Below are 57,671 nucleotides of genomic sequence, written 5' to 3'. Positions count from 1 at the left end.
CCATTCCAAGTATCCAAATACGAGATAGTCGTCAACGGCGTGCCGCTCTCAGAAAAAGCACTAACAATAGACGATTACAGAAATGATGAGAGGATAATACACATACTTCTTTACCAATCAGATCTTCTGAACCTGCAAAAGACACAAATTACAAACAAAATGGATTTCGTGCTTTCTGCAAAATCTGCAAGTACGCTGCTTGCCGATGTAACTGACAATGTCCAGTACAGAATAGAGCTGACCACAAAGCCTGACCGTCTTTTACGGGGTGGTGGGGCTACATTCCTATTCAAAATCTATGACGTATTCTTGCAAGGAAAGACAATATCTGCAGACTATGAATTTGTCATAAAGTCAAACGGCCAGGCAATATACAATACAAAAGGAAAGAGTGATGTCTCAAAATGGAGTGAAATATCGTTGACGATTCCACACGATGCATCTGATATTGTAGTGCTAAGCTTTGAGAACATTGGAGGAAACGGATTTGCAAGAGCAGAGATTCCGATAATGCTATATGATTCACTTCCGACAACTTCAATTCCATCATGGGTAAAGAATAACGCTAACTGGTGGTGCCAGAAGGCAATAACTGATGATGACTTTCTCAAAGGTGTAGGATACATGATATCTGAAGGAGTAATCAGAGTTGAAGTCACAAAGGAATCTTCCAGAAGCGAAGTGCCTGACTGGATCAGACAAAGCTCGTGCTGGTGGGCCAAAGGCTCTATAACTGACGGTGATTTTATCAACGGAATATCGTATCTTGTGCGAAGCGGCATAATAGTGCCATAGGTATAGGTCCAACTTTACAAATTAATTCATTCAAAGCGATCAAGCAATAGGCTAAAACTTATCTATTGCAATATCAAACCGACTGTAACCCAATGCAAGAGGAATTTGTCAACGTGGATGGACACAGGATAAGATACCTCAAGGACGGTTCATCAAATAAGACACTGATATTAATCCACGGACTTGGTGCCTCTGCGGAAAGGTGGGAGCTCGTTTTACCGCGTTTTGCCAAATACTATACTGTAATTGTGCCAGACCTTATAGGATTTGGGCTTAGTGACAAGCCGTATGCTGACTATACCCTTGAGTTTTTCTCCAATTTCCTCAAATCGTTCTTTAACTCCCTTGGGATCAAAAAGGCCTCTCTTATCGGATCCTCACTTGGTGGCCATATTGCAATCGATTTTGCTGCAAACAATCCTGGACTGGTTGACAAGCTCATACTTGTCTCTCCTGCTGGAGCAATGAGGCAATCAACGCCTGCTCTTGATGCATACATAATGGCAGCACTATACCCGGATGAGACAAGCGCACAGAATGCATTTTCAATGATGACTGGAAGCAACAAGAAGATCAACCCGAAGATAATTGAGAGCTTTGTCCAGAGAATGAAGATGCCAAATGCAAAATACGCTTTCATGTCTACACTTCTTGGAATAAAAAATGCACCAGAGATTACTGCCTACCTGCAGATAATACGCACACCGACGCTGGTGATCTGGGGCCAGCTTGACCCTGTCATACCTGTCACATACGCAGAACAGTTTGTCAAACAGATAAGGGACTGTAGGTTTTACCAAATGGAGAACTGCGGGCACACCCCATATGTGGAAAACCCGTCGGCCTTTGCAGACGTGGCGTTGGGGTTTCTTGGGAAATAGCCTTAAATAGACAGAGAACCATATTTTACCAATGGTTGCCAATAATGACCAATCAAACTATGTGAACATGTTCCAGGAATGGATGCAAAAGGGCGGCAAGGCGCAAAGTGAATTCATCAAGGCCTTTTGCAGCTACATGGAAGGTAATCAAAAATTTGATCCGCTCCAGAGCCTCAAGGAAATGACCTCCAAGGCAGCTGAGATGCAGGCAAACATTGCAAACAATGTAAGCTCGCTCCAAAAAAATACGATGGAGCAGATGTTCAACCTTGGAAACATGATGCAGAATTTCATGGGGTGGGGAGCATTCAAGACAACGGTTGGAAGCAATGGTAGAATATCCATTCCTGAAGCAGAGCGGGACGCATTGAAGCTTAGCGAAGGAGACTTGGTACAGGTACTTGTACTTCCTTTGGAAAAGCGAAAGAGCAGATCCTCTTAACTATCTTTCTTTTATCCACTGACAGAGCTCAGGCAGAATCTGTTTTTGTGAATATGAGCTTGCAATCATGCCGACATGGCCGGTAGGATAGATTCGAAGTGTCTTGTCTTGGCTTGCAACTGCGTAATACAAGGGCATACTGCATTCGGGGGATACTAGGTGGTCACCAACTGCTATTTGAATGAAAATCGGCATGGTTATCTTTTGCAGGTCTATCTGTCTGCCTCCTACGAACATCTTGTTCTGAATCAAAAGGTTGTCCTGGTAGATGTCCTTTATCCACTGCTTGAACAATTCACCAGGAATGGGAGGTGTCTCGCTCAGCCATTTTTCCACACGCAAAAAGCTGTCAACAAAATTCTTATCGTGTATGTTCTTGAAGAATTTATAGTATTTTTCAAGACCCTGCTCGAATGGTTTTAGTATTGAAAAACAATAGTACATAAACTCAGGTGGCATGTTCCCAATTGATTCTACGAGCTTGTCGACATCAATATGTTTTGCCATGTTGCTAACTACTGTTGTATCCTTCCAGCCGTCGATTACAGGCGCGGTGACAACCAAATTTCGTACTTTTTCAGGGTGCAATGCAGCGTATATCGTGGCTATCGTGCCGCCCGTACAGTAGCCCTGGAGTGAGACATTTCTTACATCTGATTCCTTTCGCACAAAATCAACACAGTTTTCCATGTATGTGTTGACATAATCGTCAAAGTCAAGATACTTGTCAATGTTTGATGGGTTGCCCCAGTCTATCATGTAGACATCTATCCCACTCTCAAGAAGTTTTCTGACCCAGCTCTTCTCCTGCTGTATGTCAAGTATGTGGTATCTGTTGATTATGGCATAGCTTATCAAAAAAGGCACCTTTGTCTGCGATTGGACTGTGGGCCTAAAGTGAAGCAGCCGCATCTTGTCTTCTTCGTATGCTATGTCATACGGAGTCGACTCTAGGCTGATCTCATCTGGTGCGGGGACAAGTTTTGGCGCTTCTGCCACATTTCGCGTAAAGCTGAGAAACTCTTCTACTATCTTTGGGTCTATTGTCTCATTTCTCATCTTGTTTTTCCCTCCTTTCCAGCTTTTTTACTCGCTTTCTTAGCTCGTGAAGCTCTTTGTATATCTCGTCAATTTCCTTCCTTGTTGGCAGCCTTGCGGAGTTTAGCATCACGTTTAACATGTTTTCCCAGTGTTTTGTTATTTCCAGCTCAGATGATACCATCTTGCCATAGTTCAGAGCAAACTTTTCAGAGTCAAACAGTCCGGTAAAATCATTCTCAAAAATGTCAATCCAAATTCTCTTGTATGCCTCAAGGCTTTCAGAGTCTTGCGGAATGCTTGGCATCTTGGCATTTACCTTTTTTTGTGCCTCAAGCCACGTCTCCGATAGCTGCTTGTAGTATTCTGTAAGCCTTTGGTTGAACTCGATAATATCCTCGTAGGAGTCTATTGCCTCTGTCATGATTTTCTTCATATCGTTTGCCCAATTTCTCATCGGGCCAACCGATGTTAACGCTATTGGCTTGCCTGACATCAAATGTAACAGGTCGGTCCAGAACAGTGAAACATGTTTGAAATTATCGAGCGGTTGCTTGACGTCTTGCGACATGCTGATTAAATACCAAAGATCGCAATAAATAGATCGCCTTTCTAATACTGACTAAAGCGCAGATGGGATAAAATGGACAAAGAAACACTATGCAATCAAATCAGGAGCCTTGATCCAAGCGTACGCTTTGTAGGGCTGATTAATGACAAAGGACGTCTTGTTGCCGGTGGAATGGCATCAGGCAAAAGCTCACTTGAAGACACCAAAAAAGATGAGATGCTGTTCATGGAGCTTGCATTGCGAGTTCGGATGAGACAGGAGTTTGACCCAGAACTGGGGCCTGTCAGATTTGCCCTATCGTACAGGGACAAGGTAATTGTGATCAGTTTTCCACTTAACAAGGAGATACTTCTTATCTCTGCAGAAAAAGAGATTGACTTTGCCAAGTTCCCCTTCAAGGTATTAAAGGCAATCGAAGAATACTCCAAGTAGGAAAATTCGTTAGTTTAACATACTGGATTGCAATATCTGCATACATGATGTTGTCTGCACTTGTCGCCATTTTGGGATCCTTTACCTGCATTACTGCATATGCTGATGTGTGGATTCCTGACAACGAGCTTGTCGGCTATTTTGACTCTAGCGGGGTCTATACTGTGGTGGGAGCAGTAAAAAATACTGAAAGCTATGCCGTAACTCCAACGGTGAACATACTGGTAAATGACGGGGGTAAGACAGTACTGGCAAGTCATACACTTCCAACAGTATTTCCAAATAAGGACATCCCGTTTAAAATTCACATGCCGCAGGTAAGATCACACAATGTAGTGCTCGAATCGCCGTCAATCAAGTTCGTAAAGGATGAAACGAAGATGCCATCTAACATACAAATAATCTATGATAAAACACTTGTAAAACATGAGGATGGGCATCTTACTGGTAAGATAATCAACCATGGAAACAGGACCGAATACAACATCAAAGTGTATGCGCTAATACATGCAAGTGATCACAGCGTGATCGATGTCGGAAAAAACATTGAAAAAATTGAAAAAATAGAGCCGGGGCAAACAGTGGATTTTACAATGTATCCTGACCCGCTTGTGAGCTCGGAGGTTAGCTATTATAGCTGTTTTGCAATAGGCGATGAGACAATAGTGCCGCTGTATGCTATGAGAGGAGAGGAACGATTTGACTTTAGGTATGATTCGACAGCCTCGTTCAGCGTGATCGGATTTGACAGCACGGGAAGCTCGCTTTCAATATATGGAATAAATTCGTTCAAGGTCCCAACATACGTCAACTTTGAATTCCCAAGGACATCAGATAGCGAAAAGTTTGATGTGCTTGTCAACGAAAAACCTATTAAATTTATCCAGAGCCTGGATGAGGAAGGAAACTGGCACGTTGCATTTGACGTGGACGGAGCATCTCAGAACAACATCTTGATTAGCGGATTTAAGAGTCAAAACAACGTGCAGCAAGAACAAACTGGCCTTGCCTCTGATACGCAGGGGTATCTTGCATTACTCATTATTCCAGCCGCCGCTGCAATAAGTGTCAGTCTGTATTTGAGACAAAGGAAGCTAAAAGCAAAAGCTTAGGCACTGATTTTTGGCAGCTTGATGATGAATCTGGTGGGGTTGTTCTGAGCTGAGATCGTACCGTTGTGTCGCTCGATTATGTTTTTACAGCTTGCAAGACCTAACCCAGTACCGCTTGTCTTGGTCGTAAATAAGGGCTTGAAGAGCATCGGCATGTTCTCCTTTGAAATGCCCTGGCCAGAATCTTCGAACTCTATTATGATCTTTCCTTTCTCTTCACGCGCAGATATTGTAATGATGCCTGATCCTTTCATTGCCTCTATCGAGTTTGTGATCAAATTCACAAAGACAATTTCCATCTTGTCTATATCGCATGTTATCTGCGGATTGTTTTTTGGTAGGTTGATTTCAACGTCGTGCATTTGGATTCTCTCTATGACTTTTTTTAGTATGTCATGAAGTGAATACATGTGAAGCTTTAGTGGTGGCAGCTTTACATAGTTTAGAACATCCTCTATTTGGCGGTACATCTTTCTTGCCTCTTCCTCGATCAACTCTAACTGGTCAAGTGATTTTTGGTCAAGTTTGTTTTTAGAGTTTTTCCGTATCATCATGGAATAGTTGATTATCACAGTAAGCGGATTTCTCATATCGTGGGTTATTCTTGATGTGAGCTCGCCTATGTGGATGAGCCTGTCCATGCCCTGGCTTGTTTTTTGTCGTTGCTGTATCTCCCTCATCTGACGGCGTTGAGACGTTCATACTAAATTAACTTTGTTGGGATTAGTAGGAATGGTTCTGTAGGACCATGGGATACCATCGGTCTGGCAAGGGAGAAAATATGGCAATGGTCCAACAGACCTGATATCAATATGATGCATGTATTACTATGTTTGTGTATGTTTGGGCAAAACAAACGCGGTTTGGGTTACATGCAAATTGGCATACTTCCTCCGTGCTTTTGCTTGTACTCTTGGATTAATCTACCAGCCTCTTGCTTATAGTCGGCAGTTTTAGCATACTTGAAGCGTTTTGCATTGCATGTACATTCTTTTAATGCAAGCTCAGATACACTCCCTTTTATGTTGGACGAGCCTCCTATGTACAATATCTTCATTGCAGCATGCATCATGTATACTCCACTTGATTCTGGCATTACAGATATCTGCTCTTGGCTAAAGTCTAGCCAATCGGACCATGCAAGCTCCGTGGACATGATGTGTGTCAGACTATACTCTTTAAATTTTTAGAGGCTATAGTAGGCTCTTTAGACCAACGCACCTATTTCTGATGGTGACCTCTGTAACGCCGGCTGCAACGGAGATGTCCTTCTGAGAGCGGATCTCGCCGTTTGATATACATGCAAGGTATAGTGCAGCTGCTGCAAGCCCCATTGGGTCCTTTCCTGCAACCATGCCGATTTTTTTTGCCTTGTTGAGTATCTCGATTGCCTTTCTTTTGGTCTTCTCGCTTAGGTTTGCCATGCTAGCTATTCTAGATATGCCCTTTGTAGGATCGGCAACAGGCATTTTCAGATCGAGCTCCTTGTAGATTAGTCTGTAGCATCTTGCCACATCCTTTCTTCTTATGTTGATGCTCTCTGCCACATCATCTAGTGTCCTTGGTGTTTCGGTATTCCTGCATGCCGCATAAAGGCATGCTGCTATGAGGCCGTGTATTGATCTGCCACGAACTAGCTTTTTTTCCATTGCCTTTCTGTAAATGTATGCAGCCTTTTCCACTACAGATTCTGCAAGCGCCATCTTGTCTTTCATCTTGTTTAATTCGTTAAGTGCTTGTCGTAGATTTCGGTCTGCAGAAGAATGCGCTTGTGTGCGGCTGTCCCATGTTCGAAGTCGCTCAATTGAGCTTTTCATTGAAGCTGAGAGCGGCTTGCCTGTAGCATCTTTGTCTGCTGATCCTATTACTGTAGACAAACCCATATCGTGCATTGTAAGCGACGTTCCAGCTCCTACTCTGCTCCTGTCGGACTCATCGTTTGAAAATGAGCGCCATTCGGGTCCAGCTTCCTCCAATTTCTCAACTGCCACGTAGCCACAAGTTCTGCAGAACATCTCGCCAGAGTTGATATCGGTTTGCATAGAGTTTTTGCCACAAGATGGGCATCTGTGAGTAGACATCGACATCATCTTATATAATGCGTTTTTTGCTTATTATGGATTTTTCCAACTTTAACTGATTATTTGTGTGTAGGTTAAGCTAATACACATTCTAGATTTTTAGAATAAAAATAAAAAAGAGCAAATTAGTGTTTTTTCTGATATTTGGAGTGTGCTTTGAGCTTTTCTGCAAGCTCTTGGAAGATCTGATTTACGCTGACATCCACAAGATTTATCGTTGCATTGTCCTTTATGATCTGTTTTTCAAACTTTTCTTTTACTGCAAACATGACTGATGACCAGTGCAGTACACCTTTCATTTTTTCATCAATCACAGAGTTGGTATCGGGAAAATTAAATGACTGAAAGACAATGCCGTTAACCCAGTTGATTGTTGGGATTACCCCGCCCGCAGTCTTGCTACTAAATGCAATCTGCGTTGCCCAGTCATCAAAATTGTATTCGATTATCTCGTGTATGATGAGCTTCTTCCATGGTTCTATTATGATTTCCACGTCGCTTACATTCAAAGTGGCGTTATTATATAATTTTCAAATTCGAGACGTTATCTACAGGGTATTAGATGATTGTCTGTCTATTTTAGACAAACAATATCTCATATTTTATTCGTGGAACGTGATTATGGGGATATGAATCAGCACGAAATAATCGAGGCGCTGGCTTTTTTTGGTCTTGAAGATGTAGATTCCAAAGTATACATGGGACTACTTCAAACGGGCCCGGTGTCAGTTGGAACCCTATCTGCAAAACTGGATATTGACAGAGGCAAGACATACAGGGCCCTGAACAGGCTACGAAACATGGGCGTGGTGGCAACCACATTTTCAAACCCGACACTTTGCTCTGCAATACCGCCGACCGAAGCACTAAAGACAATAGTTGAGAGAAAACAAGATGAGATAACCACGATGAAGAATCTCTCACAGAAAATCGTAGAGGACATCAGTGTCATCACCAAAGAGACTGATATCCAAGAAATCTCCTCATTTGTCATAATTCAGGGAAGATCGAACATATACTCGAGAATAAGTAAGCTTTTGCAAAAAGCTACCGGAATCGTGTATATTGTGACAACAACTGAAGATTTGATGAGGATGTATCACACGAGCATTCCAGAGAGAATTCAACTATTGAAAAAAGAAGGAGTACAAGTCAGAATTTTAACGGAGGCATCTACTGACAAGGAGTTATCATTCGTTCATCGACTTGATCCGACCGAAATTAGGGTGGGTAAGCTACCCTCAAAAAGCAGAATGGTTGTGGAGGAAAGCAGGCAATTGATAATGTCTGGTGCGCTCAACACATCAATGGATTTGAATGATGAAGGCGACTCTGTAATGCATACGAATTCACTTGAGATGGTCAGCAACATGTTCAGCCTTTGCACACTGTTGTGGAACAAATCAAAACCGGCAGAGGTTTTGGTGGCGCCAAGAACTAAAAGGGTAAAAAGCCAATGATGGGTTACAAATCAATACACTGTGAAAGGTTGAAGCAAAAGGAGGAGGTTCCACAAATGCGACTAGCATTACAACGCAAAAGGAAGGCAGATCTTGTCAACGATCTTGTCGATCCCATCTGTGTGATTTCCAATGCCAACGATCTATTGTATGACAAGCTGGGTAGGTTTTTGGATGCTCAGACTCTAGAATACTTTGAGATGATTCGTCGCGCAGCTGCAAAATCAAAGATGCTGGTAGAAGAGCTAAGAAGTGAAGGCAATCCGGACAGGTAGCCGGAGCCGCATTTTTCTATTTTTGCACTCGATCGACAAGTTAACAATACCCTAAATGAAATCATACTGTGATCTGGTTTGATTGGGCTTGGGAACAACCTTAACGAGTTAAGACTGCGAATCCAGAAGATTAGGGAGGATCTTGAAAAGATAGAGCATCCAGGTGAGCCTTTGCCAGAGGTCATCAACATGACTAACGTGCTAAGGCTGAACGAATACCTGACTAGGACTGATACTGCAAAGTCCGAGCTTATCTATTGCTATGAGCAGTATTTGCAACAATTAGAGCAGATAGTCTCCTCTCTGTTATCAATTCAGTCTGATCTGAGGGATATAATCAGAACTGAAGCATCACTTCTTGACAATGGTCCAAAGCGTAAAAAAGGTGGCAAGCCTTCCAAAAAAAAGCAAAAAAACTAGTATGAAATATCTCCTGCTGAAATCCTGGCATAGCCAGTCCTTTGCTTTAGCACCAAACTTCCATCATGGTCTATTCTAACTGCCCGTCCTGTGGCAGTACCAGTAGTACCGGATACTGTTACGTTCTTGCCTATGGTGGATGATCTTTTCGTCCACTGTGTTATGATTAACTGGCTTTTGCCATCTGCAAGAAGTCTGAGTATTCTTTCCAGCTCTTCAAGAAATGACTGTACAAGTCTTGCCGGTTTTTGTTTGTAGTTTTTTACAAGTGTTCCAACACCGTAATAGTTTGCTTTTGTTCTTATCTTTTTTTCAATTTCTGCGGGGTTGACATTATAGTTGATTCCTATTCCGAGAACTATATTGTCTATTTTACTTGATTCTATTGACGCATCGATGATTATGCCTGCAATCTTTTTGCCATTGAGGGTTATATCATTGGGCCATTTTAACTCGGTCTTTAGTGCAAGTGTTTTTTCAATTGCATTTGCAAGTGCAACTGCAGCTGCAATTGGAACAAGTGTTATTTTTGAGACATCGATGTCGGGGCAGAGAACTATCGACATCCAAATTCCGCCTTTTGGTGAAATCCACTTCCTGCCAAGCCGTCCCTTTCCTGATGTTTGCGATTCGGCGATTACAACTGATCCGGAATCTGTCTTGGCAAGACGCATGGCAAAATTTTGAGTCGAGTCAACAGAATCAAAGTAATAGATTTTTCTACCTAATGTCTTTGTTTTTAGGCTCTCGGCTATCTCCCATGGCAAGACCTTGTCCGTTGTCTCCACAAGTCTGTATCCTAGATTTTGTTTTGACTCTATCTTGTAGCCAAGGCTTTGAATTTTTTTTATGTGTTTCCAAATTGCAACTCTGCTGATTCTGAGAACTTCACTGAGATCCTCACCTGAGAGGTATTCTAGCTTGTGAGCTTTGAGAAACTGTAGAACCTTTACGAGGCCGGCATTCTCATCTAAAGTGTAAAGCAACTATTCTGCCTAGTTTGTTCAGTGATTTAAAATTTCAACGAGTTAAAAGCCGATGTCGATGTCGTAGCCGCCAGTATCTCCTACGCCTGCATCCCCGCCCATATCGCCTCCGGCATCACCAGGCTGGTTCTCGGCGCCAGGAGGAACCTGGTCTGCAGGAACATAATCATGCATTGACGCACCTATCATCGAAAACATCATTGAGAACATCATCATATTCATTATTCCAAAGAACATCATCATTGCAAAGTCCGATTTGTTACTACCCATGAACTCTTCAAGCTTCTTTTTATCGCCTAGCTTGTATAGCTGCACCATCTGGTTCCATTTTTGTTCCATTTCGTGTATTCTCTGTTGCAGCTCGTTGTCTCCTTTTTCGGTTACATGCAATTCTATCTTTTCGCCTCCAAGGAATCCTTTTTTCTTCTCCACCCGTATGAGGCCGCGCTCTTCAAGCTTTTCAAGTATTTTGTTTAGCTCTTCTGGCTCTATGCCTGTCTTGTCCCTTATCTTACCGAATTTCTTTGCTCCTCTTTTGATCGCACCAAGAACTATGATGTCTTTTGGTTCTTCTTCCATGGTTGATGTTCTGGATTTTTCCTATAAAGAACTTTCCAATGAAGTGCTGGACTCCAAAGAAATTATATCACTTGCAAGCAGATACAATATGATGGAAAAAGATCCACACTCTGATGATGAAATACGCAGTATATTGTCACTAAAGAACGTAGCAGTGGTGGGAATGTCAAAAAACGAAGAAAAGGCTGCAAACTATGTTCCAAAATACCTGCTTGAGAACGGCTACAACATCGTACCTGTGAATCCCACCGCAGACAGCATACTTGAAAGAAAGTGCTATCCAAGTCTGCAAGAAGTGCCTGAGCAGATTGACATTGTGGATGTCTTTAGGCCCTCAGATCAAGTCCTACCGGTAATCCAGGAGGCAATAAAGAAAAAACCCAAGGTAATCTGGCTGCAAGAAGGAATACACAATGAGGAAGCAGAAAACCTTGCAAAAAGTGCCGGAATAAAGGTAGTCTTTAACAGGTGCATGCTAGCTGAGCATCAGCGGTTGTTCTAATGGCAAGTTTTGATGATTTTTTTAAATCTCTTCAAGATCTAGTGGATTCATATTCTAGGCAGGGTGTGATGCTCAAAGTCGACTCTTATGTTGACGGAGGGATCATCAGAATTTTTGGAGAGAACTCAAGCTCTATATCAAGAGCCAAAAGCGGGCTTGAGGATGTAGTAGAGCTTGCATACACTACTGCGGAACACCATCCGTACTGGAATCTGCTGTATCATGCATGTCAGATTTCAAAGACTGTTCTTGACAAGTGGGATGATACTCTCACACAAGAAGATATTGGTGAAATCTCCTGGTCAATTGATGAGCTGAAAAACACCTCTGATAAAATTCGCCAAAGACCTGATAACGACCACGTCCACTAGAGTCAGAGATAAATAGCTAAATTCGCAATTGTACATGTGCCAATAAAGATAGGAATTATCGGCAAGACCAATACTGGAAAAACCACGTTTTTCAATTCAGCCACACTGTCTTCATCTGAAATCTCAACGTATCCGTTTACGACAAAAAAACCAGAATCTGCTACAGCTAATGCAATCACACTTTGTGTTCATCCGGAATTTAATGTAGTTGACAACCCAAAGAATTCAAAATGCATAGACGGTTGGAGGTATATACCAATAGAGCTTATCGACCTTCCAGGCCTGATAAAAGACGCATGGCAGGGAAAGGGGCTTGGCAACCAATTTCTTTCTGTTGCTGCCCAGTCGGACGCATTACTACACGTAGTTGATGTTTCTGGTGGAATAGATTCATCTGGTAAAATTGCCGAGACGGGTGCGGGGGATCCGATATCTGATTTTGCAGATATTGAAGAAGAACTGATAATGTGGTACCTGAAAATATTGGAAGGAAACCGTGACAAGGTATCAAAAACCATTGCGTCAGGAACTGACAAGGTTGTCGCAATAGCAGACCTGTACAGAGGAATAGGTGTGAATAACTATCATGTAAAGGAGGCACTGCAGGCAGCTAATATTGAAGATAAAGACTTTGATGCTATTGACTTTAAGGAAAGCAAAAAATTTGCCTCAATACTACGCAAGATATCAAAACCCACACTCATTGTGGCAAACAAGATAGATGTGGAGGGTGCTGACAAGAACTTTGCGCGTCTGCGAGAACGCTTCATAGACATGATAGTTGTGCCCGCAAGCGCAGACAGCGAGCTATCATTAAGGCGGGCAGAGCAGAAAGGACTGATCAAGTACTCCCCAGGTTCTGAGCAGTTTGAGATAATAAAACCAGATGAGCTGAGCGGCAAGCAAAAAAATGCGCTTGATTTTATCACAAAAGAGATAATGGGTGAGTACATGAGAACAGGCGTCCAGTTTGCAATCAATGTGACAGTGTTTAAGCTCCTAAAGATGAACACAGTATACCCTGTGGCCGACGAGGAAAGACTCTCTGATAAGAAAGGCAACGTGCTGCCTGATCTTATGTTGCTCAAGGACGGTGCAACCGTTGCCGATCTTGCAAAGGAAGTTCACACGGATCTGATAAAGGGACTTCTCTATGCAAAGGACATTCGATACAACCTCAGGCTGCCGACTACATACCAGCTGAGGGACAGAGACGTCATATCTCTTGTAAGCGCATCAAAAAAGACGCACTAGGAGTCTGCTCTTATCTTTTCTTTTTTCATCCAGATTGTTTTGTTCTTATGATCAAGCAGGACTATGTTCATTTGTGAGATCTGCTCACGCATCTTGTCTGCTTCTTGGTATTGTTTTTGTGCCCGCAAAATATCGCGCTCTTTTATCATGTTAGTTATTTTCTGTTTTTCTTCCTCTGTTACTTTCTGGACTTGTAGGCCAAGGATTCCAAGCATTCTTTCAAATTCAGGAAGTATTACTAATGCTGTCTGTTTTGTCATTGTCTCTGCTGCGGCAATTCTGTTTATCCCTTTGACCATCTTGAAAAATGCGTTTATGGCAAGCGGTGTATTAAAGTCTGATTCTAGGGCATCGTCAAATTCTCTTCTGGATTCTGCTGCAAGCATCGATACTTCGTCCGCGGCAGGCAACGTATCATCTGCCATGATCATCTCATAGTAGGCGGTTTCGACTTGACGCCACTTTATTAGGTTCTCCCTGAGCAGCTCCTCAGAATAGTCTATTGCCTTGGAGTAGTGGCCGGAAAGACAGAACAGTCTGATCACATTGGGGCCCCAGCCATCAAGAACATGTCTGACTGACTTTATGTTGCCAAGCGACTTTGACATTTTCTCGCCATTTATTGTCACCATCCCTACATGCATCCACAACTTGGCAAGTGGTTTTTTTGTGAATGCCTCTGTCTGTGCAATTTCGTTTTCATGATGAGGAAAGATAAGATCACGTCCGCCTCCATGAATCTCGAATTCTTCACCCAGATATTTGAGGCTCATTGCAGAGCATTCAATATGCCAGCCGGGCCTGCCGCTTCCCCACGGACTTGGCCAGCTCGGCTCAGTGTCTGAAAACTTCCATAACGCAAAGTCTAGCGGATCATTTTTTGTTTCATCGATTTCTATTCTTGCTCCTGAAATGAGATCCTCTGTCTTCTTTTTTGACAGTTTGCCGTACTCTGGAAACTTTGCTACACTATAGTATACACCATTTCTTGATACATAGGCAAATCCTGCATTGATCAGATTTTTGATGAGCTCTATCATTTCAGGTATGTGTTCTGTTGCCTTTGGGTGAACCGTGGCGCGCTTTATGTTTAGCCTATCGAAATCCTCAAAATAATGGTCGATATAGCGCCTGCTTATCTCAAGTGGGTGAACGTTTTCTGCTGTTGCCCGCTTGATTATCTTATCATCAACATCGGTAAAGTTTTGAACAAAGTTCACCATCTTTCCTTTTGATTCGAGGTATCGGCGCAAAGTGTCAAATATGATGATGGTGCGTGCATGTCCGATGTGCGATTCATCGTAGACAGTGACACCGCAAAGATATATTCTGATGTTATCTCCATTTACCGGTTCCTCGCTTGCTCTTAGTGTATCAAAAATTCTCAATTCAATTACCTCAGAGCCTTGGTGGCATTATTCTCTTATGTTCGCTTTTTTTATACAATTGATAGATTTTTTCGATTTTGTCTTTGTCCATTACTGCAGCCTCTGCCGCTCTCTCAACTGTCATTGCTTTGTCTACGATACAGTAGAGTGCTATGTCTATTTCCTCATATGAGATGCCGATTTCTTCTTCGGCAAGGTGCCCGTGCCAGAGGTGAGGGCTACTTTTTTTGGAAATGATAGTGTCCTTGACTCCGAGGTAACGCGCAAGCTCACGTATCTGAGTCTTGTATAATGATGCAATAGGCAATATGTCTGCACTGCCGTCGCCGAATTTGGTAAAGTATCCTATCATCTGCTCTGATCTGTCGCTGGAGCCTATCACAAGATAGTTTCTCAAATTTGCATAATAGTATAGAATGCTTGCACGTATTCTTGCCCGGAGGTTGCCAAGGGCTTTTTCTTCCGGCTCTAAAATATTTGCAAACTGGGCATGAATTAGATTGATGTCGATGAGTTTGTATTCGAGTTTTAGCGAATCAACTATTTCCAGTGCGTCCTCGGTTTCTTCTTTTGGCGATATTTTGCTGTCCGGCATGATCAGAGCCAGAGTCTTGTCATGAAATGATTTTGCGCAAATGTGTGCAATCACAGCAGAATCTATTCCACCGCTCAAGCCAAAGACAAGACCTCGTGCATTTGACTTTTTAATGTGGTTGGCAAGGAATGCTGTTATTGAGTTCTGAATCGCTTCATAGTCTTGTTTTTTTATCTGGTTAAGGATCTCCTGGTTCACTGGTTTTGGTTTGACGTGTGAATTAAAAATTGTATTGACTAGATATCAACGTATATGCCGTCATTTCTTGCCTCGACTTTGTATGTCTGCAGTTTGACGCCTTTTAGATAGTCCAAAAGCTCGCCAGTCCTTATGTTGTAATGCCAAAAGTGTAGTGGACACTCTACTATGTCCCCATCAAGTTTGCCTGGGGCAATGGAGCCGTCCTGATGTACGCAGAGTGCATCAAGGCAGTGATAGCCATTCTGGTTGAATACTGCTATTTTCTTCCCATTGACGGCAAACTCTTTTGACTTGCCGGCTGGAATCTCGCCTTTTTCTGCTACTTTCTGCCATGTCATGCACTGCATTTTTTCCTGCCAGATATTTAGTTTGTTTTTTGCATATGAGAAGATTTTTTAGTGCATATTTTTTTGAACGAATGTTGAGCAAGGTAAAAGACGAGAGTCTGGCAGATCAGGGCAGAACGTCATACGAGTGGGCAAGAAGTCACATGCCTATTTTGGATAACACGATCAAACGACTGAAAAACTCTCAACCGTTCAAAGGAATAACTTTGGGATTTTGTCTGCATATAACAAAAGAGACATCAGTGCTTTTGATGGGCGCAAAAGAACTAGGCGCAAATGTTGCGGCCTGCGCTGGAAACCCTCTTACTACACAAGATGACATTGCTGCATTTCTTGCATCGGAGGGAATCCATACGTACGCATGGAATGATGAGACAAACGAGGAATACGACTGGTGCATAGAGCAGGTACTAAACCACCGGCCGTTAGTTGTCACTGACGATGGCGCTGACATGAACGTAAAGCTACACTTTGATAAAAAATACAAGAGTATGAAAATTCTCGGTTCAACTGAGGAGACAACAGCTGGAGTGAACCGAATTAAGGCAATCGAGAAGAAAGGAAAGTTGAGGTACCCGGTGATAGTTGTAAACGAAGCTTACACAAAACACATGTTTGATAATAGATATGGCACTGGCCAGAGCACAATAGATGGCCTGTTGCGCGCAATGAATCTACTGTTTGCATCAAAACGAGTGGTAGTCGCAGGATATGGATGGGTAGGCAAAGGAGTTGCAGCACGAAGTCACGGAATGGGCTCGAAGGTAATTGTCACGGAGACTGATCCAGTAAAGGCACTTGAAGCACACATGGATGGATTTGATGTGATGCCAATGTCTGAGGCTGCAAAAATAGGCGATATATTTATCACGTGCACTGGAATGCGCGATATAATAAGAAAGGAGCACATCCTAAAAATGAAAGATGGGGCAATAATGGGAAATGTGGGGCATTTCGATGTGGAAATTGACAGCGACTTTTTACTAAACAAATCAAAATCAGTTCGTGAGGTGAGGCCCAACCTTGATGAATGTGTGTTGCAGAATGGCAACAAAGTCTACCTTGTGGGAAAGGGCAGACTGGCCAACCTTGTTGCAGCTGAAGGACATCCGCCGGAAGTGATGGCGTTATCTTTTTCAAACCAGATTCTCTCCATATTGTACATACTGAAAAATCACAAAAAGATAGGCAAAAAAGTAATCAGGGTCCCAGAGGAAATAGACAAACAGGTTGCAGTAGATGCACTTGGTGCAATGGGCGTTAAAATTGATACGCTATCAAAAAAACAAGTTGCGTATCGTGAAAACTGGTAAACTAATTAAGATGCGCTCACAAGCTTTTACATATTGAGGAAAAAAGCAATCGTAACTAGCGCGTTACCGTATGCAAACGGCGAGATTCATCTTGGCCATGTTGCATCGACATATCTTCCTGCGGACGTTACTACAAGGTTTCTCAAGTCAACTGGAGTTGAGGCGTACTATATCTGCGCATCAGATGATTTTGGCACGCCTATTCTAATTCAGGCAGAAAAGGAAAAAAAGAGCACGCAGGAATATGTGGCATACTGGAATAAGCGAGATTACGAGGATTTTTCTACGTTTGACATTTGCTTTGATTTTTTTTACCGTACAAGCTCACCTGAGAACATTGAGTTTGTAAGATATGTTTTTGAAAAGCTTCGAAATAATGGTCACATTTACGAATCCGAGATAATTCAATTTTACTGCAAAAATGACAAAAAGTTCCTACCTGACAGATACGTGGTAGGTACCTGTCCATACTGCAAGGCACCTGACCAGTATTCTGATCTGTGTGAAAAGTGTGGCCGCGTTCCTGAGGAAATTGAGAATCCAAAATGTGCAATATGTGGGCAGTCCCCTGTAAAGGAAAAGACAACGCATTATTTTTTTAAGCTGAAAAACTTTGGGGACAAGCTCACAAAATGGCTTGATGAGAACGAAAACCTGCAAAAGGATGTAAAAAAATATGTTCAGAACTGGATATCATCGGGGCTTGTAGATTGGGATATCACAAGGGACATTCCGTGGGGCGTCCCGATTCCAGGAGATGAATCAAAGGTGTTCTACGGCTGGTTTGACAATCATCTTGCATACATATCAACTGCGGTCAAGTTCTTAAATGAGAGGGGAATTAACGGAAAAGAATTTTGGAACTCGGCTGACATTTACCATTTTATCGGTAAGGATATCGTATACCACCATTATCTATTCCTGCCTGCCATGAGGCTTGGAATAGACGAAGAGTACAAGCTTCCGGATTTTATCCCGACGCGAGGCCACCTGACCTTACAGTCAAAGAAAATATCCAAGAGCCGCAACTGGTACATCGGATTAAAGGACTTTCTTAGCTACTATCCTGCAGACTATTTGAGATACTATCTTGTCTCTATCAATCCATATTCTCAGGATGATCTGAATTTTGATTGGGATGATTTTGCGACCAGGATTAATTCTGAGCTTATTGCAAACCTTGGGAATTTGGTGAACCGCGCACTGGGATTCACACAAAAGACTTTCTCCGGCATGATTCCAGCACCTGACGTGTATGATGAAAAGGATAAGGAGGCTGAATCAAAAATCAAGGGTCTTGCCTCTGAGATAACCCCACTAATGGAGCAGAATCATCTTGACAGGGCGCTCAAGAAGATAATGGAGTTTTCAATTTATTTTAACCAGTATTTCCAGCACAAGGAACCTTGGAAGAAAGGACTTGGGACGAACACGTGTGTATTTCTGTCGGTAAACGCAGTACGTTCGATATCGGTTGCACTATATCCGTTTTTGCCCCAGTCGGCACAAAAGATCTGGACCCAACTTGGCATGCAGGGCAAAGTTTCGGATGTAAAATGGGAACAGATGTCAGAAATTTCAATACGACCGGATCACAAGCTGGGGCAGATAGCTCCGTTGTTTGCAAGAGTGGAAGATGAGGACATCAAAAAGCACAAAGAAAAGCTCGGCTCAAAGTAGGATACCTCGCATATCGACACGCGGGTACTATGATTTGAGGACAGGTGTGACGCTGAAAAAAGGCAATTATGTCCTATATCCTTCAAAGTTTTTTGAGAATTTGCGGCAAAAAGAATTCACAATAATGGTTCATGGTATGCGAAATGACACTTTTGGTGCGCTTGCAAAGTTCAAGATTGCAAAGACGCGCCTTGCTCATCTTGGGTATGGCTATCCTGTGGTGGGATTTAGCTATGACTCTAATGTGTATGGAGCGCATCTCAAGTCATATGAGATGAAAGCGGTGAAAACGGCTAAAATCATAGCGGAAAAAAACGGTAAGAATCTGGCAAAATTTATTCTTGATTTTAAAAGAAAATCGCCTCAGACTCGAATCCGTCTCATGGGGCACTCGCTTGGCTCTGATGTAATATTGCATGCATTACGACGTCTTGCAGGAAATCCAGGCATGGTGGAAAGTGTTTATTTTTTTGGCAGCTCAATACCGGCTGCTTATTTGAGTCAGAAAAAATATGGTAAAATCTTGCAAAAGGTGGTAAGAAAAAAAATTGTCAATTATTACAGCTTGCAAGACAACGTGCTGGAACACGCATACAAGATTGGTTCTATAGAGTCGCCGCTTGGATATTGCGGTTATTCTGGCAGGACAATTACAAAATACACTCAAAGAAAGGTTCAACCAAAAAGTCACAGGTTTGCAAGCTATGTCGAAGTTCTTGATGGATATCCATAAGTTATCTGAATAGTCTGACTATCGCAATTATCGCAACACTAATGGCTGCAGCAATAATTAAGATTATCGGGACTAACTGCTCCATGCAATAAGATTGTCTTTCTGATAGTAATTGTTTTCCAAACAGTATATTATTGACTAATTTTTTATCTGAATTCGTTGGTAAAATCGGTAAACTTTGTAGTCCTCGGGGATCAATCAATTGCAGCTCAGTTTGGAAAGAAGGGAACTGTCACGGACATGACAATGTATGACAAAAAAGAATCTGACGTGATAAGAACGTACACTATCCCAAACGGCTTTCCAGAAAAAATCCAGCCGCTTTTGCAAACAATAAACCTTGCCGAATATGTGATATTCCATATTACCAAGCTTGACAAGTTTGTAGGAGAACAGATTGTGGCCCTTGACAGCCTAAAAAAGAAAGAGGGGGTACTTTCCCATAGCTACGATGTGGACGAAAACCTGCTTGCCACAATGATAAAAAACACAGTTCTTGCAGATTATCTCAAAGTGGAGCCTGAGAAGATAAAGGAGACTACTGACAAACTGGAACAAATATCGCAGCAAGGTGGCAGCAGAGTCGTAATTGATCATTGTTTTGATGTAAAGGGAGTAGGCACTGTAATCCTAGGCAAAGTTGCAAGGGGCAAGATAAAACAATATGATAATCTAAAACTAATGCCAGCAGGAGTTGACGTTCTAATAAAGTCGATTCAAATGCACGATGATCCGGTTGAAGAGGCAGAATCACCTGCGCGCGTTGGCCTTGCAGTAAAGGGCGTAAATCCTGATCAGGTGGGACGTGGCGACATACTGTGTGCGCCATCAGATGAGCAGGTTAGCACCGAACTTGAAATCGACTTTGTAAAAAACCCCTTCTACAAAGGGGATATTACTCCAAATCAAATGTGCCTTGTGAATATAGGGCTGCAGATAAAACCTGCAAAGTTTTCCTCAATCTCACCGTTAAAACTAACTCTTGACAAGCCGGCCGTATTCAACAAAGGCGATATTTGTGTGGTGCTCAAGCCAGAATCACAAACCATAAGAATACTCGGTAGCGGCCAGATAAAATAACACAGCACTGTTAATTAGACACATCTTGTCTTCACAGTCATGAAAGGGCTAAGGGCCTGCCCAATTTGTCCTGATTGCGGCTCAAAAAAGTTCCAAAGGCTGGAAGGCAACACTGTGAGAGTTCGTTGCCTCTCATGTAACAAGATATTGCAAATCTGACTTATGGTTTTTATTCTCTCTTAATTTACAGCACTCATGGCAAAGACATGGAAGGACAACGAAATCAGCCTTGATCCTATTAAGAACCAGACCATATCTGTAATTGGATATGGAATTCAGGGTGATGCCCAAGCAAATAACCTCAAAGATTCCGGCCTGAAGGTAATAGTTGGCCTAAGGGAGGGCAGCCCGACGTGGGAGAAAGCCAAAAAAGATGGCCACACAGTCATGTCTGTTGCCGAGGCGACAAAACAAGGCGATATAATACACGTACTGATTCCAGACATGATTCAGGCCAAGGTGTACAGGGAGGAAATAGGACCAAACCTCTCAAAAGGAAAGGCATTGTCATTTTCACATGCGGCAGCGATTCACTGGGGCTGGATTCCAGCACCGCAGGACGTTGATATCATCATGGTGGCACCAAAAGGACCAGGCTCCAAAGTAAGAGAGACATACCTTGAAGGATTTGGCACGCCATCAATAGTTGCAGTATATCAAGACAAAACAGGAACTGCATGGGACAGAACGCTCGGTCTTGCAAAGGGAATAGGCTCTGCTAGGGCAGGACTGATACAGACCACGTTCAAAGAAGAGGTTGAAACTGACTGGTTTGGCGAGCAGGCAGACCTTTGCGGCGGATGTGCGTCTATGGTGGTAAACTCTTTTGAAACACTAGTTGAGGCAGGATATCAACCGGAGATTGCATATTTTGAAGTCCTTCATGAGCTGAAGCTGATTGTTGATATGATACAACGTTACGGCATAAATGGCATGTGGAGGCGCGTTTCAGAGACTGCAAGATATGGAGGACTTACACGAGGGCCTATGGTGATGGACAAAGATGTAAAGGCCAAAATGAAAAAAGTACTTCAAATGATTCAAGACGGAACGTTCAATGAAGAATGGATATCCGAATACCAAAAGAACGGCAAGAACGCCTTTGACAGATACATGAAGCAGCTCGAGCAGCACCAAATTGAACAAGTCGGCAAGAAGATGCGTCAGATGATGTGGCCGGACTCTAAGGAATAGCTAAATTTTTCTCAGCTTTGCAACGCCGGAATTGATGTGGTCTATAATTGCAGGAAGCGGCGATCCTGGCCCAAAAACCTTGGAGATTCCTGATTTCTCAAGACCTTTTTTGTCCTCTTCGGGTATGACGCCGCCGCCTACCACTAATACATCCCTGAGCCCTTTTTTCTGAAGTTCTTTTACGACCCTTGGAAATAGCGTGTTATGTGCGCCATTAAGAAGGCTCAGTGCTACAGCATCTACGTCTTCATCCTCGGCAATCTGAGCTACGCGCTCTGGCGTGGCAAAAAGCCCTGAATAAATTACTTCCATTCCTGCATCTCTAAAAGCTCGGCACAATACGAGTGCCCCCCTATCGTGGCCATCCAGCCCGAGTTTTGCAACTAGAATCTTAACGCGCCTTGATGCAAGCTTTTGTGCCATGATGTTGAGTTGATCGCATGGATTTTAAAACTTAATGATTTTGCAGTATTTTGCCGAGTTTGTCAAGCTCGTACAGTATCTGGTCACGCATGCGTTCAAGTTCCAAAATCCTCTCCTTGAGCGAATCAAGCGCTACACGTTCATGGGAAAATAGCGATTTTTCAAATCTGATCTTATCTTGCTTACCTGTCCATTCATCCAATGTCATGTTAGATTGTGGAGGGCAAATCGATAAAACCGATCTCCTGTGCTTGCAGCTGATCAAAAGCTAGCGCTTCATTGATCGATGGGATTTCTCAGGTAATATACATAAAGGCAACAAATTCTCCAAAACGCGTGCATCTAAAACCTGTAAATTATACTCTGAGATTTGAGCCAATTTTTAGCAACTTTACATTCCTTGCAAGTGAGGTACTTGATGCGTACGTCAAAAAGCCGACAAACACGATACGCCTTGATGCGGCAGAGCTTTTGATAAAAAAATGCAGCGTGATGTATGGGGAAAATACAATAAACGCCAAGACAAAACTCGATAAAAAAACCGAATCGCTGACAATACACCTTCCAAAGAAGATAAGCGGCAGGGTTAAGATACTAATCGAGTTTTCCGGAATTCTCAACGACCGGCTGGTCGGATTCTACCGCAGCAAGTACTTGGACAAATCAGGCAAGATAAAGTATCTTGCTACCACCCAGTTTGAGGCAGCCGATGCGCGCAGAGCATTTCCATGCGTAGATGAGCCTGAAGCCAAAGCCACATTTGATATCACAATAATTGCAGAAAAGCATCATACTGCAATATCGAATATGAATCTGGTCTCAAAAAGGCAGATGGGCTCCAAAATCGAATACAAGTTTGCTCGCACGCCTATCATGTCTACATATCTTCTATACCTTGGAGTAGGCGAGTTTGAATTTCTGACATCAAAACAAGGCAAAGTACAATATCGAATAGTCACTACCAAGGGAAACAGCAAGAAAGGCAGATTCGCACTAGATTTGTGTAAAAGGCTCGTGGCGTCCTACGAGAAATACTTTGGAATAAAGTATCCACTACCAAAGCTTGATCTTATTGCAGTGCCTGATTTCGCATCTGGGGCCATGGAAAACTGGGGCGCAATAACATTCCGTGAGACAATACTGCTGTATGATCCCAAGACATCGTCGACACAGACAAAACAGTTCATTGCAGAAGTAGTCTCACACGAGCTTGCTCATCAGTGGTTTGGCAATTTGGTCACAATGAAGTGGTGGAATGACCTGTGGCTCAATGAATCGTTTGCAACATTTATGGCAACAAAGTTCGTTGACAGGTTCTATCCTAAGTGGAAGTTGTGGGACCAATTCCTTGAAGATACGATGAACACAGCTATGGGACTTGATGCATTACATTCATCACATCCTATAGATGTCAAGGTCAAGCTTCCATCAGAAATCAGAGAGATTTTTGATGCTATATCATATGATAAAGGAGGATGTGTCCTGCGAATGCTTGAGCATTATGTGGGAGAGGATAAATTCCGTCAGGGTCTGCGGGCATATTTAAAAAAATACTCTTACCAAAACGCAAAGGGCGATGACCTCTGGAACGAAATAGGAAAGGCTGCAAGAATGCCTGTCAGGGCAATGGTAAATTCCTGGATTGGGCAGGTCGGTTTCCCACTAGTTGAGGTACAAACCAAAAATTCAACATTAATTCTGAGCCAGAAAAGATTCGTACTTGAGAAAAAAGGTAAGCAGAATGGATTGTGGTACATACCAGTCTCAATTAAAAGCGGCAAAAAAACAATAACCAAACTTGTAACAAAGCGGCAGGAGTATCTCAGATTCAATGCGAATGACATTGTGGTAAATTCGGGACGCCCTGGATTTTACCGCGTAAAATACTCACAGGATCTTTTGTATAATCTAAAATCAATGATCGTGGCAAAAGAAATCTCTCATGTGGACAGATGGGCTGCCCAGAACGACCTATTTGCCCTGTGCGTTTCTGGCGATGAGCAATCACAGACATACCTGGAATTTGCGGATGCATACGAAAACGAGGATGATTACATTGCAATCTCAAACGTTGCGAGCAACCTATTTTCATTATATCTGAGAACAATTGATGAGCCTTTCTCATACATGATAAAAAACATCGCACACGAGTTCTTCAAAAAAGTGTTCTATCGGCTTGGTTGGGATGCAAAAAAGAACGAACCGCATACTAACGCCCTACTCAGAGCGCAGGTAATTGGGGCTCTGGGCAGACTGGATGATGAAGAGATAATCGATGAGGCAAACAAAAGATTTGTCAAGTACATGAAAGATTCATCATCACTTAATCCTGACATACAGGGTACGGTATTTTCAATTGCTGCATGGAATGGAGATTCACGAACTTATGCAAAGCTACTTGCACTTTATAGGAAGGCAAAATCGCAGGAGGAAAAAATGAGGTTTCTTTCTGCAATGTGTAGTTTCAAGGATCCAAAACTCTTACTCAGGACGCTTAAATTCTCCCAGACAGATGAGGTACGCTCTCAGAACATGCACCTGCCTGTAGTTCAGACGGCGGCAAACTATTATGGCAAAAACATACTCTGGCCCTGGCTGAAGCAGAACTGGAAGCGTATACGGGTCAAAGTTGGGGCAGGCAGCCCATTACTTAACAGGATAATTGCTAGTATTTCCGCAGTTGCTACAGACAAGATGGAGCAAGAAATAAGGTCATTTTTCAGGTCAAACCCAACTCCGGGAACAGAAAGGACGCTGGAGCAGACACTTGAACGTATTAGAATAAACAACGCATTCCTTAACAGGATGAGACGCGAGTACGCTTGAACAAAAAACTAATCCTTGCCGCGGTGGCCACAATATTTGCGTTCGGTATTGGGTTATCAGTGGTTCAGAATGTTCACGTATCTGAAAAGTACTCTCAGATATTTCACGTCGATGCCTTGTTTGATCCTGAAAAAAAATCCGTGCAGATAACATTTGACGATACGACAAAAAAGACAAAACGTGTGACACTGGAAATTCTTGGAATGGAGTCAAGCTTCCAGAGAATATTTGAATCGTCAAGCTTTACTACCTATGTTCCATTTGGCTCGGCGCCGCAGTACGGGTGGCGTTCGATGCCAGTAACATTTGTGGCAGAGCATGAAGAGCTAGGAAAGATTGGAATTAAGATCGATATTCATAACGTGGGTGAGCCTCGCGGCAGTATAATATTCAGCCAGCTTGACTAGAGCACAACAAGAATTTATTTAAGCAAAATTGAGAATATGTGGTTGGATCTTTTATCCGAATTAAAAAAAGGAAAACGCGGTGCAATTGCCAAGGCAATATCGATCATAGAAAATGATGAAAAAAAAGCCAGACAGATTGTAAAAAAAATTTTCAAGAGCTCTGGCAAGTCCACGGTAATAGGAATTACAGGGCCTGCAGGAGCTGGCAAAAGCTCACTGATAAACAAGACCTCAATTGCGCTCAAAAAGCTCGGTTACAAGGCAGCGGTTCTTGCGGTGGACCCGACAAGCCATCTCACAGGAGGAGCAATTCTTGGCGACCGTGTACGCATGACAGAGTCGACTGATTCTGGACTGTATATTAGGAGCATAGCGTCGCGAGGAGCTACTGGCGCAATATCGCGCTCAATTAGGAACAGCATCAGGGTGCTAGAGTATGCAGGATTTGATCCAATAATAATTGAGAGCGTTGGTGCGGGGCAGACTGAAGTAGAAATATCCAACATTGCAGATATCACGGTGGTTGTGTTCAATCCACATACTGGAGATAATATTCAGACAATAAAGGCTGGCATCACTGAGATCGGAGACATCTATGTTGTAAACAAGGCAGACCTTGACGGTGCATCCCAGCTGTTCGAATCAGTAAAAGAATTCATTGGTATGACTGAGAGAAATCCTATAATTCTAAAGACCTCGACTATAAAGAATCAGGGAATTGTTGAGTTTGCAAAAAAGCTTAAAGATCTGATGGAAAAAACGAAAAAATCTCAAAAAGAAAGGGAACAAAAAAGACTGGAAACCGAGCTAAAAGATATTGTTATAAATAATGTAAAGACAAGAGTCGATCAGCTCTTGGAATCTGATAAAAACTATGCAAAATATCTTACAAGACTACAGGCAAAAGAACTGGACCCATTTGAAGCGGCAGATAAAATAACAGCATCGGTCATAAAGTGATATCATGGCACAAACAGAAAAACAGAAACCAAAAGAAATTCTCACAGATTCAAACTTTCCAGTAAATAGGGTATACCATCAATCTGCCAAAAAAAGACCAAAGGAGGAACCTGGCAAGTACCCGTTCACGCGGGGTATACATGCAGACATGTACCGGGAGAGATTCTGGACGATGCGACAGTATTCTGGATTTGGGGATGCAAAGCAGACAAACGAACGATTCAAGTTCATGCTGGAAAAGGGGCAGACAGGACTTTCAATGGCCTTTGATCTCCCAACCCAGATTGGTCATGACCCAGATGCACCTCAGGCAGAAGGCGAGGTTGGCAAAGTCGGCGTTTCAATAGCCTCACTTAAAGACATGCTTACTGCGTTTGACGGAATCCCGCTTGGTAAAGTGAGTACATCGATGACAATTAATTCTACAGCATCTACACTTTTGGCATACTATATCGCAGTTGGCGAATCACAGGGATTCAAAAGTGTGGATCTGAGGGGTACAACACAAAATGATATCCTCAAAGAATATATCGCAAGAAACACGTACATTTACCCACCGCAACCGTCAATGAGATTAATTGGCGATATGATTGCATACTGTGCAAAGCATGTCCCTCAATGGTATCCAATATCAATTTCAGGATATCATATGAGGGAGGCAGGCTCCACTGCAACACAAGAAGTAGCGTTTACCATAGCAAACGCAATCGCGTACATTGAGACCTGTCTTGAACGAGGACTGAAAATTGATGACTTTGCACCGCGACTCTCGTTTTTCTTTTGCTGCACGATCGAGTTTTTCGAGGAGATAGCCAAGTTTAGAGTTGCACGCAAAGTATACGCAAAAATTCTCAAGGAGAGATTCCATGCAAAAGACCCAAAATCAATGCAGCTAAAATTCCATACTCAGACCAGCGGCGAGTCGCTCACTGCCCAACAACCCGATAATAACATAGTACGAGTTGCAATCCAGACGATGGCAGCAGTGTTGGGCGGTACCCAATCACTTCACACCAACTCGAGAGACGAAGCACTTGCGTTGCCTACTGCCGAATCCGCAAAGATCGCGCTGAGAACACAGCAGATTGTGGCGCATGAGAGTGGAATCACAAAGACGGTGGATCCGATGGCAGGCTCTTACTACCTAGAGTATCTGTGTGATGAAATTGAGGATGGCGTATGGAAATATCTCAAGCAAATAGAAAGAATGGGAGGTGCGCTCAAGGCAATAGAGAAAGGGTTTTTCCAGTCTGAAATAAGACAGAATGCATATCGCCTCAAAAAAGAGGTTGATTCTGGCGAGCGTGTGCTAGTCGGCGTAAACAAATTCTCAGATGAGGCAGAATCAAAGCAGGAATTATTACGAATAGATGACTCTGTAGGGGAAAAGCAGCGAAAGGCAATAAAAAAGCTCAGGGCAGAGCGTGACGGAAAAAAGGTCGAGCACGCATTATCAAAATTAATGAGCGCAGCAGAAAAATCAGACAATTTGATGCCGTTTATCCTTGATTCGGTAAAACTGTATGCAACAACAGGTGAGATAAGCAATACGTTCCGTCAGGTATTCGGAGAGTACAGGCCAAAAGAGGTATTTTAGATGAAAATAGATCACATTGCAATAGCAGTAAACAATGTAGAGGAAGCAGCAAAAAAATACCAGCAGGCGCTCGGCATTGAGAAGGTGATATTTGAAACTGTGGAAACTGAAGGCGTCAGGCTGGCAATACTAAAGCTTGAAAACGGAAGAATTGAGCTTATGGAACCAACACGTGATGACAGTCCGATAAAAAAATTCCTTGAGAAAAAAGGAGAGGGATTACATCACATGGCGCTTGCCACAGAAGACATAGAAGGAGAATACAAAAGAATGGAAGGTAATGGAGTTCAATTTCTAGGAAAAATAAGAGATGGCTCTGAAGGAACAAAAATTACATTCATACATCCAAAATCTCTTAGTGGCGTACTTGCAGAGATATGCTCGCATCCAAAATAGCAAAGCTATTTTCTTTTGATGAAGGAAAACCATCTTCGCTTGGGTTTTGAATTATTTTCATCCCTGTCTTTACTCATATTCACTAATGGAATTGTTTTTTTATATTGTGTGTGGTTTATTTATCAAATGTACCATTCTGTTAATATCTAAAGTTGTGTATTCGTGGAGTGCGGGAGGAGCCCAGCACTCTCATTTCCTACTCCCGTGTTTTTTCCAATTAGGAAAAACAAACAATATTCAAAGAATGCAAGAAAGCAGTATGACAGCCGCACCATAGGCACTGCTTTCCCGCACGCTCTATATTGGTGTGTTTGCTAATAATCAATCTGGTTGATTAGCTAAATCTACTAGTGAATCTGTTACTAGTTTTAATCAATACTGCAAAGAGTGCTGATACTAATACTAGTATGGCAAGCGTGCCGAATTCAGGCACTACTTTGGATCCTACGATGGTCAACGTGCGTGTATTTTCAGGCAGATTCATTTTTAATGTGTAATAATCTGAAGTCGAACTTATGATGTCATAGTCTATCTGTTTCTGCGGCGAAGCAGATGCAAATACAACAAAGTTGTCATCAATTGCATCAATTAATGTACGGGGTATTCTTAGAGTTAACTCGCCTCCTGCCACATATTCTAGTAAGAGTGTGACTGACTTTGACTCTTCATTTACTTCCAAACCTATTATAGCGCCTGCCATTTCATATTTTATTGGAAAGTCCATATTGTTGTATGTGAGCACTTTGGTTCCGCCGTTAAATTTTATTTCAAATCCGGTATCTCGTATGGTGGAAGTATGAGCATCATGTACATCATGAATGTCGTGGTCAGCACCTTCGCTCAAATTTGCAAACCATGGGATGATTTTTCCTGTTAAACCCTTTATCATCACTGATTGGTTGAGATTGTAATCCTTGTCATCCACTGCAACTCTGAAGAATGTTTCCTTTGGATGTAATGGTACTTCGAAAACATACTTTTTCATATTTTGCTGGAAAAGTCCAGTCAGAAATGGCTGGTCCTTTGCAAGATTTGCTGATCTGATACCTCCCTCTCTTGAGTAAATTAACACCTGAAGGTCATCTGCCCTGCCAGTCGTTCCTACAATTATGCGTGCAATTGCTTTTGACAGATCATATTCGATTTCAAAAATGTTTAATTGTTGAGTTATGATGTGGTACCCACTGTGCCCATCATGCCCTTCTCCGTGAGCGTGACTTCCATGCCCACTATGACTAGAATGTTCAGAGTGGCTTTCTGAGTGGGAACTATGGGAGCTATGATCGGTATCTTGATGGGAGTGTCCGGCAGATCCGGTTCCGACCAAGTATGATGAAAAATGCTCTACTGTAGAGCTATATGCACAAGTATGTGATGTATCGCCACTTGGGTTTCGTACTGGGCTTGGGGTTACCTCGTGCCAGTGACCTGACTCTAAGAGATAAAGCACCACTCCTGTAGGACACGACGTTCCGTCCTTTTCCACATTAAAGTGAATTGTGGGGTTGTTAGAAAATACATCGGGATCGCCAAAATCCACATCTCCGGTCTCTTGAAATTCTAAAAATAATGCGACATTTCCTGACGGTATTGGAACACCTGTTGGATTTGCGGTATCGACTTTGGCTACAATGCCAACGTTGGTACCTTGAGTGTTCATTGGAAGATCGATTGCCTTGATGAAGTGATGTGCTGTACCTTGGTCTACATTGTCCATTCTAAGCACTATGTTCAAGCCAGGCGAAACTTCATCTATTATTGGAGAAATTATGAATTTGCCTCCTCCAGCAACTGGCGCAACGAATACTGGGGGTATAAATCCGGTGTTGTCTGATAACCCAATCCCAGTTGGAGCCGAGTACGTAGGTATCCCAAGTGTGCCAATTAGCGTACTTGGACTGGCGTTTCCGGACATACTGGATGTGAATATGACTGGAATGGGAGGGGTGGTCGTGATTTTTTGACTTGTGGTGATTTGCATTGCGGGGGGTAAATCGTTTGCAGATGAGATTGGAACGCCGTTTATCTTTGCGCCACCGGTACTGAACTTGCCCAATATAGTGCTGTTAACGGGTGGAGGTGCTATTGTCGTCGTACTTGTAGTAAAATTAACATATGTTTGTGTAATGTATGAAAAACCAGTCGTCCCAAGTATGTCATCTGATGCCTCTGGATATGGTGCCATACCAAATCCGGGACTTCCCTTTATCTGCCATATACTATAGGTTCCATTATTGACTCCTTTAAGCTCGATTATTCCAAACGTTGGATCGCTATCAAATTGGTCGTTATCTGACACGACAAAGTTGAACCATGTGTTAAGATCTAGATAGTCTGTAGAGTTTGTTGTATGGGAGTATGGGTTTGGCATTATAAGAAATGCGGCATTGCCCGCAAGAAATGGATTGGCTTCTGTCTGAAAATTAAAAATCGTGAGTATTTGCGTATTTGTATTGTTAAGACACCCCTCGCAATTTTTTATTATTGTTTCAGCATCTGCAAATAGCATACCTGACGATGTTAATATTATCGTAAATCCAACTAGAACAATGGCACTAATCATAATAGGTGTGTACTCTGCCTTTTCCTTCAATACAAAAAAAAAATTCTGCTAAACTGATAAAGTTTCTAGTAGAACTCTAAAACATATTTTTCCAAATTATTTTTCAAATTCTTATACTAGCATCGTAATCTAATCAAAAATAAAAAGAAAATTTGCTTGATTAACCGTGATTGTGAGGTTGATCAAAGCTTGGATTTGGATTGTCTTGATTCGTTGGCGGGAATGTTGGTGTGTTAAGGTATATTGAACCCGGAATGTCCTTTGCAAATCCTCCAGGACCGTAGTGATTTGGTGGATTTATGTCGCCTAAAACATTGAGCAATGTAAATGACATTGCATTTGCGGTTCTAAATACCACGTTCTTTTTTCCCTGATTTAATAGCCCTATGTCAGTTATTCTTGGAGCTCCGGGATTGCCTACCTCTGTCAAATCTATTGCAGGAATATGGGAATGATATACACATGTGTCTCCTGGTTTGGAAGCATGAGGTATGTAGTTTAGCTGTGCAGGAGCAACCCATGTCCTTTCTGGAAGCTCATCTACGTGACCTGCCACTGGAGTTACAAGTGGAACTGCATTGTTATCACATGGTATTCTCACTAAGAGGTGCCCTGCAACATAGTTTGGACTATAGTCTGCAAGAGGAAAATAATCCCCAGGTCTCATAACCTGCCCTGCAAGAGAAACCGTAACTGCAGTTGGAAGTGAAGAGCCAGATACGCCTGATTCAAAACCGTGACTGGCAGTAGCATAGTGATAGGTAAAACTTCCTAACGCCCCTGCCGTTGCAACAATAGCGATTAACAGACGTGTGTCTATAGTTTTCATTGGAAATATTGAAAAATTTGTGAATATATCATTTCTAGTAGAATTCTAAAACTTCTTTTAAAATTCTACCAATTTTGTTTAATAGATGACAAATTGACTAATTACAAAATGAATGCAACCAATACTAAAAACTTCAAAATAATACTGGCGATGCTGACATTAGTTACAATTGTAACACTTTCGACATCCACTGATGCATTCGGTCATGCAAGCTTTACGTTTGTACCGGGTGCAGGCACTCCAACAGTTTCAGCAAATCACACTGTGAGTTTTGTTATAGGAGAAACGTTTGAACCTGCATTTGTTGATGGGTACCATGATCTGGAAGTCACTATGACTCATATCATATCCAACATCCGACTTAGTAATGCACACAAAGATCAAACATCTGCGGCATATGCAGCTAGTGATTTCAGTCCTGTTGGTAAAGTACTAAGAGTTGATACATATTTTTATCCTACATCAACACTAGTAGCTGCTACAACAAATGCATCCTCCACCACAGGTGGAATTAAACATGCGTTTGGAGGAACAAATCCTGGCTCAAGCACTGCAGGTTTTTGGTGCCCAGTTGGGACAAAATCCAGTGGCATATTAACTGGAAATGCCTTTAACTGCATTCCTAATGCAGGTGGTGCATTTGGATATGTTGATTCTAGGACTGGTATGTTCTTAAGACCTCTAGGTGCATCAGAGCAATCTGGTTCTGGATTGCAATATAGGCAAAATACTAGGCAGTATTACACTGAGTCTGGATTGACTTTATACCACATATATGGTCAGATCAACTACTTTAATGACACTGGCATAGGAAAGACAAACATCAACATGTGGATTGATGGCAAAAACATCAAGACACTATCTTTGTCTGGAGGTAACAATGCGGGAGGTGCGGCTGGAACCAACAATAGGACACACACAGTAAACAGCGGATTTGGTCTTTCTCCGACTATGGATGGTGTCTATTGGCCCGACTCTACTGCAGGTGTTACAGACACGACACATCCGTCCAATGTCAGAAAGGCAATCGGAACTATAAGACAGGATAACTGGGACATCTTTAACTTCCTAAGAGACATCGCTACGGCAATCAACTCAATTACTGGAGGGGCGACTGGTACACCAGTAAATCCAATCCCGGCTGCAAAGCCATAATTCTTTATTTTTTGATGATTCTACCAGTTTCTTTAAATTTTTACAGTCTATGGTATGGTGTTTGTCAACTTTTGAGAATCTGGTGGAGCGTAAGGGAAACCTATTCATACTTAGTATATTTGCCGCCATAGGAATAATGCTGCTGCCAGTAATACTGCCGAATTTATTCCACGGATTTCATATAGCCCACATTAGCCTTCATATTGCTGGTCTTGCATTGGCAATCTTTCTGACCGTCTCAACATTATACGCATATGTGAAAATCAGAACAAAGCGTCTTGCGACCGCAGCCTTGGCATTCTCTATGTTCATCTGTGCCGAAGTCGTTTCTATAATTGATGTAACTTGGCCATTCACATTTTATTTGGATGCGCTTTCATTGCGTGAGATTAATCATTTACTTCTTATAGGGATGCTTGGAATATTCTCACTAGGTGTATTTAGGAGGGACTAAGATGGACCGAGCAGAGCAAATAATTGATCTGGTTAACAACAATCCTGGAATTCGTTATTCTGAGATAATGAGATTAACGGGATTAAAAAACGGCGTTCTAAGCCACCATCTCTCAAAAATAGAACAGTCTGGCAAGATTCTCATAGAGCGTACACCACGCGTTGCAAGAATCTATCCTTGCGGAATGCAAAAAGAACAGACAATGATAATAAAGAATCTACGAAATCAGACCGCCGCTGCGATACTATTGAAGTTGCTTTGTGGTGATGCATCTTTCAAAGATCTTGTGACAGAAACAAAAAAATCACAAGGAACAGTTTCGCTTTGCCTCAAATCATTATGTGATGACGGACTAGTTGAGCGAATTTTTAACAATGGCAACATGATGTTTCATCTAATTGACAGCACACTTGTAGGCTCGCTGGTAGAAATACAAAGACCGTCATTTATCGAAAACACTGCAAACAACATATCTGATATTTTTAGCTCCATCTGATTTTTTGACATTTCTACCACAATCATTAATTAAGAAAATTATCTACTGTTACTGTTGAGCAAATTATTGTTACTGTTCTCAGTTGCACTAATTTCCATTGGACTATTATATGGTGCGTATGCACACAAATCTGAAGTAGTAGATGATTATAAAATCCAGGTTGGTTGGGTAAAGGAGCCGCCGATAGCTGGAATGAAAAATGCAATAGAGATAACGGTGACAAAAGCTACTGCATCAGATAAGGAGATGGCCAATTCACACGATCATGTATCACACGATAAATCTCAATCACATGAAGATCATTCTGCGCATACAAATCATGTGGTGGCAAAGAACATTGACGGAGTCTCAGGCTTGAATAAATCACTCGAAGTCGACGTTGTACTCAACGACAAAAAAACATTCCTAAGGCTAGTTGAGAGTAAGACAAACAAGGGAACATATTATGGCGTATATGTGCCTGATAGCTCAGGTTATCCTTTAGTACACGTAGTAGGAAAAATCAAAAATACGCCTATGGAGATAACGTTCCATCCAGAAAAAGTTGAGGTAAACTAGATTCTGACCTTGATACCTGCAATCTTGTAGGTGGCCAGCATGAATATGGTGGCTAAAAATAGAATCAAGAACACAACTGGTCCGAATTCTGGTACTATTACTATCTCGATCATCTCACCCTTGGGGCCGGAATATGGGGCCTGGCTTCCTATCCCCTGTAGTACTATCATCACTTCTACATGGTTGTCTGTGTTAAGGGATGCTGTAACATGCTGCGCCATTCCGTCTTCAGCATACATGCCCATCTGAGATAGCACAAGCTCACCATTTTGCATCACAACAATATCGTAGTTAACATCATGTAACGTGGCACCTGTAGCAATGTTGGAAAACTTGATGGTTATGATAAGCGGAGTATTTTCTTTTGGTAGGTTGCTCTCAAGTTGTATTCTTACCGTTCCATCAGATGATACCATCTCAGAACGTACTGTCTGCACTATCTCCTCTGACTGAGCAAACGCAGCATGTGTGCACAAGGTAATAATTACAATTAATACAAAACTGATCTTCAATTTAATGGAAATACTATTCTGTCCAACTTAACTGTTGGCATAAAATAGAAAAAATGGTGAGAAATACAAAGTGAAGGGATAACCATTAATTCTCACCAATGGTCTGTATGTAGAATTTACAATTATCGGTAATAACAGATCCGGTAGATTTGACAAATCTACCACTATTCTAACATCTTTAGCGTATCTGATGCAGTTATGATCCCAATTATTTTACGCGATTTTACTACGAGGATGCATTTTGAATACCGAACAAGTGGCACCAATGCTCGAGCAGGTGTTTGATAGTCAACTATGGGTGGTGTTGCCTCCATCACATCAGCAAGCTGAATACTTTTCCATGATGACTCGTCACTGTCTGCAAGGTGTTTTACGACACCATCCTCGGTAATTATGCCAACTGGTTCTGAACCGCTAAAAATCGGGATCTGACTAATTGACATCTTTCGCATTTTGTGAATTGCATCGTGAAGAGAATCTGTTGGTCTCATCTTTACTATCTCCTTACTGCAGATATCGCCTGCTTTGTTAGGGTCAGCCCTTCCTTCGAGTGTTGCCAAGCTATCAAAGATTCTTTTTGCAGTCTCATAGCTTGGCTGACTTCGCCCTGATTCTATCTGGTTTATCATTGATGTACTCACGCCTGTCATCTTTGCTAACTGTTTTTGCGTAACGCCAATCTTGGTTCGTGCCTGCTTTATACTATCAAGACGCGGAAGCATGGTGATTTTTGTGAATCTATGGCTATGAATTTTGCTACGTATTGCGCATGAGGCAGAAAAACACAATTAGATGTCCGCATACATTGACACTTCCCAGGCTGTAGGAGTCTGGGAGAATATTCGATGTTCTTTGTATTTTGATTCGCAATATGCATCAAGCAGATCTGTTGAGAATGCAGAGGCTAGAAACTTGTTGTCAGAGCCAAGTGAGTCAAGTGCTTCTTTTAATGATTGTGGCAATGATCTGATTCCATAATTTCGTTTCTGCTCTGGAGTTAGCTTGTAGATATTGTGCTCTACTGGATCGCCTGGGTCGATCTTTCTTCTAATACCATCAAGACCTGCAAGAAGCAATGCCGCTTCGAGCAGATATATGTTCGATGTTGGGTCTGGTACTCTATACTCAATTCTCTTGCTTTTGCCATGACTGTTCATGTACATCGGTATTCTTATTGCAGCTGATCTATTGCCGATTCCCCAGCACACATTTACAGGCGCCTCAAAATCTGGAACGAGTCTTTTGTAGGAATTAGTGGTTGGATTGGAAATTGCGCAAATCGATGATGCGTGATCAAGCAGTCCACCTATGTAGTACCTGCCCATCTGCGATAGGTTTGCCTGACTATCGTTTGGTTCGTATACAAGATTCGTATCTTCATTCCATAGGCTCTGGTGCATGTGCATGGCAGATGCGTTGTCACCATAAATGGGCTTTGACATGAAAGTAGCTACTTTGTTTTGTCTTTTTGACTTCACTTTGACTATATTTTTTGTGGTGGTTACTGCATCTGCAGTAGGCAGCATCCTATCGTAATGCAAATTTATCTCACTCTGACCGGAGGTTGCTACCTCGTGATGCTCCGCCTCTACTTTGATCCCAAAATAATCGTACAGATCATCGCAGATATCCTTTCTGAGGCTGCTCATGGTATCCTTTGGTTGCGATGGGTAGTATCCCTCCTTTATGTCGATAGCAGTGCTAATGTTTTTTGTCCATGGAGATTCGGCCGATTCAATGGAGTACCCAGAGCCGCCGTAAGAGTGAGTTGCCCCGTATTGGGACGGATAGACACTTATTGAATCAAATACAAAAAACTCTACTTCTGGACCCCAAAATGTATGCGTTATGCCGAATTCTCGGGTCTGTTTTTCCGCCATTTCTACGACAGCTCTAGAATCTCTGCTGAATCTTGATGATTCGTTTGTGTTTTCCTGATAAATATTGCAGAACATCCTTGCATTTTTGCGCCTCTGATCATAGTCTGGAGGAAGAATCCGGAATGTCTCAGGATCCGGCTTTAATATCATATCGGATTTGTTTACTGAACTAAATCCGCGGATGGAGCTGGCATCAAGTTTTTCAAATCCATCCGAAAATGCATTTTTGTCTATTGCGTATGATGGCATACTCATGCTATGCAATTCCCCGAAGATGTCTGTAAACCAGAAGCTTAAATAAGATATTTTTTGTTCAGCGATTTTTTCAAGTACATCATTGTGAATCAAAACTTGCACTGTCACCTAATTTTGCAAAATTTTCAACACGTCGTCTTAAAAATCTGCCCCTCTTACATGTTATAATTTCACAAATATCAAAAACTGTCATTGTTTGTAATCAATTGTAATTATTTGAGATGGATACTGTTTTTATGCCAGCGATTCCAAGCTTTATCTGTATGGTCAAATTTGTAATCGACCAACAGGTCGAAGATATCGAAATGCCTGAAAACCTAAAGCTAAACACGTTTTTAAAAGAATTCCATTCGGACTGTTCGCATAAAGAATGCGATTTTGGTTACTATGGATTTGCATTTGGTCAGTCTCCGTTCCCGGTGCCGAAAATAATGCAGGATGCGCTTGCAAAAAACGCCGACAAGGGCCAGTATGCTGAGTCTTCTGGCATACCGGAGCTAAAAAAAGCAATTTCAGATTACAACAAAAGATATTTCAGGCTTGATGTGGAACCAAAGGACATCTGTGTTGGACCCGGCACAAAAGAGCTAATCTACAATTTGCTCGAATTGTTCCATGGCACAGTAATACTGCCGACGCCTGCATGGCTTGGATACTTGCCACAAATTCGATTTCTGAGAAAAAACTTTCACATGTTACCATCTGCCAGAAAGATAAATCCAAAGGATCTTGAACACCTTATACTGCGTTTACACGACAGGCAAAAGATACTGATTTTGAACAATCCCAATAATCCTACAGGATTGTTGTATTCGCGACTTGAGCTTGAAGAAATTGCCGATGTCTGCAGAACGTATGATGTCTTGGTAATATCAGATGAGATCTATGCTATGACGACCTATAACATATCTGAATTTGTCAGCATGGCCGAGATCTATCCGGAAGGAACGTTTGTTACAAACGGAATATCAAAATCGCATTCTGCTGGAGGATATCGTCTTGGCTACGTTATTTTTCCAAAAAATACCTCTGAAATACTCCAAAACTTCAAAAAAATACTTGCAACAGAGTATACTGCCACATCCACTCCAATACAGCATGCTGCCATAGCCGCCTTTGAAGAAAGCAGTGAGATCGACGAATATCTGAGTGTTACAAGGGCAATTCACCAAATCATGGGCGAGTATACATACAACACGTTACTTGAAGTTGATGGCATAAAGGCAACAAAGCCGGAGGCTACATTTTACCTTCTTGCAAACTTTAACCATTTTGTACCTGACTTTAACACAAAAAAGATCTACAATTCGCAACAGTTTTCAGAATCGCTGATAGTACATCCGTATCATACTGCCATTGTTGCAGGAGATAGCATGGTGCTGGAAAGAACTGACTTTAGCGCCAGACTTGCATTTGTTGATTATAACGGGGCACAAGCAATGCAAAACTACATTGCAAGCAAACCTAGCACGACATCTGAAAAATTAGAGTTTGTCAGACAGAATGCACCAAGGCTAGTGGCTGGCCTAAACATGCTTCAGCGGTATATTCTTGACCTGAAAAAAGACGCAGCATCAATAATAGCACAGAAACAAAGCTCACACGCTCAATAAATAAAGTGAGGATATCAAGAGAACATGGCCGACTTGGGATATCCTCACTTGATTTAGTTGGTTTGGCCGGTCCTATCTCGGTGTGATTGGTCGCCGAATGAACCTAGTGCATATATGCATTCTAATAAAAAAAGGCTTGCGCATGAATCATACTTGAACAATTTTGAAATGTTGTTCGAATAGAACACACTAGCTCTCAAAATCCTGTTTGAACAATCCAAGTCAAATTGAGGATTTTGATTGCCGAAGACAACAAGTTCGCCGCACGACAGTATAGGCTGCTTTTGGAGAAGAATGGTCACAAAGTGGTAACTGTAGAGAATGGAGCAGAGTGCGTGAAAAAATACAAGGAACAGCTCAAAAAAACAGAGTTTGACTCACTTGACGAGTCGCCATTTGACATAGTTTTGCTTGATCATAACATGCCAAAGAAGACTGGTGCCAGAGCGGCAAAAGAGATCTTGGAGAAAAATCCACGACAAAAGATACTTTTCGTAACCGGCTACCAAAGGTGGGCACTAGAAGATGAAACAGATGATCTGGTGGACAAGATAGCTGTCTTGGAAAAACCATTCACTTTATCGCAACTGGAACGAAAGATACGCTCACTTGTGTGATTTTTTTGCTTTGATCTTTGGCTTTGATTTGTTCAGAATAGCTGCCTGAGCTGCTGCCACTATTGCGATCGGGATTCTGTGGGGGGATGCGCTTACATACGAAACGCCTGCACCATGGAAGAACTTTATTGAATTGGGATCTCCGCCATGCTCTCCGCAAACGCCGATCTCAAGGCCTGGTTTTAACGCTCTGCCGTTGGAAATTGCTATTTTCACAAGACTTCCTACACCATTTACGTCTACAGTCTGGAATGGATTTCTCTCAAGAATCTCTTTTTCCATGTATTCTGGGAGGAATTTGCCTTCTACATCTTCTCTGCTGTAGCTAAACACTGCCTGTGTAAGATCATTTGTACCAAAACTGAAAAACTCGGCAGTGCTTGCAAGCTCGCCTGATGTCAGGCAGGCACGTACTACTTCCAGCATGGTTCCAAAATTTATCTTCAATTTCAGGCCGTATTTTGATTCTACTTCTGCCTTGACCTTCTCATAGATTTGCCTTATGTGGTTTAGTTCTGTAATACTTCCTACTTGCGGTATCATTATCTGTGGATATGCATTTATTTTTTGTTTTGCAAGCTCAGCTCCTGCCTCAAAGACTGCTCTTATCTGCATTTCATAGATTTCAGGATATGTGATGCCGACCCTGACTCCACGATGTCCCATCATGGGATTGATTTCTGCAAGCTCCTTTGCTCTTGCGAGAATTACTTTGAGTTCTTCTATTTCTTGAGCATTTCCTTGTTTTTCGAGCTTGTGTATTTTATTGATTAGCTCCTCTGGGTTTGGCAGGAATTCGTGCAGTGGCGGATCTAGCAATCGTATTGTGACCTTGTATCCTTCCATTGCCTTCAATATCTGAATAAAGTCGCTTTTTTGCAATTCTTGAAGCTTTTCAAGGTGTTGTTTTCTTTCATCGACTGATTTTGCCATGATTAGTTTGACAAACAAACCAAGCCTGTCTGATGCATTGAACATTCTCTCGGTTCTGCACAGGCCTATGCCTTCTGCACCATATCTTCTTGCAAGCTGAGCTGCATCAGGTGTGTCAGCGTTTGCCCTAATTCCAATCTTTTTTGCTTTTTTGGCCCATTCTAGTATAGTCTTAAAGTTATCAGTAATTTGCGGCTCAATTGTGGGAATATCACCCAGATACACGTCGCCCTGACTTCCGTCGATGGTGATTTGATCCCCCTGTCTTATTGTTATATCGCCTACTGTTGCCATCTTTGCGTCCTGATTGATTTTTAGCTCGGAACATCCAACTATGCATGGCTTGCCCATTCCTCTTGCAACTACGGCAGCATGTGATGTTTTGCCCCCTCTGCTTGTCAGAATCCCAACTGATGCAAAGAATGCAGGCACATCTTCAGGTTTTGTCTCCTCTCTCACCAGTATGACCTTGGCGCCGTTCTCTCCCATGGCTACTGCTTGTTTTACGTCAAATACTGCAACTCCACTTGCAGCTCCTGGCGAGGCAGCGATTCCTTTTGCCGCTTTTTTACTATCTTTGGCTTTTTCATAGTCTATCGTCTTGTGTAGTAACTGTTCCAGCTGGTCTGCCTGTAGTCTGAGAAGCGCCCTATCCTTTGTGATTAATTTTTCCTTTACCATATCAACTGACGTCTTTATCATTCCGGCTGCATTCATTTTTGCCGACCTTGTCTGCAGAAGGTAGAACTTTCCTCTCTCTACGGTGAACTCGATGTCTTGCGGTTCTTTGTAGTGTCTTTCAAGGTTTCTGCAAGTTTTCAGTAGCAATTCATAGCTTTTTGGCATCTCATTTTTCATCTCATCTACCGGTTTGGGTGTTCTTACGCCTGCAACAACATCTTCACCTTGGGCGTTTACAAGATACTCTCCAAAGATCTTATTGGTACCATCTCCGGGATTTCGCGTAAACACCACACCTGTGGCACTATCATTGCCCATGTTGCCAAACACCATTGTTACCACATTCACAGCCGTGCCATCTGCAATGTCTTTTGTGACATGGTTTTTCTCTCTATACACTACTGCGCGCTCGCCCATCCAGCTGTTAAACACTGCCTTTATTGCAAGCAAAAGCTGGTCGTCTGGATTTGATGGGAACGGCTGGCCCATATGTTTCTGACAAATATCTTTGTACTGTGATACTACTTCTCTTAAGGATTGTTCATTCAAATCGCTGTCAAGGTGAACTCCTTGCTTGTTTTTTGCATTTTCCAAAATCACGTCAAATTTTTTATCGTTGACACCAAAGACCACTTTTCCAAATAACTGAACAAATCTGCGATAAGAATCCCATGCAAATCTTGGATTGCTAGTTTTTTTTGCCAGCGCTTCCACTGTAGTATCGTTGAGTCCCAGATTAAGTATGGTGTCCATCATACCTGGCATTGAGATTGCTGCGCCAGAACGCACCGACACAAGCAGCGGGTTTTCCTTCGAGTTCCATTTCTTTCCAGTCTTTCTTTCAAGCTTTGCTATGTTTTTTTTGACTTCTGGCCATAGTGTCTTTGGAAGGTTTTTGTTATTCTGATAATATGCTTTACAAACTTCAGTCGTAATAGTGAATCCTGGTGGTACTGGCAGCTTTAACTGTGTCATTTCGCACAAACCAGCACCCTTTCCGCCTAGCAGTTTTCTATTTTTACCGTCTCCTTCGTCAAAAGAGTATACCATTTTCATTGTTCTATCAGGATTTTTCTATCTATTGGAAGGTGTTTTAAGCTTATCCCCCTTAGATGGGAATTCAGAGATCGACGATGCTAAATGGCAGTTGAAAAAGTTATCTATTTGCATAACAATGAAAGTCATTGGTGCGAATTAGCGACGAAATTGAACGTGACGTCATACACCTTATAGTCGAAAAGAGACTCTTTAGTATAAGCAAGCAGACATGCGATCTTGTGGGTAATAGATTACAAGAAAAATACGGCTGCTATTTTGATAAATGTCTGGAGCATCCAGAATACCTCTTGGACATACTAAGTGAGGCATATGGCGCATCTGCCAAAAACATTGTCAATCAAATACTTGATGATCTGGAACAGCTAAGCATAACTCCAAAGATTGAATCATTTCAAACAAGGTTGACAAAATTTGTCAGCTGAGCAAGACACACTGCGAAGAAAAATCCCGATGTCGCTGTTTTCCGTGGCGGCAGTTGTTATGATAGTCAACTTGATTGGCCCGTCAACTGCAAAGATTGTTGATTGCATTCTGTATGTTATCATTCCCGGCATACCTATGGTACTGTCCGTATTGTATGTGAAGAGAATTGGCTTTGCTGGAATGCATGGCAAGGCATGGCTGGCGTTCTCGATTGCAGTCGCATCAAGCTTTATTGCAGAACAGATGTGGATGATATATGATAAAATTCTGCATGTGGACCCGTGGCCGTCTGAGGCTGACTTTTTTTATTTTTCGTTCTACGTATTTTTTACTATTTTCTCAGTTTTTTATATCAAACCATTTGCAAAATCGGTGAATGCCAAAAAAATAACAATGTCTGCTCTTGTATCGCTTGCAATTTTTATGCCTACGGCTATCAGCCTTGCATCGTTTGAAAAGTCTCAATGGGACGCAAGAGGTTTCGATATAATCATGGGGGTATCTTACCCCATCGTAGATTCAATAATAATGGTTCCCACAATGATTGCCATTATGTTGTTTTTTGAAGGTAAAGTTGGTTTTTTGTGGACTGCGATATTTGTTGGAATTTTGTGTTTTGTAGTTGCAGACATGTTGTTCATGATGGAAGAGATTGATTCTGCATACGATATAGGGCACCCGATTGATATTGGCTATTTTTGGGCATACGTGTTGTTTGCCTTTGGCGTATATCATAACATGAAATACTTTGAAAAGCCAAAAACCATATTCTCAAATCCAAATGATCTCAGATAGGCCTCATCGCACTTGCAAACTCGTTGATTATCTTATTCCAGCTCTTTGCCTTTATTATTCCAGATGCTACAAGTATTCCATCTGAGCCAAGCTCCATTGCTTTTCTTACGTCTTGGCCACTTACTATACCTGCTCCGCACAGCAATTTTGTCTTGTTTCTTGCAGCTCTGACGGCATTTACGGCCTTTGTTATTAGCTCTGGCCTTTCAGTTGAAACTGCTTTGCCGGAGCCTATTAGCTCTGGTGGCTCTATTGCAATGTATGTAGGGCCTAGCTTTGAGTATTTTGCAGCCTCAGCGACATTTTTGACGCATACAATAGATATCATTCCAAGATCGTTCAGCTTTGACACCAGTCCTGCGATGTCTTTTGGTGCGATTCTATGCTCACTGTGATTTATCAGCGAGCCGCTGATTTTTGATTTTTTTAAAAGCTCTGGTACTACAAACCCTGTAGTGCTGCCTGTCTTTGCATTGTCTACATGCTGGGCAAGAATTGGGCCTGAATATCTGCAAATCGTGCCCAAAAGATGGTGAGGTGGTGCTACTGCTATTTTGAGACGGTGTTTTTTTGCAATCTTGTCTGCTATCTGGGCGAGCTTGGCTGCCTTTGAGCCTGATATCTCTTCATAGTTTTTGTAATTTATTACAAACAAGACTTTGCTCAAATGGAATTACTGGAGTATTTATTGTTTTTAGACTCAGATATTTACTGGTGTAGCACCCTTCCAGATAAAAGTGCATAGCGTAAAAATGTTATTTGTCATTTCTTCAGAGTTTGTAAACAGTGCGCATTCGGCATCAACATTCTCATGAAGTGTTCCCTTTACTGCAGAATCTGACATGAGCAGCTTTCCTGTTATTGGACAGCTTCTTGATACCACTATTCTTCCCTTTGAAGGAAGCTTTCCTATTCTTACCTCGCTTGCAGAGAATCTTTTAACAAATGGTAGCATCTTCGGAGATGCCTCATCTATTATGAGGCGAACCCTACCTCCTGCTTTTTCCACCATTCGTATTTTCTCTGGAATCTCAGAATGATACAACTTTGATACGTCATCAAGTGATGTGACAAAGTAAACAATATCAGTTGTAGTTTCTAGCATTCTTTCTATCTGGGATGTTATGTTTTCAATTCCTTGTATTATCCGAAACGTTGGCATAGTTGACTTGGATTCGTTTGAGCTGACGCTTTTGATCTTCTCGATGATGTTTTTGCCATCTTTTTTTATCTTTGATATTTCCTCTTCTTTTTTCTTTAGTGTGATGGAGAGTATTTCATCTGGATCCGTTGCGACGCAAAGCTTTGGTGATGAGAATGAAATAGAAACTATTCCGATGCTTGAGAGTTTGTCTACCATTCTGTATGTTTTTGCCCTGTCGACATTCATCTCTTTTGATAATGCGCTAGCTGTGATAGGTCCGGTTCTCAAAAGATTTAGGTAAATCCTAGTTTCAAGTTCGTCTAGTCCCAGTATGGATGAAAGCTGAGAAGAAAGTTCCTCATAGTATGGAGTTTGTATTTTACTAAACTCCTCTATGCTCTGGGGGTCCTCCGTGTCCATAGAGTCGATCCCCTTGTTGTGTATTAACGATATTCTCTGTTTTTTTCGAACAGACATTTTCCCCGTAACCTCGCTTGATATCTCATGGGTAATTAACTCCGAGAAGGATTCCGACGATGAATTTAAGAATGACATGTGATTTTCCTCCTAAAACGCGTTGAATGCTATGACCGCAATGACGATCATTATTACCACGTGTTTTATTCCAGAAACATAGGAACCTGTGCCGATCTTTCCTGCAGCAAGACCTCCAAAGATCGATTCGATTACTGCCATGTTAAACAATATGGAATCAAGCTCCTCTATCTTTACTCCGGACAAGGCGGCAAACACGTTGCCGGTTGCAGGAACGTTATTTTCCTGCAAGAGTACCTTGACTGCCTCTATCTGCGTGAAGAACTGTGAGGACAGAATTACGGTTATTGCGATAAAGACTGCATATGCTATGTATATTGTGTATGTGTAAGGCTGGAGGGCGGACTTGCGCTCCTTTTCAAGATTTCTTAGCTCTGTTACGTATTTTTGAATAGTTTCTAGGTTTTCTGAAATGTTACCACCGTTCCTGTAGGCGATCTCAAGTAACACGATGACCCTTTTTGCCATTCTGGTTCCTGAAAGCTTTTCAAAGTTTGAAAACGCCTCCGTTATGGGCATGCCCCAGCTGATGTTTGCCTTCAGATTTCTTAAAAGTGGGCCAAGACTGCCCATGTTGCGTTCTGGTGTGATTTGAATTGCCTGAATAAGATTTGAGCCACTCTGAATCGAGCTCACAAGGGAGAGAAGAAAAAGCGGCAGGTGCCTATCTATGCTTTCTTTTCTCTGTACTTCTTTTAGCTGTAATAATGTGAGCGGTATTACTGCGGCAAGAACGCCGAAAATTATGCCGATGTCACGTGTCATTCCTTCAATGGAATCGGAAAGATAAAAGCTAAATGATATCACAAATATGCTGGCAACGGAAGAGATTACTGCGACCTTGAATTTTTCTTTCTTTCTTAGAGGTATGCTTGGCATTCTTACCTCGGATTCTATTGTCTTTGACATGTCTACCTCTTTGGAACCATCGAGTTCATCAAAATCAGAAGCACTATGCCAAACAACGGAACCATCACGTATGTGAGCATGTTCATCAAAGTAAGAAGGTCAAAGCCACCAAGATTTGGATTCATTATTGCCATAATTGAAAGCATGATTACTGCCATAAGGGGGAATACGATGAGCAAAATCGTATACATCTCGGCAAGAATACCAAGTGATTCTGTTGACCTTTTTACGTTAAGCTTTTTTTCCTCAAGATGAACTTTGGCAGTTGCAAGAAAATACTCGCGCAAGTTCCCGCCCGACTTGAATGTGATTATTGCTCCCTCTAATAACTCCGAATATGGTCCTTTGGGTGTTCGCTTTATCAGGTCATTTATCGCGGTGAGTATATCCATTCCAAGTATCTCTACGTTGCGTGTTACAAACTTGGAATCCTTGACTATCTCCTCGTCCGAGCTTTCCTTTGCAATAGACTTGAAGACACCTTCAAGCGAAAGTCCGCTTGCACAAAGAGTGGCCATGTATCCAATATAATGTGGAATCTCCTCTGATAATTTGGCTGATCTGTTCTTGGAATTGAGTACGGGCACTGCCTGCATACCAAAAAAAACCATTACTGATAAGACAAGGCCTGCCATTGCCCCAAGAAGCAACGTGACAGGAGTGTCAACATTAAAGTATGAAAGCGCAATCACAGCAACCACGATTCCTGTTATCATAGCAATCATGCTGGAGAGCACCATGCTTGCAACGTATACTTCGTATGGAATGGGCATCATTGCCTGTCTTATGTTGTCTCTAAGGTCAGTCAACCTAGTGTAGAGAAAACCTATGTGGCGGTTGAGCAATCTGTAGCTGAACACTTGAAAGCCGGATGGCTGGTGACTTTTCTCATATTGTTTGCTTTTGAGCATTCCTAACATTCTTCTATGATCAGCCTCTTTTTTTCGTAAAATCTGTCTGAATTGGAATAAAACTCTAGGATGTTTTTAATTACGTCCTTGTGACTGCGTACGTTGTTTTCTACGAGCCATTCTAGTGCCGTCTTGCGTTTTTTCAGCTCGTATGTTATCTGATCATCGGACGTGCCCGTTTTTTCCTTGATCTTGTTCATCACAATACTGTTGCCTGCAAATTCATGTTTGTCCTCATGAGGATTCCACTTGAAGACCTCGTGAGTTTTTATTTCGCCAGTCTTGTTATCGATGCCTGCGATCTCTGATATCTGAATGACTCTTCTTACAGATTTGTCGCCTACTCGCATTTTTAGCTGTAATGTGATTATGTCAAGCGTGTTTGCAATCAAAGTTCTTGGAACGTCCATTGGAGATGATGTCAGCCTCGTGAGTGTGGCCTCAACAGAATCTGCGTGTATGGACGAGAATCCTCCATGCCCAGTTGCCATTGCCTGAAACAGTGTGTATGCTTCCCTTCCTCTTGTCTCTCCAACTATAATGATATCTGGTCGTTGCCTGAGAGCCGCCCTGAGTAAATCATACTGGGTTATCTCACCTATCTGGCCGTCAGTAAAATTTTGGCGTGATACTGCAGGTATCCAATTCTCATGCAATAGATTTAATTCGTGCGTATCTTCTATGCTCACTATTTTCTGTCCTGGTCTTATGAACGAGGACAATGAATTCAGTTGCGTTGTCTTGCCGCTTGCAGTACCGCCTGCGACCAGCATGGTGGAATTGTTCTCCACCGCATACCAAAGGTATGCTGCCTCGTATACTGAGATGGTTCTAAATTTTATCAAATCCACTATTGTGATTGGATCTGCCCTAAAACGCCTGATTGTAAAGGTGCTTCCTCTTTTTGTAATCTCGCTTCCAAGCGTCAGGTTTATCCTACTGCCATCGGGCAGCGATGCGTCAACTATTGGGTTTGCAAGCGAGGCGTGCTTGCCTCCAATATAGGACATCTTTTGGACAAAATTGTTAAGCTCGTCTTCACTTTCGTATACTATGTTTGTTGGAACAGATTCGAATTCGCGGTGCCATACATAAAGTGGTATGCCGGTGCCATCACAACTAATCTCTTCTATCATGTGGTCTCGCATTAATGGCTCTATTTTGCCAAGATAGACAAAATCTCGAACTGCATAATATGTGATCTTGGAGAGATTCCTTGTGGGGATTTCAATATTGTATTTTCTTATAAGGTGAAGAATCTTACTTTTGAGCTCACGCGCAGCTTCTTTTTTTGTTTTTATGTGATTAAGCGATATGTCCAGCTCTGATATGAGTAGTTTTTTTATTACCTTAAAGTTGGTCTCATCAGTTTTGCTCATCTGCGGCTCGATGATTACGTATCTAAAACCGTTCTTTGATGTGGAATCCTTGATCAGACCAGAATAAATCTCTGCATCCTCAAAGCTTATTTTGTTAAGCGTTTTGAATTTTGGAATTATGTCGCTGTCAAGCTTGACAGAACTGTCAATCTCTGGCCTTACAGCTTCTTGGAGCTTTGTCTGTTTTTTATCTACTATGAATTTTGAAAAATTAATCGGGTTTGTTTTTCTTATTCGTATCAAATAGTTACTATGTGGAAATTTGCTGCTTTTCACTGCAATTACACGCATAAAATCACACATAAGCGATTGTGAGTTCACCTGAACAACATTCTGTTTACATTTACCAAATGTGGAATTTGCATTGTATTGTACCTAATGCCGCGCAGACAAACTAGGGGTAAATATGTTTGAGGTAAACAAAAAGCTATTCAACATTGGAAAAAATTCCAAGACGTCAAAAGAAAAAACATTTGGAACAAAGGTAAAACCAGATGCAAAGTCATGGCAAGAGGAAAACAGAGAGAGAATCTCAAAGTTTCTGTCGAAGGCAAAGGAAAACTACAACGGGATAATACTGCCTGATATCAACTATGAGGAAGGCCGTTATCTCTATCTTGCATTAAAGGAGGCAGGCGAGGCAGTTAATGAGACAGGCTTTATGGATATGCTGGCAAGCACAGAGCCACCTCTTCTGGAAAGGTTTGTGCACAACCAGTTTCTTGTATGTCCGCACCACAAGTCCTCATTTCTGGTAAACGTGCGTATGTTCTGCCCAAAGTGCGATTCTATCTGCGTTCAAAGGCTGCACCTATTTGAGCACAAAAGCTGCGGTTATCTTGCAGAAAAGTCCAGATTCTCAGAAGATAACAGTCAACTAAAATGTCCCTCATGTGATAAAGTGGTTAAAAATCCACAAAAAGAGATGCGTGTTCCTGCCGCATGGTATTTTTGCAGTGATTGTGGGGAAAAGTTTGATGATGCAACAATAAGACTGTATTGCAAAGAGTATGATCATGATTTTTCAATATCTGAGGCAATGACTGTTACAATATATGGTTATTCGGTTGCAAGCTCAGAACGATTCCAGTTTGATTATTTGAAATTAAAAAATGATGTCGTAAAGACACTCTCGGAATTCGAGCTTGCAGTGGAGGAGAACTATCTTGTTAAGGGGAAGAGTGGAAACGATCACATAATTGACGTTTATGCGACGAACAAGAAAGGTCAGTCGGTTTTCATTCTGATAAACAATTCGGAATCAAATTCGGTTGACTCTAGAATAGTTCAAGTTCTTGATACGATGCCAAATACGGCTATTCTGGCAGGGTATCCAGCTATAAGTGAGAAGACAAAATCTGTGGCATCAAAATACAATGCCACTGTAATTGCGTCACAGAACGTACAGGAGATCCTCTCCGAGATAAAAAAAATCGTATCACAGAAAATGAATCTTGGTGTGACGGCGGCAAGATGATTCTATCAAGATCTGCCAAAGACAGGCGCGGAGTAAACCAGATAGTTGGTAGTCTGTTCATGCTCGCATTGGTGGTTCCAGTGGGCACAGTGGTGCTCACAAAGGGACTCAATGAGACAGGTGAGATAACAAACAGGCTTGCCAGCGGAATTACATATCAGAATGAAGGTGGCCGGGAATCGCTTGTATTTGAAAACATAATGTTTGATCCAAATAGTAACCAAGTCACATTATCTATACGAAATGTCGGAAGTGTGGAAAGTATGATCGTAAAGATATTGATGGTAAAGATGGATACGCAGGAAATACTTGTCAACGAAAAGTCAATTGCAGTTAGGGCACAGCCAAAGACAGGCACAAATATCATAACTGAGGCAGATCTGCAATTCTCACAAAAATGGGATGATCCTAACTACCTGAACTCTGAATACAAAATTTCAGTTCTCACATCAAAGGGTAATTTTTTTGAGATTATGGCGAGGCCGTTTAACACATGATGATGAGGACAAGACGTGGCATATCTGAAGTAATAGCCACACTTATGCTACTTGGCATAACTGCAGCAGGCTCGCTATTTCTTGCAAATCTGATGCAGGGAAGCGGATTTGGGAGCATGGGGGCAAATACTGCATCACCAGTATCGCCTACCTATGCTGTCAAGCTGATTGGATATGATACGCGTGACTCTACAGGGTTACTTGATGTACAGACACTTGAGAACCGTTTTGATAAAAAACTCTGCACACAATCGTGTTCTGCCTTAGCTGATAGTATACCACAGAACGGCGGGACAGAATTCATTGCAGTCCAGATAAAAAATGTGAGCACGAATTCGTTTTACATAAAAAGCATCCGGATATCCGGAATGACACACGTATGGGATGAGCAGACATGGGGCGTGCATCTTGATGCAAGCTCCGATGATTCTTCCGGCAAATATCCGCAAAATGGCAAGTTTAGCATTGTCACATCGTCATGGCTGCAAAAATCCAGCAACGAGATATTTCCTGATGAGGAAGTAATACTGGTTGCAAAGCTTTCAAAAGACATCACGCCAGACATACAACTTGCAAGACCACTACAAGTGTTAGTTGACTTTGGAAGCATTCGTGCAACAGAGTTTGTGGTTATGAGCGGTGATGCAAAGTGAAAAGGCGCGCAATCTCCACTGTAATCGGTTCTGTCTTCTTTATGGTATTGATGACTGCAGGTATGTCAGTATCGTATCTTGTAATAGAGGCGCAGTCAGATATGATATCGGCACAGCAAACAATAGCTGATGCTGAAATAAAGAAAATTCAGGAAAAGTTCTACGCCGTAGCGTCAGTAGGTGCAAACAACAAGATTGTCGTGTATGTGCAGAATCAGGGCTCAAATTCGCTTGTAATTGACACGTTGTGGCTCGTTAATAAGACAGGAACATCTCAGGCTGTAAAGTATGATCTCAACTATGCGGACTCGGTACTTGCGCCTGGATATGGTGGCGATGTAGCGGAAAATCAGCAGATATTCCTTAATCCGGGTGAATACGATGTCAAACTGGTATCCTCTCTTGGAACGATAAAAACGGCAGAGCGTCTCAGTGTGGGCGGTTCTAACAGCTTGAAGGCAAAACTGATACTCAATCCGCCAGATGTAAGGCTTGGCGAGAACGCGACTGCATTACTTTATGTGACAAATGTTGGAAACACCAAAATGATTAATGTCACCTCGGGGCCAATAACGGTTAGTCCGCCAACTGCAGTACTTGCCTCATCGCCAATAGTGCAGATAAAATCAGACCTGCTTCCGGCAGAATCGGCAATACTTTCTTGGAAATACAGGCTGATGGGGCCTGCAGGAACTAATGTTACGTTCTCGACTTTTGCTCAGGGAATAGAAAAACCTACAGGAATTACAAAGCAGAGCAATACTGATCAAGGAATAGTGTTGTTACGTGATAATTCTGAACCGGGTTCAATTGTGTCGTCGGATCTTTTCTCGCGTCCAGAGATTTACATGGTAATACCAAATACCTTTGGTGATGCATCTGATAAGGGAGTATGGGGGGTTAACATTGTAAATCCTACTGATCAACCAATATACGTAAGCAAGGTGGTAATCAGCACACAGACCTCGCCTGCAAATGCCAATGATAAAATATTTGATTCTGGATGTAGCACGATAACAATACCGCCTACATCAAACCATTGGTCGTGTCCAACACTAAATCAATTGATGTGGAAAAACACCATATCGCCTCAATTAATACCTGCTAAATCGGTATTTCCATTTATGGTCAAAGTTACACCTGGAGATCTACAGGGAAGCGGAACTGAGCCTGAGACTATCGTAGTGCAAACAAATGTGTTTACAACACTTGGTCAATTCGGCAAGTCTGCATATGGTACTGCAATGAGAACATCATCATCGATACCTAACGTGTATATCTCAAAAGTGGTGGATTCGACCAACACTGTGGATATAATAGCAAACAAAACTGGCATTCTCCCTGGCTCGACGCAGACATTTCATGTGGTACTGGCAGACATGGAGAGTGGAACTGCAAACAAAATAAGTGCAGGTTCTAGATTGATAATCAACATCCCAAGGGGTTGGTCTGATGTTAATGTAATAGGGAATACAGGTTTTACGACCCCGACATTCCAGTCGTTTCCCGACGGCTCATCGCAGCTGGTAGGACAGCTACTCTCTGATTTGACCGGAGCTGGTGGAGTTGGCAAGACAATATCGTTTACGGCAACGGCACCACCAATATCTGACACCAGATTATACATAATGTACGTTCTAGCAGACGGATATGTTAATGGAAATATAGTGATAGGCCCGCTTGCTGAAGTTGTATTGCGTGTATCTCCAAACTAATTGTTTGATCATTTTTAAATATGAATGAATATTCCAACACAGTTATTGATATCGCCCAGACGGTATAATCTGAAACTGGCGATTGCAATCATTCTGTGCATTACATTAATCGTTATTCCAAGTAATAGTTCCTATGCCGAACGATTATTGGAACAATACGGAGATAAGGTTACAGTGTCAGCAGAATTAACAAGATTGAAAATAAATTACAAAGGTGGCTTTGCGGATTTTAATGATCCTGGCGGGTTTATGACTGGTGAGGTTGCAGTATTATACAGCTTCTCAGAACCAGGACATCGCAACATTTTGGAGACTGAGCTTAATCTGTCTGGATGGGATCTACAGCTTCATGATAGTGTGCCGCACAATGCGCCATCTACATACAAAAAGGCCATCAATCGTGATTTTGCTGCGCACACAAAATACATTCACGTAGAGTGTCACCCTACTGGTACCCTGAACGCTGTTTTTACAGTATACAACGTAAATGGAAGATGGCCCAACTGGGAGGGAATTTTGGTGGATGCAGCTAAAGCAGCCAGCTTTGCGACCCTTAGACAGCTTGCAATAGAGGTAGGGTATATAGCAGCAGAAGGCTCTACTATGGGCGGCTTGCTTGTTGCGGCAGCAGGCGCAGTAATCATCCAGAATATACTGTATACTATTAGGGGTAACGAGTCACTAGGAATAGGCACACTTGAAGTCGACCTGCAAGAGCTTGGAGAGAATGGAGAGAAGACATACACTGTAACGACAGCAGAAACGCAGTATGGTAATGCAGAAATTGAATTTAAGGTAAAGACAGTTACGGAGGATATCCCATGTAGCGATATTACATCATCGGCTACAAGCCTGCACCATGATGAATTGTATGCCATACTCGATGATGAATTTACAATCCAGCAAATACCTGGATGGATAAAGCAGAATGCCAAGTGGTGGGCAGACGGCACCATTTCTGATGCTGATTTTGCATCTGGAATAGGCTTTTTGGCAATGCACGGTATAATTTTAACAAGTATGGAAACAAACATTGATGGAACGATTTTGATAAACGAGAATCTCAGTATTCCATCCTGGATAAAGCAGAATGCCAAGTGGTGGGCAGACGGCACCATTTCTGATGCTGATTTTACATCTGGCATTGAGTATATGATGGATAAGAAAATCATCACATTATCAGAGCCTCCGACAAAAAAATCAGTATCTGCTATCGCAAGCAAGAAATTCAAAGAGTTGTATGTGATAAGCAGACAGAATGAGGCAATAACATCCTCGCTTGTTGAAATTACAATATATCAAAAACAAATATTCAACAACGTCATTGATGATGCGTGGGAAAAATATGAGCAGACACAAGAACAATCAGATCTTAAGGATGCCCAAAAAATTGCTTCAGAGCTAAAAGATGTAGAAATGCGAATCCAACTATTATCAAAGACCCAAGGAATTGCAAAGCAAAGCACACAAAATCTAGTAAAAACTGCAGCAAAGCACAGTTTGATGCAATCTGATCTTGAAAATTCGGTGAAGGGAAAAATAATATCAGTTCCAAAAATAGACACACACCAAAAGATGAGTGCTGCAATTGCCAGCGTGGAAAATGCAAACAAGCAGAACGTAAAGAACCTTGAAACTGCGCTTGGCCTCCCATCGGGAAAAGTACTAGATGAGCTGCTATGGAATCAAAATACTATAACATCTGAAAGTACGAGTGGCGGCACTGGCAAGATTACTAGTATTCTTGGCACTGCGGTAGGTCCTGATTTCTTCAAAGACTACTATGGTGTACCTGATCATATGCCAATATCGGCAGTGTTTGATGATAACTGGTTAGTAGCAAAAGCAGTCAAAGATGACATGCAGGTAATAATGAAAATCAACACTGCAAATCTGCCTGAGCAGCCAAAGGAGGGCACAAAAACGGAGCCTGAAAAAGTACAGGCGGGCAGGCAGGTAGCTGCGCTTGTAATTGGAGGCAAGTATTATCCACTTTCCCAGTTCGTCGAAGTTCCGGCACACGAGCCAAACTGTGATGCATCACACTATCACAGTGAAATATCGCCGGTGGTGTCATCCGATGGAACAACAATGGTTGACCCAAACCCTTCAACTTGCGGCTTTGGCAAAGTAGGCATCATACCAGTTGATGTGATATTCATGTCAGAAGGACAGATTAACGTATTCAGAGAGGCTACGGGTCTTGAGCCGTAAAATGGCTTATTCGTAAGATTCGTCCTCTTCAATCTTTTTGGGCTTTCTTAGTGCAAAGAATATTCCAAGCCCGATAACTGCGACTCCGCCAGCGCCTGCATACGTTATCCACTCTGGAAGCTCTGTCTTGTTTTCTTGTGTTGTCTGTGTCACATCAAAACTGACGGACTTTTGCTCACCTGTGAATCCTTCTGCAGTTGCAAGAATCTGCAATGATATTTTGGGGGGCTGTTTTGCGTTTATCTGAACTATGGCATATCCTTCCTCGTTTGTCTTGATGGTTTCAGGAATTATTGTGGCATCATTTGATACTATTTTGAGCGTGGCACCGTTAACTGACTTTTGTTCTTCATCGTCTACATAGATTTTCATCTCTGCTGGTTGCTCTGCTAAAAGTGGCTCACTCACACTTCCAAGGCTTATCTTTAGCTTTGTGATGGCAGACTTGGTATCTACCTGCGTTTGGGCCCCAAGGATTCCTTTGGCACTTGCCTTTATTATAACACTGCCTGCCTTCTCGTTGGTCTGTATTGGAAAGCTAGCAAAGGATGCGCCCTTTGGCACTATGATGTAATCTGGGATGCCAAGAAAATCAAACTCAGACGGCGTGATCTTTACCCTGATGTCTTCGGTAACACTAATTGGATTGTCATAAAAGTCAAGGACTTGAATTATTCCAGAGTATTCTGTTTTTTCCGGGCTCAGGATATCAAACGGTACTGATATTGCAAGCTTGGCAGTAGGCTCTCTTGCAAAAACGTGCTGGGATTGCAAACCCGGATCGGCTGACTCGCCAATTGGAACCGTCCTTATTGTAATTGGTTCTTTAGCATCTGACTGTATTAGGTTGCCAAGAAATGATACGTGAGAGTATGTCTTGCCCTTTGGTATGGTGAGAATTTCGTTTATTGGCGTTACCAAATATCGTATCTCATTTTCAACTGCAGTCGGCCTGTTTTTGGAGTCCAGCGAGATTATGAATACATCAAAGTATCCGTTCTTATCAAATAGGATGGATTTGTCTCCGGTAGGTGAAAATATCATGGATTTTTCCTGCTTGAGCGTGTTTATGACCTCGGTTGTAGTCGATGCTGCACCAATTCCCTTTATGGTCGATGCCAGAACTACAGAGCCTGTCTCTTGGCCGGTCTCGATTTGAGCGGTTCCATGGGATGATGATACGTCCATCTTTCCTACAGAGTTTACCTTGAGCAAAAGGTTGTTGCTTGATATGAGGCCTATTTTGTGGTCACTACCAATAGAGTCATAGTTTTCATTAACTATGAGGGGAAGAAACTCGCCTTCCTTGGTTTCTGTACTGTTCTCAGAATCTGATACAACATACAGCGTCCCGATTTGATACACTGCAATTGTCTTTGATTTTGTTGGAACTTTGTCAAGTGTGAATATCTGCATTGTCTTGTTGACAACCAGCGGGTTGCTTGTTGTAAGCGGTTTTACTGTCTGAAAGGAGTCCATTGCAACTCCTAGTCCCTTTGTTGTAGCACCTATTGTTATTGTCTTGCCTTCCTTTGCAAGATCTAGTCTTTGCTTAAAGTGGTAGCTGAACTCGCCTTTCTTTATGGTTTGGGACAGGTTTAGCTCCTTGACTGCTCTGTCGATCTGGTCATTAATTGACTGGTCATCGGAGAAAAACTGCAGCTTGATGTCTTCCTGAGCAAATGTAGGAAGGCCGTCAGAGTCTACCAGGCTTACTATAATGTCAATGTCACGCTTTAGCGTGGCAGGAATCTTTTCTGGGAATATGTTGACTGCAAGTGATGATGGTAACGATGATGATACCCTGATTTCTTTTGCCTCATCAAATCCTAGCTTGTCAGCTGATGCCCTGATGAACGCGTTGCCCACCTTTTCCTTTGACTTTATTGTACCAAGGACATAGCTGTTGCCTTTCTTTATTGACTGTTCTGTGATTTCTACTGTTACCAGATTTTTCTCATAGTCTAGCGCTATTGGGATATCGTATGGCGCCTGTGCTATTGTACCATCAGCGTTTTGTAGATACAGAGAAAAAGGCATCTCAGAGTTTACGCTCATCTCTGGGGTTGGCAGGTTTACTATCATTTTTAGGTCGCTTGTAAGATCATTGCTTTGGTCGCCTACTGTCAATGTGGCAAAGCTAAGCTCGTTTCCAACTGATGCAAAAATGTTTGTCGTACCTTGGATTCCTGTGGTCTTTACATCAAATACGGTGTATTGTGAGCCTGCAGGAATTGTCACTTCTTGCGGCACGGTAGCAACACTGGGATTTTCCGACTCTAATTTTACTATGGTATCATGTGTGGCCTTGCTAAGCGTTCCCTGCTTGCCTGCAAGCCCCACATAGCCTATTTTGTGCGATTTTTCGCCCGGCTCTACAACTGCCGGTGAAATCACTACTATTAGTTCTGTCGTGCTTTGAGCATGCGTTAGAACCAAGTTTCCTAAAACTATGATGCATAATGCCATTACTATGAGGAGGGTTTTCAGGCAAAGCTCGCGTAACAATTTTGAGCCTCCATAAAAAGAAAAAAGTGGGTTAGCCACTTTGTTGTCCGATTACCACAGTGTTGACAAAAACGGCACCGTTGGTAGTGGTTATCTTGAACTGTGTGTCTCGTCCTGACTTCATGTTTTCACTGAGTGCAAGCACTACGCTCACTGTTTGTCCTGGTTGTATGTCTGGGACAGAGCTTGGAGATATGATCTCACTAGTGCCTTGTCCGCTCGCAATTGTGTATTGTCCATTGTTTAGTGCATTTGTATCTGTTGGTATAGTGTAATCGTAGATTGTACCACCAAATCTAAGCTCACTAATCGTTATGGATTGGACGCTGTCATTCTTAAGATATACTGCAATTCGTTCTCCTACTTCTTTCTGTGCATTGGATTCTAATGAATCGGTGATAAATGAATTTCCGTTATGATCTTGGATTTGTTGTATTGCTCTTGCATCATATCCTAAAATCTTTGCCGCCTCAATAGTGGGCTTTCCACTAAGCTGAGACGAGCTAAAGAAGTTCTGCGAGTATGCAAAGACTATTGCACCGCCGAC

Annotated in this window: 60 protein-coding genes (2 of these 60 only partly in view); 34 read left to right on the top strand and 26 right to left on the bottom strand. The window is 42.1% G+C overall.

Annotated features, from left to right (window positions below):
* From NITUZ_RS04850 to NITUZ_RS04840, 3 genes are all read left to right on the top strand, one after another.
* Positions 1-795 carry the 3' portion of a hypothetical protein gene (locus NITUZ_RS04850; protein WP_211198874.1) on the top strand. 699 nt of this gene lie to the left of the window's left edge, so only the last 795 of its 1,494 coding nucleotides appear in the window; its start codon lies beyond the left edge, outside the window; the stop codon is at positions 793-795.
* Between the two features lie 92 nt (positions 796-887).
* A complete protein-coding gene (locus tag NITUZ_RS04845) occupies positions 888-1,676 on the top strand; it encodes an alpha/beta fold hydrolase (protein WP_048195863.1) in 789 nt (262 codons plus the stop codon).
* 31 nt (positions 1,677-1,707) lie between these two features.
* On the top strand, positions 1,708-2,118 hold the full coding sequence (locus NITUZ_RS04840; protein WP_048195860.1) for an AbrB/MazE/SpoVT family DNA-binding domain-containing protein: 411 nt from the start codon (positions 1,708-1,710) through the stop codon (positions 2,116-2,118).
* Here NITUZ_RS04840 and phaC read toward each other — a convergent pair whose 3' ends face one another.
* Both phaC and NITUZ_RS04830 read right to left on the bottom strand, forming a co-directional pair.
* A complete protein-coding gene (gene phaC / locus NITUZ_RS04835; RefSeq protein WP_048195856.1) occupies positions 2,119-3,177 on the bottom strand; it encodes a class III poly(R)-hydroxyalkanoic acid synthase subunit PhaC in 1,059 nt (352 codons plus the stop codon).
* Positions 3,167-3,727, bottom strand: coding sequence for a poly(R)-hydroxyalkanoic acid synthase subunit PhaE (locus NITUZ_RS04830; protein WP_048195855.1), 561 nt, complete (start codon positions 3,725-3,727; stop codon positions 3,167-3,169). Before NITUZ_RS04830 ends, phaC begins: the two co-directional genes overlap by 11 nt.
* Before the next feature lie 72 nt (positions 3,728-3,799).
* On the opposite strand from NITUZ_RS04830, the gene NITUZ_RS04825 reads away from it, so the two are divergent.
* Together NITUZ_RS04825 and NITUZ_RS04820 are read left to right on the top strand one after the other, a co-directional pair.
* Positions 3,800-4,159, top strand: a complete 360-nt coding sequence (locus tag NITUZ_RS04825; RefSeq protein ID WP_048195854.1) for a DUF6659 family protein — start codon at positions 3,800-3,802, stop codon at positions 4,157-4,159.
* 44 nt (positions 4,160-4,203) lie between these two features.
* Positions 4,204-5,271 (top strand): hypothetical protein, encoded by a 1,068-nt coding sequence (locus NITUZ_RS04820; RefSeq protein WP_052370080.1) that lies wholly within the window; start codon positions 4,204-4,206, stop codon positions 5,269-5,271.
* Here NITUZ_RS04820 and NITUZ_RS04815 read toward each other — a convergent pair.
* From NITUZ_RS04815 to NITUZ_RS04800, 4 genes are all read right to left on the bottom strand, one after another.
* Positions 5,268-5,951, bottom strand: coding sequence for a sensor histidine kinase (locus tag NITUZ_RS04815; protein WP_052370079.1), 684 nt, complete (start codon positions 5,949-5,951; stop codon positions 5,268-5,270). The two genes, NITUZ_RS04820 and NITUZ_RS04815, sit on opposite strands and share 4 nt — an antisense overlap.
* 188 nt (positions 5,952-6,139) lie before the next feature.
* Positions 6,140-6,427 (bottom strand): hypothetical protein, encoded by a 288-nt coding sequence (locus NITUZ_RS04810; protein WP_052370078.1) that lies wholly within the window; start codon positions 6,425-6,427, stop codon positions 6,140-6,142.
* Between the two features lie 37 nt (positions 6,428-6,464).
* A complete protein-coding gene (locus tag NITUZ_RS04805; protein WP_239654938.1) occupies positions 6,465-7,352 on the bottom strand; it encodes a transcription initiation factor IIB in 888 nt (295 codons plus the stop codon).
* 125 nt (positions 7,353-7,477) lie between these two features.
* Positions 7,478-7,846: a hypothetical protein gene (locus tag NITUZ_RS04800; protein WP_048196113.1), complete on the bottom strand. Its 369-nt coding sequence runs from the start codon at positions 7,844-7,846 to the stop codon at positions 7,478-7,480.
* A gap of 135 nt (positions 7,847-7,981) precedes the next feature.
* Between NITUZ_RS04800 and NITUZ_RS04795 the strand changes: the two genes are divergently transcribed.
* The 3 genes from NITUZ_RS04795 (at position 7,982) to NITUZ_RS04785 (ending at position 9,507) form a co-directional block, all read left to right on the top strand.
* On the top strand, positions 7,982-8,812 hold the full coding sequence (locus tag NITUZ_RS04795) for a TrmB family transcriptional regulator (RefSeq protein ID WP_048195846.1): 831 nt from the start codon (positions 7,982-7,984) through the stop codon (positions 8,810-8,812).
* Between the two features lie 29 nt (positions 8,813-8,841).
* Positions 8,842-9,087, top strand: coding sequence for a hypothetical protein (locus NITUZ_RS04790; RefSeq protein ID WP_155991361.1), 246 nt, complete (start codon positions 8,842-8,844; stop codon positions 9,085-9,087).
* Between the two features lie 78 nt (positions 9,088-9,165).
* Positions 9,166-9,507 (top strand): hypothetical protein, encoded by a 342-nt coding sequence (locus tag NITUZ_RS04785; protein ID WP_048195842.1) that lies wholly within the window; start codon positions 9,166-9,168, stop codon positions 9,505-9,507.
* Here NITUZ_RS04785 and NITUZ_RS04780 read toward each other — a convergent pair.
* The gene (locus NITUZ_RS04780) at positions 9,504-10,493 is read right to left on the bottom strand and encodes a biotin--[acetyl-CoA-carboxylase] ligase (RefSeq protein WP_048195840.1); all 990 of its coding nucleotides are present in this window, start codon (positions 10,491-10,493) and stop codon (positions 9,504-9,506) included. The two genes, NITUZ_RS04785 and NITUZ_RS04780, sit on opposite strands and share 4 nt — an antisense overlap.
* A 42-nt stretch (positions 10,494-10,535) precedes the next feature.
* Positions 10,536-11,072, bottom strand: a complete 537-nt coding sequence (locus tag NITUZ_RS04775) for a MarR family winged helix-turn-helix transcriptional regulator (RefSeq protein ID WP_048195838.1) — start codon at positions 11,070-11,072, stop codon at positions 10,536-10,538.
* A gap of 91 nt (positions 11,073-11,163) precedes the next feature.
* Here NITUZ_RS04775 and NITUZ_RS04770 point away from each other — a divergent pair, with 91 nt between their 5' ends.
* From NITUZ_RS04770 to NITUZ_RS04760, 3 genes are read left to right on the top strand one after another with little or no spacing between them, the layout of a single operon-like run.
* Complete coding sequence (locus NITUZ_RS04770) at positions 11,164-11,574, top strand: CoA-binding protein (protein ID WP_048196111.1); 411 nt, start codon at positions 11,164-11,166, stop codon at positions 11,572-11,574.
* Positions 11,574-11,945 carry a hypothetical protein gene (locus NITUZ_RS10270; RefSeq protein ID WP_048195836.1) on the top strand — a complete coding sequence of 124 codons (372 nt, stop codon included), beginning with the start codon at positions 11,574-11,576 and terminating at the stop codon, positions 11,943-11,945. Before NITUZ_RS04770 ends, NITUZ_RS10270 begins: the two co-directional genes overlap by 1 nt.
* Before the next feature lie 36 nt (positions 11,946-11,981).
* A complete protein-coding gene (locus tag NITUZ_RS04760) occupies positions 11,982-13,199 on the top strand; it encodes a redox-regulated ATPase YchF (RefSeq protein WP_048195834.1) in 1,218 nt (405 codons plus the stop codon).
* Here the strand turns inward: NITUZ_RS04760 and cysS are convergent.
* The 3 genes from cysS to NITUZ_RS04745 are packed head-to-tail and all read right to left on the bottom strand — an operon-like array spanning position 13,196 to position 15,721.
* Positions 13,196-14,587 carry a cysteine--tRNA ligase gene (cysS, locus tag NITUZ_RS04755; RefSeq protein WP_048195833.1) on the bottom strand — a complete coding sequence of 464 codons (1,392 nt, stop codon included), beginning with the start codon at positions 14,585-14,587 and terminating at the stop codon, positions 13,196-13,198. The two genes, NITUZ_RS04760 and cysS, sit on opposite strands and share 4 nt — an antisense overlap.
* Before the next feature lie 10 nt (positions 14,588-14,597).
* Entirely contained in the window at positions 14,598-15,380 is a 783-nt protein-coding gene (locus NITUZ_RS04750; protein WP_048195831.1) for an NAD+ synthase, read from the bottom strand.
* A 38-nt stretch (positions 15,381-15,418) separates the two neighbouring features.
* Positions 15,419-15,721, bottom strand: coding sequence for a Rieske (2Fe-2S) protein (locus NITUZ_RS04745; protein WP_048195829.1), 303 nt, complete (start codon positions 15,719-15,721; stop codon positions 15,419-15,421).
* A gap of 83 nt (positions 15,722-15,804) precedes the next feature.
* Between NITUZ_RS04745 and NITUZ_RS04740 the strand changes: the two genes are divergently transcribed.
* The 5 genes from NITUZ_RS04740 (at position 15,805) to ilvC (ending at position 21,730) form a co-directional block, all read left to right on the top strand.
* On the top strand, positions 15,805-17,043 hold the full coding sequence (locus tag NITUZ_RS04740; protein ID WP_048196109.1) for an adenosylhomocysteinase: 1,239 nt from the start codon (positions 15,805-15,807) through the stop codon (positions 17,041-17,043).
* A gap of 33 nt (positions 17,044-17,076) precedes the next feature.
* Positions 17,077-18,723: a methionine--tRNA ligase gene (gene metG / locus NITUZ_RS04735; RefSeq protein ID WP_048195827.1), complete on the top strand. Its 1,647-nt coding sequence runs from the start codon at positions 17,077-17,079 to the stop codon at positions 18,721-18,723.
* Entirely contained in the window at positions 18,680-19,456 is a 777-nt protein-coding gene (locus tag NITUZ_RS04730; RefSeq protein WP_048195825.1) for a DUF726 domain-containing protein, read from the top strand. Before metG ends, NITUZ_RS04730 begins: the two co-directional genes overlap by 44 nt.
* Before the next feature lie 159 nt (positions 19,457-19,615).
* Positions 19,616-20,536: an EF-Tu/IF-2/RF-3 family GTPase gene (locus NITUZ_RS04725; protein WP_048195823.1), complete on the top strand. Its 921-nt coding sequence runs from the start codon at positions 19,616-19,618 to the stop codon at positions 20,534-20,536.
* Positions 20,537-20,731: 195 nt separating this feature from the next.
* Positions 20,732-21,730 carry a ketol-acid reductoisomerase gene (gene ilvC / locus NITUZ_RS04720; RefSeq protein WP_048195821.1) on the top strand — a complete coding sequence of 333 codons (999 nt, stop codon included), beginning with the start codon at positions 20,732-20,734 and terminating at the stop codon, positions 21,728-21,730.
* Here the strand turns inward: ilvC and NITUZ_RS04715 are convergent, their stop codons facing one another.
* Together NITUZ_RS04715 and NITUZ_RS09985 are read right to left on the bottom strand one after the other, a co-directional pair.
* Positions 21,731-22,153, bottom strand: coding sequence for a cobalamin B12-binding domain-containing protein (locus NITUZ_RS04715; RefSeq protein WP_048195815.1), 423 nt, complete (start codon positions 22,151-22,153; stop codon positions 21,731-21,733).
* 31 nt (positions 22,154-22,184) lie between these two features.
* Positions 22,185-22,361, bottom strand: a complete 177-nt coding sequence (locus NITUZ_RS09985) for a hypothetical protein (RefSeq protein WP_155991358.1) — start codon at positions 22,359-22,361, stop codon at positions 22,185-22,187.
* A gap of 71 nt (positions 22,362-22,432) precedes the next feature.
* Between NITUZ_RS09985 and NITUZ_RS04710 the strand changes: the two genes are divergently transcribed.
* From NITUZ_RS04710 to mce, 5 genes are read left to right on the top strand one after another with little or no spacing between them, the layout of a single operon-like run.
* On the top strand, positions 22,433-24,979 hold the full coding sequence (locus tag NITUZ_RS04710; protein WP_244443813.1) for a M1 family metallopeptidase: 2,547 nt from the start codon (positions 22,433-22,435) through the stop codon (positions 24,977-24,979).
* Positions 24,976-25,386, top strand: coding sequence for a hypothetical protein (locus tag NITUZ_RS04705; protein ID WP_052370077.1), 411 nt, complete (start codon positions 24,976-24,978; stop codon positions 25,384-25,386). Before NITUZ_RS04710 ends, NITUZ_RS04705 begins: the two co-directional genes overlap by 4 nt.
* Positions 25,387-25,428: 42 nt before the next feature.
* The gene (meaB, locus tag NITUZ_RS04700) at positions 25,429-26,346 is read left to right on the top strand and encodes a methylmalonyl Co-A mutase-associated GTPase MeaB (protein ID WP_052370076.1); all 918 of its coding nucleotides are present in this window, start codon (positions 25,429-25,431) and stop codon (positions 26,344-26,346) included.
* Positions 26,347-26,350: 4 nt separating this feature from the next.
* Positions 26,351-27,943 carry an acyl-CoA mutase large subunit family protein gene (locus tag NITUZ_RS04695; protein ID WP_048195811.1) on the top strand — a complete coding sequence of 531 codons (1,593 nt, stop codon included), beginning with the start codon at positions 26,351-26,353 and terminating at the stop codon, positions 27,941-27,943.
* On the top strand, positions 27,944-28,339 hold the full coding sequence (gene mce, locus NITUZ_RS04690; protein WP_048195809.1) for a methylmalonyl-CoA epimerase: 396 nt from the start codon (positions 27,944-27,946) through the stop codon (positions 28,337-28,339).
* Positions 28,340-28,673: 334 nt separating this feature from the next.
* Here mce and NITUZ_RS04685 read toward each other — a convergent pair whose 3' ends face one another.
* Positions 28,674-30,932, bottom strand: a complete 2,259-nt coding sequence (locus NITUZ_RS04685) for a hypothetical protein (protein WP_048195807.1) — start codon at positions 30,930-30,932, stop codon at positions 28,674-28,676.
* Between the two features lie 130 nt (positions 30,933-31,062).
* Positions 31,063-31,731 carry a hypothetical protein gene (locus NITUZ_RS04680; RefSeq protein WP_048195804.1) on the bottom strand — a complete coding sequence of 223 codons (669 nt, stop codon included), beginning with the start codon at positions 31,729-31,731 and terminating at the stop codon, positions 31,063-31,065.
* A gap of 108 nt (positions 31,732-31,839) precedes the next feature.
* On the opposite strand from NITUZ_RS04680, the gene NITUZ_RS04675 reads away from it, so the two are divergent.
* From NITUZ_RS04675 to NITUZ_RS04660, 4 genes are all read left to right on the top strand, one after another.
* Positions 31,840-32,886 (top strand): hypothetical protein, encoded by a 1,047-nt coding sequence (locus tag NITUZ_RS04675; protein ID WP_048195801.1) that lies wholly within the window; start codon positions 31,840-31,842, stop codon positions 32,884-32,886.
* 61 nt (positions 32,887-32,947) lie between these two features.
* On the top strand, positions 32,948-33,340 hold the full coding sequence (locus NITUZ_RS04670; RefSeq protein ID WP_155991355.1) for a hypothetical protein: 393 nt from the start codon (positions 32,948-32,950) through the stop codon (positions 33,338-33,340).
* Position 33,341: 1 nt separating this feature from the next.
* Positions 33,342-33,836, top strand: coding sequence for a winged helix-turn-helix transcriptional regulator (locus NITUZ_RS04665; RefSeq protein WP_048195795.1), 495 nt, complete (start codon positions 33,342-33,344; stop codon positions 33,834-33,836).
* A 54-nt stretch (positions 33,837-33,890) separates the two neighbouring features.
* Positions 33,891-34,394: a hypothetical protein gene (locus NITUZ_RS04660; RefSeq protein ID WP_155991352.1), complete on the top strand. Its 504-nt coding sequence runs from the start codon at positions 33,891-33,893 to the stop codon at positions 34,392-34,394.
* Here the strand turns inward: NITUZ_RS04660 and NITUZ_RS04655 are convergent.
* The 3 genes from NITUZ_RS04655 to glnA form a co-directional block, all read right to left on the bottom strand.
* Positions 34,391-34,906: a hypothetical protein gene (locus NITUZ_RS04655; protein WP_155991349.1), complete on the bottom strand. Its 516-nt coding sequence runs from the start codon at positions 34,904-34,906 to the stop codon at positions 34,391-34,393. The two genes, NITUZ_RS04660 and NITUZ_RS04655, sit on opposite strands and share 4 nt — an antisense overlap.
* Before the next feature lie 164 nt (positions 34,907-35,070).
* The gene (locus NITUZ_RS04650) at positions 35,071-35,628 is read right to left on the bottom strand and encodes a CBS domain-containing protein (RefSeq protein ID WP_048196102.1); all 558 of its coding nucleotides are present in this window, start codon (positions 35,626-35,628) and stop codon (positions 35,071-35,073) included.
* Positions 35,629-35,694: 66 nt separating this feature from the next.
* Positions 35,695-37,134, bottom strand: a complete 1,440-nt coding sequence (glnA, locus tag NITUZ_RS04645) for a type I glutamate--ammonia ligase (protein ID WP_048195788.1) — start codon at positions 37,132-37,134, stop codon at positions 35,695-35,697.
* A gap of 170 nt (positions 37,135-37,304) precedes the next feature.
* Between glnA and NITUZ_RS04640 the strand changes: the two genes are divergently transcribed.
* Positions 37,305-38,654, top strand: coding sequence for a pyridoxal phosphate-dependent aminotransferase (locus tag NITUZ_RS04640; RefSeq protein WP_048195785.1), 1,350 nt, complete (start codon positions 37,305-37,307; stop codon positions 38,652-38,654).
* Positions 38,655-38,881: 227 nt separating this feature from the next.
* Positions 38,882-39,271, top strand: coding sequence for a response regulator (locus tag NITUZ_RS04635; RefSeq protein WP_048195784.1), 390 nt, complete (start codon positions 38,882-38,884; stop codon positions 39,269-39,271).
* On the opposite strand, the gene ppdK is transcribed toward NITUZ_RS04635, so the two are convergent.
* Complete coding sequence (gene ppdK / locus NITUZ_RS04630) at positions 39,260-41,941, bottom strand: pyruvate, phosphate dikinase (RefSeq protein ID WP_048195782.1); 2,682 nt, start codon at positions 41,939-41,941, stop codon at positions 39,260-39,262. The genes NITUZ_RS04635 and ppdK overlap by 12 nt on opposite strands.
* A gap of 131 nt (positions 41,942-42,072) precedes the next feature.
* Here ppdK and NITUZ_RS04625 point away from each other — a divergent pair, with 131 nt between their 5' ends.
* Together NITUZ_RS04625 and NITUZ_RS04620 are read left to right on the top strand one after the other, a co-directional pair.
* Entirely contained in the window at positions 42,073-42,366 is a 294-nt protein-coding gene (locus NITUZ_RS04625) for a hypothetical protein (RefSeq protein ID WP_155991346.1), read from the top strand.
* Positions 42,356-43,162 (top strand): hypothetical protein, encoded by an 807-nt coding sequence (locus NITUZ_RS04620; RefSeq protein WP_048195778.1) that lies wholly within the window; start codon positions 42,356-42,358, stop codon positions 43,160-43,162. Before NITUZ_RS04625 ends, NITUZ_RS04620 begins: the two co-directional genes overlap by 11 nt.
* Here NITUZ_RS04620 and tpiA read toward each other — a convergent pair.
* Genes tpiA through NITUZ_RS04595 form a run of 5 tightly spaced genes read right to left on the bottom strand, consistent with a single transcriptional unit; the run spans position 43,155 to position 48,336 of the window.
* Positions 43,155-43,817, bottom strand: coding sequence for a triose-phosphate isomerase (gene tpiA, locus NITUZ_RS04615; RefSeq protein WP_048195776.1), 663 nt, complete (start codon positions 43,815-43,817; stop codon positions 43,155-43,157). The genes NITUZ_RS04620 and tpiA overlap by 8 nt on opposite strands.
* Before the next feature lie 45 nt (positions 43,818-43,862).
* Entirely contained in the window at positions 43,863-44,861 is a 999-nt protein-coding gene (locus NITUZ_RS04610) for a TrmB family transcriptional regulator (protein ID WP_244443812.1), read from the bottom strand.
* Between the two features lie 12 nt (positions 44,862-44,873).
* The gene (locus NITUZ_RS04605; RefSeq protein WP_048195775.1) at positions 44,874-45,770 is read right to left on the bottom strand and encodes a type II secretion system F family protein; all 897 of its coding nucleotides are present in this window, start codon (positions 45,768-45,770) and stop codon (positions 44,874-44,876) included.
* 2 nt (positions 45,771-45,772) lie between these two features.
* Positions 45,773-46,681, bottom strand: coding sequence for a type II secretion system F family protein (locus NITUZ_RS04600; protein ID WP_081844877.1), 909 nt, complete (start codon positions 46,679-46,681; stop codon positions 45,773-45,775).
* A 2-nt stretch (positions 46,682-46,683) separates the two neighbouring features.
* A complete protein-coding gene (locus tag NITUZ_RS04595) occupies positions 46,684-48,336 on the bottom strand; it encodes a type II/IV secretion system ATPase subunit (RefSeq protein ID WP_244443811.1) in 1,653 nt (550 codons plus the stop codon).
* A gap of 130 nt (positions 48,337-48,466) precedes the next feature.
* Between NITUZ_RS04595 and NITUZ_RS04590 the strand changes: the two genes are divergently transcribed.
* The 5 genes from NITUZ_RS04590 (at position 48,467) to NITUZ_RS09660 (ending at position 54,616) form a co-directional block, all read left to right on the top strand.
* The gene (locus NITUZ_RS04590; RefSeq protein WP_048195771.1) at positions 48,467-49,537 is read left to right on the top strand and encodes a TackOD1 domain-containing metal-binding protein; all 1,071 of its coding nucleotides are present in this window, start codon (positions 48,467-48,469) and stop codon (positions 49,535-49,537) included.
* Positions 49,534-50,034, top strand: coding sequence for a hypothetical protein (locus NITUZ_RS04585; RefSeq protein ID WP_048195769.1), 501 nt, complete (start codon positions 49,534-49,536; stop codon positions 50,032-50,034). The genes NITUZ_RS04590 and NITUZ_RS04585 overlap by 4 nt, the downstream gene beginning before the upstream one ends.
* A gap of 2 nt (positions 50,035-50,036) precedes the next feature.
* Positions 50,037-50,687: an archaellin/type IV pilin N-terminal domain-containing protein gene (locus tag NITUZ_RS04580; protein ID WP_211198873.1), complete on the top strand. Its 651-nt coding sequence runs from the start codon at positions 50,037-50,039 to the stop codon at positions 50,685-50,687.
* Positions 50,684-52,402, top strand: coding sequence for a hypothetical protein (locus tag NITUZ_RS04575; RefSeq protein ID WP_048195765.1), 1,719 nt, complete (start codon positions 50,684-50,686; stop codon positions 52,400-52,402). The genes NITUZ_RS04580 and NITUZ_RS04575 overlap by 4 nt, the downstream gene beginning before the upstream one ends.
* Positions 52,403-52,549: 147 nt before the next feature.
* A complete protein-coding gene (locus NITUZ_RS09660; RefSeq protein WP_052370074.1) occupies positions 52,550-54,616 on the top strand; it encodes a hypothetical protein in 2,067 nt (688 codons plus the stop codon).
* Positions 54,617-54,622: 6 nt separating this feature from the next.
* Here the strand turns inward: NITUZ_RS09660 and NITUZ_RS04565 are convergent, their stop codons facing one another.
* Complete coding sequence (locus NITUZ_RS04565; RefSeq protein WP_155991340.1) at positions 54,623-57,124, bottom strand: hypothetical protein; 2,502 nt, start codon at positions 57,122-57,124, stop codon at positions 54,623-54,625.
* Between the two features lie 31 nt (positions 57,125-57,155).
* A protein-coding gene (locus NITUZ_RS04560) for an archaellin/type IV pilin N-terminal domain-containing protein (RefSeq protein WP_244443810.1) crosses the window boundary here: on the bottom strand, positions 57,156-57,671 show its 3' portion. Its footprint extends 138 nt past the window's final position; only the last 516 of its 654 coding nucleotides appear in the window; the start codon falls outside the window, past its right edge; its stop codon occupies positions 57,156-57,158.

It is taken from the genome of Candidatus Nitrosotenuis uzonensis (assembly GCF_000723185.1).
In the GTDB taxonomy this organism is placed as follows: Archaea; Thermoproteota; Nitrososphaeria; order Nitrososphaerales; family Nitrosopumilaceae; genus Nitrosotenuis; species Nitrosotenuis uzonensis.
The sequence above is the reverse complement of the archived record's forward strand: the minus strand, read 5'-3'. Positions and strand labels throughout refer to the sequence as shown.

Excerpts from the sequence above, each read along its gene's own strand:
- NITUZ_RS04820 (WP_052370080.1), top strand. The coding sequence starts at position 4,204 with ATGATGTTGTCTGCACTTGTCGCCATTTTGGGATCCTTTACCTGCATT.
- NITUZ_RS04695 (WP_048195811.1), top strand. The coding sequence starts at position 26,351 with ATGGCACAAACAGAAAAACAGAAACCAAAAGAAATTCTCACAGATTCA.
- NITUZ_RS04600 (WP_081844877.1), bottom strand. The coding sequence starts at position 46,681 with ATGCTCAAAAGCAAACAATATGAGAAAAGTCACCAGCCATCCGGCTTT.
- NITUZ_RS04675 (WP_048195801.1), top strand. The coding sequence starts at position 31,840 with ATGAATGCAACCAATACTAAAAACTTCAAAATAATACTGGCGATGCTG.
- NITUZ_RS04815 (WP_052370079.1), bottom strand. The coding sequence starts at position 5,951 with ATGAGGGAGATACAGCAACGACAAAAAACAAGCCAGGGCATGGACAGG.
- NITUZ_RS04830 (WP_048195855.1), bottom strand. The coding sequence starts at position 3,727 with ATGTCGCAAGACGTCAAGCAACCGCTCGATAATTTCAAACATGTTTCA.
- NITUZ_RS04775 (WP_048195838.1), bottom strand. The coding sequence starts at position 11,072 with ATGGAAGAAGAACCAAAAGACATCATAGTTCTTGGTGCGATCAAAAGA.
- mce (WP_048195809.1), top strand. The coding sequence starts at position 27,944 with ATGAAAATAGATCACATTGCAATAGCAGTAAACAATGTAGAGGAAGCA.
- NITUZ_RS04580 (WP_211198873.1), top strand. The coding sequence starts at position 50,037 with ATGAGGACAAGACGTGGCATATCTGAAGTAATAGCCACACTTATGCTA.
- NITUZ_RS04610 (WP_244443812.1), bottom strand. The coding sequence starts at position 44,861 with ATGTCATTCTTAAATTCATCGTCGGAATCCTTCTCGGAGTTAATTACC.
- NITUZ_RS04585 (WP_048195769.1), top strand. The coding sequence starts at position 49,534 with ATGATTCTATCAAGATCTGCCAAAGACAGGCGCGGAGTAAACCAGATA.
- NITUZ_RS04650 (WP_048196102.1), bottom strand. The coding sequence starts at position 35,628 with ATGCTTCCGCGTCTTGATAGTATAAAGCAGGCACGAACCAAGATTGGC.
- NITUZ_RS04680 (WP_048195804.1), bottom strand. The coding sequence starts at position 31,731 with ATGAAAACTATAGACACACGTCTGTTAATCGCTATTGTTGCAACGGCA.
- NITUZ_RS04605 (WP_048195775.1), bottom strand. The coding sequence starts at position 45,770 with ATGTCAAAGACAATAGAATCCGAGGTAAGAATGCCAAGCATACCTCTA.
- NITUZ_RS04810 (WP_052370078.1), bottom strand. The coding sequence starts at position 6,427 with ATGTCCACGGAGCTTGCATGGTCCGATTGGCTAGACTTTAGCCAAGAG.
- NITUZ_RS04825 (WP_048195854.1), top strand. The coding sequence starts at position 3,800 with ATGGACAAAGAAACACTATGCAATCAAATCAGGAGCCTTGATCCAAGC.
- NITUZ_RS04640 (WP_048195785.1), top strand. The coding sequence starts at position 37,305 with ATGGTCAAATTTGTAATCGACCAACAGGTCGAAGATATCGAAATGCCT.
- NITUZ_RS04745 (WP_048195829.1), bottom strand. The coding sequence starts at position 15,721 with ATGACATGGCAGAAAGTAGCAGAAAAAGGCGAGATTCCAGCCGGCAAG.
- NITUZ_RS10270 (WP_048195836.1), top strand. The coding sequence starts at position 11,574 with ATGGCAAGTTTTGATGATTTTTTTAAATCTCTTCAAGATCTAGTGGAT.
- phaC (WP_048195856.1), bottom strand. The coding sequence starts at position 3,177 with ATGAGAAATGAGACAATAGACCCAAAGATAGTAGAAGAGTTTCTCAGC.
- ilvC (WP_048195821.1), top strand. The coding sequence starts at position 20,732 with ATGGCAAAGACATGGAAGGACAACGAAATCAGCCTTGATCCTATTAAG.
- NITUZ_RS04665 (WP_048195795.1), top strand. The coding sequence starts at position 33,342 with ATGGACCGAGCAGAGCAAATAATTGATCTGGTTAACAACAATCCTGGA.
- NITUZ_RS04840 (WP_048195860.1), top strand. The coding sequence starts at position 1,708 with ATGGTTGCCAATAATGACCAATCAAACTATGTGAACATGTTCCAGGAA.
- NITUZ_RS04845 (WP_048195863.1), top strand. The coding sequence starts at position 888 with ATGCAAGAGGAATTTGTCAACGTGGATGGACACAGGATAAGATACCTC.
- ppdK (WP_048195782.1), bottom strand. The coding sequence starts at position 41,941 with ATGAAAATGGTATACTCTTTTGACGAAGGAGACGGTAAAAATAGAAAA.
- NITUZ_RS09985 (WP_155991358.1), bottom strand. The coding sequence starts at position 22,361 with ATGACATTGGATGAATGGACAGGTAAGCAAGATAAGATCAGATTTGAA.
- NITUZ_RS04770 (WP_048196111.1), top strand. The coding sequence starts at position 11,164 with ATGGAAAAAGATCCACACTCTGATGATGAAATACGCAGTATATTGTCA.
- NITUZ_RS04715 (WP_048195815.1), bottom strand. The coding sequence starts at position 22,153 with ATGGCACAAAAGCTTGCATCAAGGCGCGTTAAGATTCTAGTTGCAAAA.
- NITUZ_RS04805 (WP_239654938.1), bottom strand. The coding sequence starts at position 7,352 with ATGTCTACTCACAGATGCCCATCTTGTGGCAAAAACTCTATGCAAACC.
- NITUZ_RS04730 (WP_048195825.1), top strand. The coding sequence starts at position 18,680 with ATGAGGACATCAAAAAGCACAAAGAAAAGCTCGGCTCAAAGTAGGATA.
- NITUZ_RS04590 (WP_048195771.1), top strand. The coding sequence starts at position 48,467 with ATGTTTGAGGTAAACAAAAAGCTATTCAACATTGGAAAAAATTCCAAG.
- NITUZ_RS04795 (WP_048195846.1), top strand. The coding sequence starts at position 7,982 with ATGAATCAGCACGAAATAATCGAGGCGCTGGCTTTTTTTGGTCTTGAA.